Source organism: Evtepia sp., from assembly GCF_056797215.1.
The window spans coordinates 1-48,782 of sequence record NZ_JBQILM010000012.1; the positions used below are offsets into that span (position 1 = coordinate 1).

Genomic DNA, 48,782 nt, shown 5'->3' on the forward strand with positions numbered 1-48,782 from the left:
GCAGCGGAGAAAATGCGGATAAGGAGATAGGCCACGTTGATGAGTTGTATGATGATAGCATAGGACGCGATTTTTTTCAACAAGCGTACATTTTCCTGCTGGAAGGGGGTGGGCCCGATAGAAGCCGGGGCATTGCCTGCGCTGATTTCAAAAATCTTACGAATGTACTGCCATATTTTTGCCGTGAGGACACAGCCAAAGAACATGGAAACATACAGAGCGTAGGTAATCAGGATGGCAACGGGGACAGGCGGGGCAAGCCCTGGCACGAGCACTTGTGTAACTTCAAGGAAAGCGGATGCATCCAACCAGATCGTAGCGGCTGCCAGGACGAAGGCATAGCCAGCACCAAGCCACTGGGTAAGCTCAAACAATGACGAAAATATACGGGCCCAACGGGACATACGTTCAAATCCGAGTTTCATAATGAATCCTCCCTTTTCTCTTTGATGAGGATAGTATAACGCAGGGAGAATCGTATGTCAATAATTTATTATCGAAAAACGATAATAAATTATTGTTTGGCGTAGCAAGAAGAAAAAAGAAAACCTGGCAAGGTGCCGGTAGGCCTCTTGCCAGGTTTTTCAAATAAGCTGTTGTAGGATGTCTCGCAACAGGGGAATATCCTCACTGATGATTTCCCATACAAGCCTTAGATTGACACCGTCGTAATCATGGACAATACGGTTTCGCAGGCCGTACAACTCAGCCCACGGAATTTCAGGATGCGCTTTCGTAAAGTCAGCATCCGCCGTGTGGCACAGTTCACCCATCTGGCTGAGATTAAAGACACAGGCCTCTACCAGCTTGGTATCCGATTGAAAGCTGTTGTAGGTATATCCGTCACAATAGTCTATCAACTTTTGCGTATACCGATGCAGCTTTTGCACCAAGATATTATTTTTCATAAATCGTCACTCCGGTGGAACGAATCTCTTGGTCGATTCGGGACCCTGCCTCAATGTGCTTGATATCAAAGACATCGACTGGCATCCCGGCTGCCTGCCGGACGGCCTCCATAAAGCGAACAAATTGCAGGCCCCGCAGGCTGCTGTCCACCAGCAGGTCCAGGTCACTGTTTTTATCGGAAGTGCCCTTGGCCAGGGAACCAAAGAGAATGGCGCGTGAAATGCCATAGGCGTCAAAGACCGGGGAAAGCGTTGTTCGAACATCAGATAGACTGGAAAGCATGCTCAAATCCCCTCCGTTAAAATCCTCCGCAGTTTGGGCCGGTCCCCTGGGTGGATCTCCCGGATGATCCGGGCGGGCACCCCGGCTACGATGGTGTTGGGGGGCACATCCTTGGTGACCACTGCCCCCGCCCCCACGATGGCCCCGTCCCCGATACACACCCCGGGAACCACGGTGACGCTAGCACCGATCCATACGTTCTTCCCCAGTACAATGGGGGAGGGGTAAGCGGTGGAGCGCTTTTCCGGGTCGAAATCGTGGTTTACTGTGGTGAGGACCACGTTGCTGCCCAGCAGCGCTCCGTCGCCTAAGACGATCCCCCCCTGGTCATGGAAGTGGCAGCCGGTGTTGATGAACACCCGCTTACCCACGGTGATGTGCTTGCCGCAGTTGGTGTAGAAGGGTGGGAAGAGGCGGAAGCTCTTGTCCACCGGCTTGCCGACGATCTGGGAGAAGAGCGCCCGGATTTCCTCTTGGGTGTGGTACTTGCTGTTGAGTTCACAGGTCAAACGCATGGCCTGCTCGTTGAGCTCCCGCATGAACTGATGGAGCTCCCCGCCGCCCTGAATGGGCGTGCCGCTGGACATAAGGCGTAAATACTCCTGTAGATCCATACTAGCCCTCCTTTTTTTCTTAGGCACTGGGAACACAGGAGAGGATCTCACCCCAGAGAGGTTGGGCCGAAGCCCTGGGGGAGAAGCTCCCGGAGACGGTACTTGACAAAGCTGTGATCCTTTTTTGCCACCAGGACCTCTAGCTCCGGGGCGAATTCATAGAGCATCTGCCGGCAGGACCCGCAGGGCCAGCAGTAGTCTGTGCTGTTGCCCACCACCGCCAGGCGGCGGAAGCTTTGGCAACCCTCGCTGACGGCTTTCACCAGCGCTGTGCGCTCAGCACAGATACAGGAGCCGTAGGCGGCGTTTTCCACGTTGCAGCCGGTGTAGACCTTGCCGTCCTCCCCCTCCAAGGCTGCCCCTACGGGGAAGTGGGAATAGGGCACGTAGGCCCGTTCCAGCATGGCAAAGGCCTGCTCTACCAACGCATGGTCGGTCATAGACTGGCACCTCCTTGTTTTGCGTGCTTACTGGATATGGACATGGCTGTTGATGTGGTCGCTGCAATAGCAATAGTAGCCGTTGCAGCGGGAGCAGTAGCGGAACTCCATGCCGGGGTCCGAGGCGTCAGTCTTGCCGCACACGGCGCACTTGTGTAAATACTCCCCCTTGGTCTGGGCGCCCTTGCCGTGGAAATTCACCACCTTGGGGCCGCTGTAGCTGCGGTTGTATTGGTTGCTGTGCCCCGGCCGGGTCTGGGCCCGGTACTGGGCCTGCCGGCGCAGGTTGGAGACGCCATCCACAATGTCGGCGGCGAAGAAGAGCAGGTAGTTCAGCACGGCCACCACCGGGACCAAGGCGTAGAGGGGGTGCCCCGCCAGCATCATCTGAAGAATGGAGATGCCAAAGAACGCCGCGTCAATCCACGCCAGCCACTTGGCCTTGACCGGGATGATGAAGAAGAGCAGGAACTGTAAGTTTGGATACAGGGTGGCAAAGGCGAAGAACATGGACATGTTCACATAGTACATGGACGCCGTACCCAGCAGAAAGCCCAACAGGATGTTCAGCACCACCCCGAAGAGGTAAAAGATGGTGAACTTGTTGGACCCCCACTCCCGTTCCAAGGCGGTGCCGATGAAGTAGTAGAAGTACAGGGTGATGGCGAAGAGGAAGATATTCCGGCTGGAATAGGGCACGAAGATAAACGTAATCAGCCGCCAGACCTGGCCGTGCAGGATGCTGTCCAGGCGGAAGGAGAGCAAGCTAGAGGCAAGCCCCGTTCCTCCCATAGAAAACATGTCCAGCAGGAAAACCACAACACTGCCGATGACGATGTACCGCATCAAGCCGGGGATGCTCAGGCGGGGATGCTTGTGGCAGAACCGATCCAGCCATTGCTGCATAGCGCGCAAAGGGCATGACCTCCTTCGTTGTCAAACGATGATGAAATGGGCACGTGGGCAGGGAATCTATGCCACGTTGCGGGTATTATACCCGTTTTCTGGCGGAAAGTCTAGGGAAAAACTGTGAACAATCGTTGGATGATTGCTGTACCCAGTATTGCGCCCCCTTATATCCTGTACCTCGTTCAGGCGGGACGCCAGGAATGGCGCCAAAACAGTTTCTTCGGCACTTTGCCGGAGCGTTGCGTATTTCTCCCATTATACCCGATCCCGCCGCCCCTGTGCAAGCCCTGGGTTTGCCCGAAAAAAGTGGCGAAAAAAAGCGCTTGCCTTTTTCGGGGGATGGTTGTATAATCTAGCAAGCAGCTGAGGCTGCCTGTAATTGAATACGAGCGCATTTATCAAGAGTGGGTGAGAGAGTTAGCTCCGTGACCCCACACCAACCTGCCCTTGGGCAAGGTGGTTCTGCTAACAGCGATAAGGGAGAGCGCCGCGTCCCGCGAGTGAGGCTTCCTTTGGGTGGCCTCTTTTTTAATGCGTGAAAAATGCAGGCATTTTTCACGGGGATTTCTATAAAAACGAAAGGAGAATATACGTATGAGCATCGTCAAAGACATGTCCTTGGCCGAATCCGGCCGGAGAAAAATCGACTGGGTGCGGGATTTTATGCCGGCCCTGTCCCAGATTGAAGCCCGATTCCAGAAAGAAGAACCCTTCCAGGGGTTGCGGATCGCCGTGTCCGTCCACCTGGAAGCCAAGACCGCCAACCTGGGGTATGTCCTCTCCCAGGGGGGCGCGGAGGTGTACCTCACCGGCTCCAACCCCCTGTCCACCCAGGACGACGTAGCGGCCGGGCTGGCAAGCCTGGGGGTGGAGACCTTTGGCATCTATGGGGCCACCCCAGAGGAGTATGAGGAGCACTTGACCAAAACCCTCTCCTGCCACCCCCACATTGTCATTGACGACGGCGGGGACCTCATCGAACTGCTGGGGGGCAAGTGCAAGGACTATGCCGACTGCCTCCTGGGGGGCTGTGAGGAGACCACCACCGGCATCCTGCGCCTCAAGGCCCGGGAGCGGGAGGGGATTCTCCCCTGCCCCATGATGGCGGTGAACGACGCCAAGGCCAAGCACTATTACGACAACAAGTACGGCACCGGCCAGTCTGTGTGGGATGGCATCATGCACACCACCAACCTGGTGGTGGCCGGCAAGACCGTGGTGGTGGCCGGGTACGGCTGGTGCGGCAAGGGTGTGGCCATGCGGGCCGCGGGCATGGGAGCCAATGTGATCGTCACAGAGATCGACCCCTTCAAGGCCCTGGACGCCACCATGAACGGCTTCCGGGTCATGACCATGGACGAGGCCGCCCCCTTGGGGGACGTATTCGTCACCGTTACCGGCTGCAAGGACGTCATTACCCCCCGGCACTTTGAAAAGATGAAGGACAACGCCCTGCTCTCCAACGCCGGCCACTTCGACTGTGAGGTGGCAGTGGCCGCCCTGCGGGAGATGGCCACCGAGAGCAAGCTGCGCCGGGAGAACATCATGGGCTATACCCTGCCCAATGGCCGCACCCTGAACGTCCTGGCAGAGGGCCGCCTGGTGAACCTGGCCTCCGGCAACGGCCACCCGGCGGAGATCATGGATATGTCCTTTGCCGTCCAGGCCCTGGCGGCGGAGTGGATCAGCAAGCAGACGGGGCTGGAAAAGAAGGTCTACCCCATCCCCGAGAGCATCGATGACCAGATTGGCCGTGCCAAGCTGGCGGCCCAAGGGCTGGCCATCGACACATTGACCCCCGAGCAGGAGAAGTATTTGAATAGCTGGTCAGTGTAAGCAAAGAGCCAAGCCATACATAGCATCAAGTAGGAGGATACCCAATTATGAGCCATAGATTTTTTACCTCGGAGTCCGTGACAGAGGGACATCCCGACAAAATTTGCGACCAGGTCTCTGACGCCATCCTGGACGCCATCCTGGCCCAGGACCCCCTGGGGCGGGTGGCCTGCGAGACCACCGCGTCCACCGGCCTCATCCATATCATGGGGGAGATCAGCACCACTTGCTTTGTGGACTTCTCCAAAGTCGCCCGGGAGACCATCCGGGAAATCGGCTACGACCGGGCCAAGTACGGCTTTGACTGCGACACCTGCGGCATCATCGTCAACATTGATGAGCAGAGCGCGGATATCGCCCTGGGGGTGGACAAATCCCTGGAGGCCAAGGAGGAGGGCGGAGACGGCCTGGACAACGGCGCCGGGGACCAGGGCATGATGTTCGGCTATGCCTGCGACGAGACCCCGGAGCTGATGCCCCTGGCCATCTCCCTGGCCCACAAAATGGCCAAGCGCCTGGCAGAAGTACGCAAGAACGGGGACGCGGCCTACCTGCGCCCCGACGGCAAGACCCAGGTAACTGTGGAGTATGACGAGCACAACCAGCCTGTCCGGGTGGACACTGTGGTCCTCTCCACCCAGCACAGCCCGGAGGTGCAGCTAGATAAGATCCGCCGGGACATGATCGAGCTGGTGATCCGCCCCACCGTCCCCGCCAACCTCATGGATAAGGACACCAAAATTTACGTCAACCCCACCGGCCGCTTCGTCATTGGCGGGCCCCAGGGGGACACCGGCCTCACCGGCCGGAAGATCATTGTGGACACCTACGGCGGCAGCGCTCCCCACGGCGGCGGCGCCTTCTCCGGCAAGGACCCCACCAAGGTGGACCGCTCCGCCGCCTACGCCGCCCGCTGGGTGGCCAAGACCGTGGTGGCTGCTGGCCTGGCCAAGCGCTGCCAGATTCAGCTTGCCTACGCCATCGGCGTGGCCCAGCCGGTGTCCATCCTGGTGGACACCTTCGGCACCGGCACCGTGGCGGACAGCGTCCTGGAAGAGGCCGTGCGCAAGACCTTCGACCTGCGCCCCACCGCCATCATCCGGGACCTGGGGCTGCAAAAGCCCATCTACCACAAGCTGGCCGCATACGGGCACATGGGCCGGGAGGACCTGGGGGTGGCCTGGGAAAAAACCGACCGGGCGGAGCAGTTGAAAGCAGCCTGTAAGTAAAGCAAAGATTAAAGTTTTCGTCCACCTTTTTGAGCCGAAGCGCGGAGCCGTCGCGAACCGGCGCAGCGTGACACCACCAAGGTGGCGGAGTGCAGAGGCAGAGCCTCTGCCGGGTGCGGGCGGAGCCCGCAAAACCCAAGGCTTCGCCTGCCGATGTTCCGCAGGAACGAGGCCCCCATACTAAAAGAGAAAAGGATGTGATGCCGTGGAAATCGTAAAAAACAGCGTCCTATGCACCTGGCTTGCCCCCCTGTGGCTGACCCTGTGCCGGACCTATGACACCAGCTGTGTGGCAAAACTCCTCCGTGGCTTCGCCGCCGCTTGCCGGCGCTGGGGCCAAGGCAGTGCCATGGTGTACTTCCTCAGCCGGGAGGGAAAGCTCTCCCAGGCCTGGGGGGACAGCGGCCTGTGCCGCCTGCTGACGGCCATTGTGAACCTCCCCGTGCGCTTTTTGCAGTTCCTGTACCGCAAGCTGAAGAGCCCCATGGAGGGGAGCTTCTTTGCGGATTTGGGGATTTCCGTGGCGGAGCAGGAGTCCTTCCTGCTGGGCTGGGTGATGCTGGCCATCATGGTCATCCCCTATGAGAAGTGGAGCAACGGCTACAGCTTCGCCATTCTGATGCTGTGTACCTTGCTTCTGTTCTTCACCGGGATGCGCCGCCCTGGCTGGCGCATCGACCTGGCCTCCCTGGGCCCCTGGCTGATGGCGTTCTTCTGCCTGGTCCCAGTGTCCTGGGCCCTGTCCTCTTACCGGGCCCTCTCCACCCGCTTTTTGCTCTACTACATCACCTGCATCCTCTGTGTGGTGATTGTGGTCAGCGTGGTGGAGCGGCGGGAACAGCTGCAACGGCTTATGGGGGCGGCCTCCCTGGCCCTGCTGGTGATGGCCCTGGGGGGCATCGTCCAGCGCATCCAGGGGGTGGAGGTGGACGCCATGATGGTGGACCAGACGGCCAACGCCGGGATGCCCGGCCGGGTCTTTGGCTTTTACGACAACCCCAACGCCTTTGGCTCTGTGCTGCTGCTGCTGATCCCCGTGGCGGTGGGCTATATGCTCTCCTGCCCCGGCTGGCTGGGCCGTTTTCTGGGCTTTTTCAGCGCGGCGGCGGGCTTGATGACCCTGCTGATGACCTATTCCCGGGCCAACTGGGTGGGCCTGCTGGTGGCAGTGTTCCTGTTCCTGCTGCTGTGGAAGCCCAAGCTGGTCCCTGTGGCCCTTGTGGTTGCGGCGGTGGGGGTGTCCTTCCTGCCGGAAACCATCCTCAACCGGGCGCTGTCCATTTTCAACACCTCGGACACCGCCATCAGCAGCCGCTTCCCCGTCTACCAGGCGGCCATTGACTATATCCGTCTCCACCCCATCGTAGGCTGCGGCCTGGGGGTGGAGGCCCTCCGGGAGGCGGTGGCGGATCTGCAGCTCTTCAAGGGCTATGACCGCTTCGTCCACTGCCACAACATCTACCTTCAGGTCTGGTGTGAAATGGGCATTGTGGCCCTCATCGCCTTTGTGGGCGGCATCGTTTGGAGCATCAAAACCGGCATCCGTGCCATGGCCAAGGCCGGCATCCAGTGCCGTATGGCCATCATCGGGGCCAGCGCCGGGGTGCTGGGGGTCATGGTGTCTGGCATGGCGGACTTCCCTTGGAGCTACCCCCGGGTGATGCTGGTGTTCTGGTTCGTCTGCGCCCTGATCCTGGCAGCGGCCCGGCTGGCCCTCCGGGAGCAGGGGGCCCGGGGCGTGGAGGCGAGCCATGAGACTTGATACCCTGTGGAAAGAGGGGGGAGTTACCCTCTCCTTCGAGGTGTTCCCCCCGAAAAAGGACGGGGACTTTGGCTCGGTGGGCAGCGCGGTGGAACAGATCGCCCAGCTGAAGCCCGACTTCATGAGCGTTACCTACGGCGCAGGGGGCGGCACCTCCGACTACACCGCCCAGATTGCGGAGATCGTCCAGCGCCAGGGGGTCCCTGCCCTGGCGCACCTGACCTGCGTGTCCTCCGACCGGGCACGGATTCAACAGGAGCTGGAAAAGCTCCAAAGGGCGGGGATTGAAAATATCCTGGCCCTCCGGGGGGACTACCCAGAGGACTACGACCCCGCCGCCCCCCGGGACTACCGCTACGCCGCCTCCCTGGTGGAGGAAATTCGCGGGTTCGGGGGCTTCACCATCGGCGCGGCCTGCTATCCGGAGGGGCATGTGGAATGCCACAGCCAGGGGGAGGACCTGGTCCACCTGAAGGAAAAGGTGGACCGGGGGGTGGACTTTTTAACCACCCAGATGTTTTTTGACAACAGCGCCCTGTATAGCTTCCTCTACCGGGCCCGGGCCCTGGGGATTACGGTGCCGGTGCTGGCGGGGGTGATGCCCGTCACCAACGCCGCCCAAATCCAGCGCATCCTGCGCCTGTCCGGCACCACCCTGCCCTACCGCTTCCGGATGATCCTGGACAAGTTCCGGGAACGCCCCGACGCCATGAAGCAGGCGGGGGTGGTGTACGCCGCGGAGCAGATTGTGGACCTGGTGGCCAATGGGGTTCAGGGCGTCCACGTGTACGTGATGAATAAGCCCGATGTGGCCAGGGCCCTCAGCGAGAACCTGGCCAAGGTGCTGGGCCGGTGAGCCTTTCCCAGCGGGAGATTGCCCGCTACCTGGGCTATGGCGCCGCCCCCCTCCCGGCGGAGGTGGCGGCGTATGCCCGGCAATGTGAGGCGGAGTTGACGGCGGCAGCCACCCCCCGAAGCCTGGGGCGGCGGCTGTCCCGTTCTCTTTTTGCCGGGCAGAGCCGGGACCTGGACCATCACCTGCGCCACTGCCAGGAGGGCGTCCTCTACGCTGTGACCCTGGGGGCGGAGGCGGACCGCCTCCTGCGCCGCTGGGGAGCCCAGAACATGGCCAAGGCGGCGGTGGGACAGGCGGTGTGCGCCACTTGGCTGGATACGCTGTGTGAGGAGTACTGCGCCGCCCTGCTGCCGGAGCTGGGGCCGGGGGTATATTTGACCGCCCCCTTCAGCCCCGGCTATGGGGACTGGCCCCTGGCAGCCCAGGCCCAGGTGCTTGCCCTCCTGGACGCCCCCCGCCGCCTGGGGCTCACCCTCACCGCCGGGGGGATGCTGGCCCCGGAGAAATCCGTCACCGCCCTGGTGGGGCTCAGTGACCGGCCAGGGGAGCACTGCGGCCAGCGCTGTATGGGCTGCAACAAAACCGACTGCCCCTTCCGGGCGGGATAGATTCCGAGAGAAAGGGGGGCGCTTATGAAGCCCCTGTTAGAAGAACTGAAAACCCGCCGTCTCTACTTCGACGGCGGCATGGGGAGTATGCTCCAAGGGGCAGGGCTGCCAGAGGGCTTGCTGCCGGATGTGTGGAGTGTGGAGAACCCCACGGCGGTGCAGGGGGTCCACCGGGCTTACCTTCAGGCGGGGTGCCGCCTCATCACCACCAACACCTTCGGCGCCACCGCCCCCAAGCTGGCCCCCTACGGCCTCACCCCCGCCCAAGTGGTGACGGCGGCGGTGGAGAATGTCCGGGCCGCTATGGCGGCGGAGGGGGTCAGCGATGGCTATGTCTGCGCCGACATCGGCCCCACCGGGAAGCTGTTGAAGCCCTACGGGGACCTGGATTTTGAGGACGCCGTGGCCCTCTTGGCAGAGCCCATCCGGGCCGCCCAGGGGGCAGGGGCGGACTGCATCCTCATCGAGACCATCAGCGACCTCTACGAGATGAAAGCTGCCGTGGTGGCGGCCAAGGAGAACAGCAGCCTGCCCATTTTTGCCAGCCTGATCTTCGACGGCAGCGGCAAGCTCCTCACCGGGGGTTCCCCCCGGGGGGCGGTGGCCCTGTTGGAGGGCTTGGGGGTGGACGCCATCGGCCTGAACTGCGGCCTGGGGCCCAAAGAGCTCACTGACGTGGCGCAGGCCCTCTGGGCAGACAGCTCCACCCCCCTGTTCTTCCAGCCCAACGCGGGACTGCCCCGGAGCTTGGAGGGCAAGGCGGTGTATGACCTGGCCCCCTCAGACTTTGCGGCCCAGTTGGCGGCCTTGGCCCCCATGGCCACCCTCCTGGGGGGCTGCTGCGGCACCACCCCGGCGCATCTGTCCGCCCTCATCCAGGCCACCCAGGCCATCCCCCTGCCCAAGGTGGAGGAGAAGGACACCCTGTTCATCTCCTCTTACTGCCAGGCGGTGGCCCTGGACGGGAAGGACCCTGTGATCATTGGGGAGCGCATCAACCCCACTGGGAAGAAAAAGCTCCAAGCCGCCCTCCGGGAGGGGGACAGCGGCTATGTCCTCAATGAGGCCTTGAAGCAGGAGGAGGCGGGGGCGCACATCCTGGACGTAAACGTGGGGCTGCCGGGCTTGGACGAACCAGCGGTGCTCACCCAGACCATGGAGGCCATCCAGGCCGTCACCGGCCTGCCCTTGCAGCTGGACAGCTCCGACCCGGTGGCCATGGAACGGGCCCTGCGGCGGTACAACGGAAAGCCCCTTATCAACTCCGTCAACGGCAAGGAGGAGAGTTTGAACGCCATCCTCCCCCTGGTGAAAAAGTACGGCGGGGGCCTGGTGTGCCTGACCCTGGACGATACGGGCATCCCCCCCACGGCGGAGGGGCGGGTGGCCATTGCGGAAAAAATCGTCCAGCGGGCGCAGGCCCTGGGCATCCCCCGGCGGGAGCTGTTGGTGGACGGGCTGACCATGCCCGTCAGTGCCGGGGCGGACAACGCCCAGGTGACCCTGGAAACCCTCCGCCGGGCCAAGACAGCCCTGGGGGTCAAGACGGCCCTGGGGGTGTCCAACGTGTCCTTCGGCCTGCCCCGGCGGGAGCTGCTCAACCAGGCCTTCTTCACCATGGCCTTGGAGCAGGGGTTGGATGGCGCCATCATCAACCCCCTCAGCGAGCCGATGATGGGCGCGTTCCGGGCCTACCGGGCGTTGCAGGGTTTGGACGAGAACTGCCAGGCGTATATGGCCGCCTTCCAAGGGACGGTGGCCCCCACGGCGGCCGCCCCCGCCGCCCCCGCCGCTTCCGCCGCCCCTAGGGAGGAACAGGGCCTCAAGGCATCGGTGTGCAAGGGCCTGCAAGAGCAGGCGGCGGCCCAGGCCAAGGCCCTGGCAGAGAGTGGCCGGGAGATTTTGGACATCATCAACCATGAGCTGGTCCCCGCCTTGGACCAGGTAGGCCAGGGCTTTGAAAAGGGGACGCTGTTCCTGCCCCAGCTGCTCATGAGCGCCGAGGCGGCCAAGGCGGCCTTCCAGCGGTTGAAGGAGTACCTCCCGGCGGGAGAGGGCACCGGGGCCCCCCAGATCCTGCTGGCCACGGTGAAGGGGGATATCCACGACATCGGGAAGAATATCGTCAAGGTGCTCCTGGAGAGCTACCGCTTCCGGGTCCTGGACCTGGGGAAGGACGTGGCCCCGGAGGCCATTGTGGCGGCGGTTCGGGAGCACGGCGTCCCCCTGGTGGGCCTCTCCGCCCTGATGACCACCACCGCGCCTTACATGGCGGAGACCATCCGCCAGCTCCGGGCGGCGGGATTGCCCTGCAAGGTGGTGGTAGGGGGCGCGGTGATCACCGGGGAGTATGCCCAGAGCATCCACGCCGACCGCTACGCCAGGGACGCCATGGAGACGGTACACTATGCCCAGGAAGTCCTGGGGGAGGGGTGAAAAAAGCAAGCCCCCCACGTTTTTTCCCTTGAAGTAGTTGACAGAGAAAATAAATGGTGTTAGTCTCTATAGTTGAAGAAAAGCCCGGTGGCCCGTGGCGTACCCCGCCGGAGGCCGTGGGTCAAAACGGAGGTTTTTCTTCCCGTTAGATTACTAAGAGAGGATCGTGTATCGCAATGAAATCCAACAAAAGCGTTGGGCTGCTCATTATCTTCCTCCTGATCACCGTCGCCTTGTCCATGGGCTTCTTCCCGTCCGTGAACGAGGGCGTGGAGACCGGGATGGCGGGGCTCGTCCCCATGGAGAATTTGGACGGCACCACCCAGACCATTTTTGACGCGGTGAACTACACCAGAAGCATCCACATCCTGGCCATGCTCCTGGTGGGCTTCGGCTTCCTGATGGTGTTCCTCCGGGGCCATGAGTTCTCCTCCCTGACGGCCACCTTCCTGGCGGTGAGCATCGCCATCCCCGTGTACATGGCGGCCAAGAGCTTCCTGCCAGGGGAGTACCAGGTGATGAACATCAGCGGCTTCCTCTTCGCGGAGTTCGCCGCGGCCAGCCTGCTGATCTGCATGGGGGCCGTGCTGGGGCGGCTGAAGATGGACCAGTATTTTATCCTGGCTATCCTGTTCACCGTGGGCTATATCTTCAATGAATGGCTGCTCTTGGAGAGCGGCGTGTTCCGGGGCTTTTTGGACACCGGCGGCTCTGTGGCCATCCATGCCTTTGGCGCTTACTTCGGCCTGGGGGTGGTGGCGACCACGGACCGGAAGTTCAAGAACAAGCCCGCCCCCAAGACCAACAAAGTCAGCAACGAGTTCTGCCTCTTGGGCAGCATGGTGCTGTGGCTGTTCTGGCCCTCCTTCACCAGCTCTGTGGCCTCCCCGGAGCGCACCTACCTGACGGCCCTGAATACCGTCCTGGCCCTGTGCGGCTCCACCCTGGCCACCTACATCTTCACCAAGCTCATCCGTGGGAAGATTGAGGTGGAGGACATTGCCAACGCGGCCCTGGCCGGCGGCGTGTGCATCGGCTCCGTGTGCTCCACCGCCAGCCCCGGGTTTGCCATGTTCATTGGCATCTGTGCCGGTACCCTGAGCACCCTGGGCTTCTCCCTCATCGCCCCCCGGATCAGCAAGCTCATCCGGGGCACGGACACCTGCGGTGTGCATAACCTCCACGGGATGCCCGGCCTGCTGGGCGGCCTGTTCGCCATCGGCATCAACCACAACGTAGGTGCCCAGGTGGGCGCGGTGGTGACCACCGTGGTGGTGGGCCTGATCCTAGGCCGCATCACCGGGGGTATCCTGGGTTTCTTTGGCACCAAGGAGGACACCTACAACGACGAGAGCGACTTCTTCGTGGAAGAGGAAGTGGAGGAAGTCGTGGAGCTGTAAGGCTTCTGGGAACGATAACAGAAACGCCGCCGGGGTTCCGGCGGCGTTTGCTCGTTTGTGCATGAAACAAAATAGGAGGGTTCGTCTGTGAAAGAAGAGTGTTTGATCTGCAAGGCCCCGCTGGAATATCTGGAAATAGACGTCCCCCTGTGGTTTGCCGCTACGCTGCACAGAACAATCAATGTATAGGGAAACGCTGCCCCTTCTTCCCGGCAAAACAGTCGTCGATTTCCCCGTTGCAAAACCGCCACTAAATTGGTATAATAAACTGTAAAACACTAATTTGGGAGAGGAGGAGGGCCGTGCGCCTCAAGACGCTGGAATTGCAGGGATTCAAATCATTCCCGGATAAAACGGTCCTCTCCTTCGACCATCCCCTCACCGCCGTGGTGGGCCCCAACGGCAGCGGCAAGTCCAATATCTCCGATGCCATCCGCTGGGTGCTGGGGGAACAATCGGTGAAGCAGCTCCGAGGCGGGCGCATGGAGGACGTCATTTTTGGCGGCACCCGGCTGCGCAAGCGCCAGGGCTTTGCCCAGGTGTCCCTGACCCTGGACCACTGCAGCGGGATGCTCCCCGATGGCGGCGACGAGGTCACCGTCACCCGGCGGTACTACCGCTCCGGGGAGAGCGAATACGCCCTCAACGGTCAGCAGGTGCGCCTGCGGGATGTCAACACCCTGTTCATGGACACCGGCCTGGGTCAGGAGGGCTACGCCCTCATCGGCCAGGGGAAGATCGACGAAATCCTCTCCGCCAAGAGCACCCAGCGCCGGGAAATCTTCGAGGAGGCCGCGGGCATCTCCCGCTGCCGCCACCAGAAGGAGGAGACAGAACGCAAGCTGGAACGCACCCAGGAAAACCTGCTGCGCATTGGCGACAAGCTAGAGGAGTTGGAACTCCAACGGGCCCCGCTAAAGGAGCAGGCGGAAAAGGCCACCAAATACCTGGCCCTCCAAGAGGAGTTGAAGGTGTTGGAAGTCTCCCTGTGGATGGACAAGCTGGACGGCCACCGCGCCGCCGCCGCCAAGGCCCGGGCCGATTTTGAGGCCGTCCGCCACCAGGCCCAGGAGAGCGCCGGGGCCACCGACCAGCTCTACGCCAAGGCCGAGGCCCTCTCCGCCCAACTGGCGGAGGTGGAGGCCAAGGGGGAGCAGCTCCGGGGCAGCTTGGCCCAGCGGGAGGAGGCCTTGCGGGCTGCCCGCCAGCGCAGCGTGCTGTTGGAGGAGCGCATCCGCCAGAACAAGCAATCTGCCGCCCGGCTCCAAGGGAGCTTGGAAGAGCAGCGCAGCGCCCTGGCGCAGCTAGATGCCCAACTGGAACAGCGCCGGGACCAGGCCCAAGGCCTGGAACAGCGGGAGCAGGCAGGGCGGGATGCCTTAGGCCAAGCCCAGGAGGCCATGCGCCGGGCCCAGCACAGCCGGGCCCAGCGCAACCAAGAGCGGCAGCAGGCCCTGGGCCGCCAAAAGGAACGCCTGGACCAGTGCCGCCGCCTGGAAAAGCAGGCCCAGGAGGCCTGGCTCTCCCGGCGCATGGAGGCCCAGGCGCTGGACGACCGCTTGTCCATGCTCTCAGAGCTGTCCCGGGTCTATGAGGGCTACACCAAGGGGGTCAAAACTGCCATGTCCCAGGCCCGGCGGGGTGGGCTCCATGGGGTCCTGGGCCCGGTGGGGGAGCTGTTCCACACCGATGCCCGCTACACCGTGGCCCTGGAGACCGCCTTGGGTGGGGCGTTGCAAAACCTGCTGGTGGAGCACGAGGAGGCCGGTAAGGCTGTTTTACAGTATTTGAAGAGACGAGACGGCGGACGGGTCACCTGTCTGCCCTTGACCGCCCTGCGCCCCGCAATTTTGCGGGAGGAGGGCATAGAGAGAGAACCGGGCTACCTGGCCATTGCCGCTGATTTGGTGGACTGCCCGGAAGCCTGTAGAAAAGCCGCCCAGTCCTTATTGGGCAGGACGGTGGTGGTGGAGGCCTTGGAGGACGGGGTGCGCCTGGCCAAGAAGCGGGGCTACCGCTTCCCGGTGGTCACCCTGGACGGGGAAATCCTCCGCCCCGGGGGCTCCATGACCGGCGGTTCCGTGAACCGGCGGGGGGGCGTCCTGTCCCGCAGTGCCCAGGAGGAGAGCCTCCGCCAGGAGCTGGCCCAGGCCCAGGGGGCCTTGCGCCAGAGCGAAGCCGCCTTAGCGGATGCCCGTACCGCCACCCAGGCGGCAGCGGCAGAGCTGGAAGCGTTGGAACAGGCCCCGGAGGCCCCAGAGCTTCAGGAGGGGGCGGAGGACAACGAGCGGTTCAGCGCCCTCCGGGCGGAGCTGGCCAGTGTCCAGGCAGAGCGGCGCAGCTTTGCCCTGCTGCTGGAACAGCTCAGCGCCCAGCGTTCCGCCGCCGCCAGCGCCCTGCACCGAGATGAGGGGGCCTTGGCAGTCTACGGCCAGGAGAACCAAGGGCACCAGGAGGAATTGGCCCAGCTGGAAGCCCAGGCAGAGGCCTTGGAGGCGGAACGGCAGGGGGTGGCCCAGGCCCTGGGCCGCCACGCCGCCGGGAAGCTGGAACTGGAACGCAGCCGCAGCCAGACGGAGCGGGAAGCCCGGGAGGCCAACGAGGCCCAACTGCGCCTCCAACGGGAGGCCGCGGCCCTGGAACAGAAAAAGCTACAGGCGGAGATGGAGGAAAAGCGCCTTCTGGACCGCCTGTGGGACGGCTACGGCCTCAGCCACCAGGCCGCCCAGGCCATCCGCGTCCCCCTGGAAGGGCGGGACGCCAACGCCCAGGTGGGCCGCCTAAAGGAGGCCATCCGGGCCCTGGGGCGGGTGAACCTGGGGGCGGTGGAGGAGTTCCAGCGGGTGGAGGAGCGCTATACCTACCTCTTTGGGCAAAAGACCGACGTGGAGACCGCCCGTCAGGAGCTGGAAGGGATCATCGCCGGGATCACCCAGGAGATGGAGGATATCTTCCGCCAGGAATTTGCAAAAATCCAGACGGCCTTTTCCGCCAGTTTTGTCCGCCTCTTTGGCGGCGGCCAGGGGAGCTTGGCGTTGGAGGACCCGGAGGATGTACTCAACTGCGGCATTGACATCCAGGTCCAGCCCCCGGGGAAGAGCCTGCGGACCATTAGCCTGCTCTCCGGCGGGGAACGGGCCCTGGTGGCCATCGCCTTGTATTTTGCCATTTTGGAGGTCCACCCCACCCCCTTCTGCGTGGTGGACGAGGTGGAAGCCGCCCTGGACGAGGCCAACGGCCAGCGCTTCATCCACTGCCTGCGCTCCATGGCCGGGGCGACCCAGTTCATCCTGATCACCCACCGCCGCTCCACCATGGAGGGGGCGGATGTGCTCTACGGGGTGACCATGGAGCACCAGGGGGTGAGCCAGGTGCTGATGCTGGACCTGGCCCAGGCGGAAGCCCTGCTGGGGAAGAAGCAAGACTAGAAGGGAGACCCTATATGGGATTTTTCGATAAGATCAAGAAGCTGAACGTATTTTCTGCCTTTTCCGCCATCGACGAGGACTTCTATGAGGAGTTGGAGGAGGGCTTGATCCTCTCCGACATGGGCATGGACGCCGCCTTGGAGGCGGTGGAACAGCTTCGCAAGCGGGTGAAGGAGGAGAAGCTCCGAGAGCCCGAGGCGGTGAAAGACTGCCTCCGGGGCCTGCTGGCGGAGATGCTCAACGTGGGGGAGACGGAGCTAGACCTCTCCGGGACCCCGGCGGTGGTGCTGATGATCGGCGTCAACGGCGCGGGGAAAACCACCACCATTGGCAAGCTGTCCCAGCGGTTGAAAGGGGAGGGCAAGCGGGTCCTCCTGGCCGCGGCGGATACCTTCCGGGCCGCCGCCGCCGACCAGCTGTCCGTCTGGGCCGACCGGGTCCAGGTGGATGTGATCCGCCATGAGCAGGGCTCTGACCCCGCCGCGGTGGTCTTTGACGCCATGAACGCCGCCCGGGCGAGACGGGCGGACGTGGTGCTGGTGGACACCGCCGGACGGCTCCACAACAAGCAGAACCTGATGAACGAGCTGAACAAAATCCGCCGGGTGGTGGACCGGGAGTGCCCGGAGGGGAGCTGTGAAGTCCTGCTGGTGCTGGACGCCACCACCGGGCAAAACGGCCTCATCCAGGCCAAGCAGTTTGGGGAGAGCGCCGGGATCACCGGCATCGTCCTCACCAAGCTGGACGGCACCGCCAAGGGAGGCATCGTCCTGGCCATTGCCCGGGAGCTGGGCCTGCCGGTGAAGTTCGTAGGCCTGGGGGAGGGCGTGGAGGACTTGCAGCCCTTCGACGCCCAGGAATTTGTCCAGGCATTGATTTGACCAAATGAGAACGAGAAGGAGGCGACAGCCATGCGCGCTGTGCTCGCCAGCCAGAACAAGAAAAAAATCGCGGAGCTCCAAGCCATCTTAGGGGAGCTGGGGGTGGAAGTCCTCTCCCAGCAGGAGGCGGGGGTGGACCTGGAGGTGGAGGAGACCGGTACCACCTTTGAGGAGAACGCCCGCCTCAAGGCCCGGGCTGTGATGGAGGCCACCGGCCTGCCCGCCATTGCCGACGACTCCGGCCTGATGGTGGACGCCCTGGACGGCGCCCCCGGCGTGTACTCCGCCCGCTACGGGGGGCCAGGGCTGGACGACAGCGGCCGCTGGCAGCTCCTGCTGAACAATATGGAGGGGCAGACAGACCGGGCCTGCCGCTTTGTCTGCGTCATCTGCTGCGCCTTCCCCGACGGGGGGGAGCTGATGGCCCGGGGGGAGTGCCCCGGCGTGGTGGCCCAGGAGGCCCAAGGGGCCGGGGGCTTCGGCTATGACCCGGTATTCTACCTGCCCCAGCTGGGCAAGACCATGGCGCAGCTCTCCCCTGAGGAGAAGAACGGCCTCTCCCACCGGGGACAGGCCCTGCGCAAGTTTCAGAAAGAATGGGAGAACGCACCCTATGGAATTGACAAGTAAACAGCGGGCCCAGCTCAGGGCGCTGGCCAACGGCCTGGACACCATTGTCCACATCGGCAAGGACGGCCTGGGGGATAACCTGGTCAAGCAGGCCAACGAGGCCTTGGAGGCCCGGGAGCTCATCAAGTGCCGGGTGTTGGAAAACGCCATGCTCACCCCCAAGGAGGCCTGCCAGGAGCTGGCCCGCCGCACCCGCAGCGAGCCGGTGCAGGTGATCGGCACGAAATTTGTCCTCTACCGCCACAGCCACCGCAAGGACCGCAAGGACCCCATCGTCCTGGTGAAGGCGGCGAGAAAGCCATAAAGAGACAAGACACACAACTATCACAGAAACAAAGCAGGTGAGACGGAACGTGAAAATTGGAATCTATGGCGGGACCTTCGACCCGCCCCACCTGGCCCACATGGCGGCAGCCCGTGCGGCGATGGACCAGCTAGAACTGGACCGCTTGTTGATCATCCCCGACCAGGAGCCCCCCCACAAGGGCTTGCCCGCCGACGCCGCCAGCCCCCAGCAGCGCTTGGAGATGGCCGACCTCATGGCCGACGGCCTGGGGCCCAAGGCGGAGGCATCAGACCTGGAACTGAACCGGGAGGGCAAGAGCTACACCGCCGACACCTTGGAGCAGCTCCACCAGAGCTTCCCCGGGGACGAGCTGTGGCTGCTCATGGGCACGGATATGTTCTTGACCATTGAGAACTGGTACCAGCCCGAGCGGATTTTCCAGTATGCCGGGGTGGCCGCCTTTTCCCGGAACCACGAGGACACCGGGGAGATGTTCCAGGAGCAGAGCGAAAACTTGGAGCGGCGCTTCCACGCCCGCACCACCATCATCGACCTGCCCCAGGTGATGGAGCTGTCCTCCCGGGACCTGCGGCGGATGCTGGCGGCGGAGTGGAACGGGGGCAATGTGGACCCCGGCCAATTCCTCTGGACCCCGGTGTATGGCTACATCCTGCGCCAAGGGCTCTTTGGCACCCAGGCGGACATGAAGCAGCTGAGCGACAAGCACCTCCGGGCGGTGTCCTACTCCATGGTGAAGGCCAAGCGCCTGCCCCACATCAAGGGCACCGAGGAGACCGCCGTGGCCCTGGCGAAGTTCTGGGGCGAGGACCCAGACCAGGCACGCCGGGCGGCCATCCTCCACGACTGCACCAAGTATTGGACCCTGGAAGAGCAGCTGGCGGCCTGTGAGAAATACAACGTGTACTTAGACCCCATGGAGCGGGAGGGGGTCAAATTCCTCCACTCCAAGACCGGGGCCGCCCTGGCCCGGCATGTGTTCGGGGAACCGGAGAAGGTATGTGACGCCATCGACTGCCACACCACCGGGAAGCCGGGGATGAGCACCTTTGACAAAATCCTCTACCTGGCGGACTACATGGAGCCCTCCCGGGACTTTGAGGGGGTGGAGGAGCTGCGCCGGCTGGTGTGGACCGACCTGGACCGGGCCATGGTCCTGGGCCTGGAAATGACCATGGAGGAGCTCAAGGAGAAGGGCGCCATTGTCCACCCCAATACCCTGAGCACCCGGGATGAACTGAGGGGGCGGCTGTCATGAAGCGTTTTTCCGAAGAGGAATCCCGGCAGCGGGAACGGGAGGAACGCTCCCGCCAGCGCATCCAGCGCCAAGGCTACCGGGAGGCCCAGCACGGCCAGCGGGACGAGGGGAGATACCGGGGGAGCCGGGAGGCACCCCGGCAGCGCCGCCGTTCCGGGGATAATTATGATATGTATGGCTACTACGCCGACTATGCTGACCGGAAAGAAAAACGGGGCAAAAAGCGCAAGGTCTGGCTGATTGTCCTGCTGGTGCTGGCGGTGATCGTAGCCGGGGCCCTGGTGGCCCACAAGGTCCTGGTCCGGCCCCCGGAGGTGCCCGGCACCACCCAGGCCAACAGCGAGGGCATCCACCCCGGCTTGCTGGGGGCGGGACGCAAGGAAGGGGTGTACACCTTCCTCCTGGTAGGCCGGGACGACGGCGGCGGGGGGAACACCGACACCATCATGGTGGGCTGTTTCGACACCCAGCAGGGCACCCTGGATGTGCTGAGCATCTTCCGGGACACCCTGGTGGACGTGCCGTGGGAGATCAAAAAAATCAACTCCGTGTATAACCGCAACGGCATTGAAGGCCTTCTGGACGAGGTGAAAGACCTCATCGGCTACAAGCCCGACTATTACTTCGTGGTAGAGCTGGACGCCGTGGAGGAGCTGGTGGATGCCATTGGCGGGGTGGACTACGACGTGCCCTACAACATGGACTATGAGGACTTTACCCAGGACCTATATATCCACTTCCAGAAGGGGCAGCAGCACCTGGATGGAGAGGACGCGGTGCGCCTGCTGCGCTGGCGCAAGAACAACATGGGCGAGTCCCTCTCCGTGGGGGATATCGGCCGGGTGGAAGTCCAGCAGAGCTTTTTGAAGGCCGTAGCCAGCCAGATGGTGCGCCTGGGGAACCTGCCCAAGCTGCGGCAGATTGCCAGCATCGTGGACAAGAACCTCACCAGCAACCTGAACTATGGCGAGATGATCTGGTTCGGGGAAAAGGCCCTGGGGATGGCCACAGACGGCATCCGCTTCCACAGCCTGCCAGGGGATTACACCGGCAGCGTTTGGAGCAACACCTATAAGAATTACCAGTCCTATGTGTTCGCTGACGCCGTGGGCCTGTTGGAGCTGGTGAACCAGTTTATGAACCCCTACCTGACCCAGATCACCACAGAAATGCAGCACGTGATCACCGGTTCCGACGTGGGCCGCACCGGAGGCAACGCAGCGTCCAGCGGCGGCAGCCACGATGAGTCCAATGTGGGGACCTCCGACGTGGTGGGCACCGGGGACGCGGCGGGGAACAATACCTCCAATTCCACCAAGCCCAGCCCGAAGCCCCCGGAAAATGAACCGGGCAGCAGCGGCAGCCAGGGCAGCGGCAACGAGGGGAACAACGGCAACAACAATGGCAGTGGAAACAACAATGGCGGCGGGGACAACAACGGCAGCGGCAACGAAGGCAACGGCGGCAGCGGCATTGAGAGCCCAGACCCGCCAGAGCCCCCCACCCCGCCGGACCCGCCCTCTGAGCCGTCCCCGGACCCCGCCCCCCAGCCCCCGACGGGGCCCTCCGGCGGCGGCGGAACAGAGGGTGGCAGTGAGACATGAGAAGGACCGCCACCATCGCAGACACCGCGATGAGAAAGGAAGGATAGCTATGACACCGAAAGAGATGGCACTGCTGCTGGTCCGGGCCCTGGACAGCAAGAAGGGCCAGGACATCCTCCTGTTGGAGACCGATGGCCTGACCACCCTGAGCGACTACTTCGTCCTGTGCACCGGCACCTCCGCCCCCCAGTTGAAAGCCCTGGCAGACGCGGCGGAGCGGAGCATGAAGGAGAACGACATCCTCCCCCACCATGTGGAGGGGCACCGGGGCGGCACCTGGATTCTACAGGACTATGGGGACGTGGTGCTCCACCTTTTCTCCCCAGAAGCCCGGGAGTTTTATGACCTGGACCGCCTGTGGCAGGACGCCAAGAAGGTGGATATCAGCGATGTGCTTACCGGGGGTAAGCAGTGGATACCACAACAATAACGATTGAGGAAGCGTGATTGGATTGAAATACGAGTTTAACCGCATTGAGCGCAAATGGCAGCAGCGCTGGGACCAGGAGAACTGCTACCACGCCGAGACCGGCGGGGACAAGCCCAAATATTACGCCCTGGTGGAGTTCCCCTACCCCTCCGGCCAGGGCCTCCACGTGGGCCACGCCCGGCCTTACACCGCCATGGACGTGGTGGCCCGGAAGCGGCGCATGGACGGCTATAATGTCCTCTTCCCCATGGGCTATGACGCCTTTGGCCTGCCCACAGAGAACTACGCCATCAAAAACCACATCCACCCCGCCCAGGTGACCAAGGACAACATTGCCAACTTCACCGCACAGCTGAAGCTGCTGGGCTACTCCTTCGACTGGGACCGGGTGGTGGACACCACCGACCCCCAATACTACCACTGGACCCAATGGATTTTCCTAAAACTCTTCCAGAAGGGCCTGGCCTATAAGGCCACCATGCCTGTGAACTGGTGTACCTCCTGCAAGTGTGTCCTGGCCAACGAGGAGGTGGTGGAGGGGGTCTGCGAGCGCTGCGGCTCCGCCGTCATCCGCAAGGAGAAGAGCCAGTGGATGCTGAAGATCACCGAGTATGCCCAGCGGCTGATTGACGACCTGGACGGCCTGGACTTCATTGAGCGGGTGAAGATCCAGCAGCGCAACTGGATCGGCCGTTCCACCGGCGCGGAGGTCACCTTCAGGGCCACCACCGGGGACGACATCGTGGTCTTCACCACCCGCCCCGATACCCTCTTCGGCGCCACTTATATGGTCCTCTCCCCGGAGCATGCCTATCTGCGCAAGTGGATGGATGCGGGCCTGTTGAAGAATGCCCAGGAGGTCACGGACTATCAAAAGGCCGCCGCCTCCAAATCTGACTTGGAGCGCACAGAGCTGAACAAGGAGAAGAGCGGCGTGTGCCTGGACGGCGTGAAGGGCATCAACCCCGTCAATGGCAAGGAGATTCCCATCTTCATCTCCGACTACGTCCTGGCCACCTACGGCACCGGGGCCATCATGGCCGTGCCTGCCCACGACGACCGGGACTGGGAGTTCGCCAAAAAATTCGGCTGCGAGATCATCGAGGTGGTCTCCGGGGGGGAGGACGTGCAGAAAGCCGCCTTCACCGCCAAGGACGAAACCGGGATTCTGGTCAACTCCGACTTCATCAACGGCCTCACCGTGAAGGACGCCATCCCCGCCATCACCAAGTGGTTGGAGGAAAAGGGCATCGGCGTGGCCAAGGTGAACTATAAGCTCCGGGACTGGGTGTTCTCCCGCCAGCGCTATTGGGGAGAACCCATCCCCCTGGTCCACTGTGAGAAGTGCGGCTGGGTGCCCCTGCCTGAGGACCAGCTCCCCCTGCTCCTGCCGGAGGTGGAGAGCTATGAGCCCACAGACACCGGGGAATCCCCCCTGGCCCCCATGACGGAGTGGGTGAACACCACCTGCCCCTGCTGCGGCGGCCCTGCCCAGCGGGAGACGGACACCATGCCCCAGTGGGCAGGCTCCTCCTGGTACTTCCTGCGCTATATGGACCCCCACAACCAGAAGGCCCTGGCCTCCAAGGAGGCCCTGGACTATTGGGGCCAAGTGGACTGGTACAACGGCGGCATGGAGCACACCACCCTGCACCTGCTCTACTCCCGCTTCTGGCATAAGTTCCTCTATGATATCGGTGTGGTGCCCTTCGCGGAGCCCTACCGCAAGCGCACCAGCCACGGTATGATCCTGGGCGAGGGCGGGGAGAAGATGTCCAAGTCCCGGGGCAATGTGGTCAACCCCAACGACGTGGTGGCCCAGTACGGCGCGGATACCATGCGCATGTATATCATGTTCATCGGGGACTTTGAAAAAGCCGCTGCCTGGTCCGACAACGCCGTGAAGGGCTGCAAGCGCTTCCTGGACCGCATTTGGAACCTGGTGCCCCAGGTGAAGCCCGGGGAGGCTTACAGCGCCGAGAACGAGGCCCTCCTCCACAAGACCATCAAGAAGGTGGGGGACGACATTGAGAACATGAAGTTCAACACCGCCATCGCCGCCCTCATGAGCCTGACCAACCAGTTCTATGACAAGGGCGTCAACCAAGGGGAGTTCCACACCATGCTCCAACTCCTCTCCCCCTTCGCCCCCCACCTGGCGGACGAGCTGTGGGAGCAGCAGGGCTTTGACGGCTTCGCCAGCACCTCCCCTTGGCCCAAATACGACCTGAGCAAGACCGTCTCCGCGGAGGTCACCATTGCGGTGCAGGTGGGCGGCAAGCTCAAGACCACCGTCACCGTGCCCGCCGGCAGCGACCAGGACGCGGTCCTGGACGTGGTGAAGGCGGACAGCAAAATCGCCAAGCTCATGGAGGGGAAGGCCCTGGTGAAGTGCATCCACGTGCCGGATAAGCTGGTGAATTTGATCCTGAAATAAGGGGACGAGAAGTTTCCTGGCCGAATGTCGATTTTTTCCCTTGACAAGGCCGCCAAAATTGCATATAATACCACTGTTAAAGCCATATATAACGATGGCCCTTTTGGTGCGTGGGATGACCCACCACTTCGGAGGGAGGGAAAAGGAAATGTCTGAAATCCATGTGCGGGAGAATGAATCTCTTGAGAGCGCTCTGAAACGGTTCAAGCGTAGCTGTGCCAAGTCCGGCGTTCTGGCGGAAGTGCGCAAAAGAGAGCACTACGAGAGCCCCAGCGTGAAGCGCCGCAAAAAGTCCGAGGCAGCGCGGAAGAACCGTAAAAAGTATTATTGATACCAAAAAGACCTGCCAGTGTTTCCTGGCAGGTCTTTTTTCCTCAGGCCCCCAGGGCCCCTTGGAGCTCCGGCAAGAACTCCGCCACGGCGGGATAGAGCAAAAAGCAGCGGGGGATGCCCGCCGCCTGGGCAAGCTCCAGCTTCTTGCCAAAGCTCACCGCGTCGTCGAAGAGCACGAAGTGTGCGCCGGTCTCCCGGCTCATGTAGGTAAAATAGTGGGCGCACAGGTCTTGGGAGAAAAAGACCCTGGGCTCCAACTGGGCCATGCGCTGGCGCAGCTCCTGCTGACTGAGAGGATGGCCCACCCCCTGCGGGGAGGGGAGGTAGAAATCCTCGCAGGAGCGGTGGAGGGAGAGTACCACACGGTCCTTGCCGTATTTCCCCACCACCTCCGCCAGCCGCCTTTGGAGGGACCCGCCGGAAAGGGCGGAGGAAAAGTAGAGGAAGGCCCGGTTGGAGAAGCCTGCATAGGCCTCCGGCAGGAAAAGCCCCCGCTTCTGCCCCTCCAAGGCCTGGTCCAGGGTGGAGATAAGCTTACACAGGTATGGGGTGGGCGGGCCTTCCAGGTCCAGCACCACCCCCCGGAAGTCCCGCTGGACGCACAGGCGGAGGATCTGCTGAAGCACCGGCTGGGGGCTCCCCGTCTCCGGTGCTGTGCCGCCCCCCACCAGCATCAGGCCCCCCCGGCACCCCGGCGGTAAGGAAGCGGCGGCGTGGAGCTGGCCGTCGGCCCCCAGCTGAAAGGCCATGTGGGCCAGAGGCAGGCCGCTGGCCTGGGCCTGGGTGAGCTGCTGGGGCGGTGTGAGTAGATAGGATATCATAGGTTGCAAACCCCCTTGTCCATGGTTCCTATGGGCTACTGTATGCGCAGGGCAGGGGAGATAGAAGGAGAGACTATGAATTTGACCCCAGACTTTTTGTTTGAGAGCATTTACGCCATCGACCCCACCCGCCTCCGGGCCAGGGGGGTCACCCTGTTGTTGGCAGACCTGGACAACACCTTGGCCCCCTATGGGGTCCAGACCCCGTCAGAGGAGGTGCGGGCCTGGAAGGAGCAGATGGAGGCGGCGGGGGTCACCCTGTTCATCCTCTCCAACAGCCGCAAGCCCGGCCGGGCAGCCCGCTTCGCCCAGGACCTGGGGGTGCCCTACGAGGGCCACGCGGGAAAGCCCAAGGGGGGCGGCTTCCGCCGGGCCATGGCGCGCTGCGCCGCACAACCTGCCCAGACGGCTATCGTGGGGGACCAGATTTTCACGGACATCTGGGGCGGCAACCGGGCTGGGGTGCTGACCTTGCTGGTGAAGCCCATCGAGTTCGGCACGGTGTTCCGGGCGCTGCGGTATGGCATCGAGACCCCCTTTCGCTGCCAGGGGGCGGATGGGGGAGCGCTGTAGAAAGGGTAAGCAGAATGATCAGGTATTCAAAACAAGCGAAAAAGTTTTTGGCGAAGCAGGAGAGCACTGTCCGCCGGCGGATTGAGACAGCAATCCAAGCACTTCCCGTTGGAGATGTGAAAAAGATGAAAGGACAGCCCTATTTCCGTCTGAGGGTAGGGGATTTCCGCATATTATTTGACCGGGATGGGGCGGTCATTCTGGTTGTGAAAATTGATAACCGAGGCCAAGTTTACAAATAAGGAGGACGCTATGAGCAACGTCAAAGAGCGCCTGCTAGGCGCTATCACCGTAATGAATGAAGAAGAGGCGATGCGTCTCTGGGAATTTGTGCTGGAGCTATCTGGGAACGGATGGGATGCTATTGAGGAAGTGGAGCCCGATGAGATTGATCTTCAACTGATTCGGGAGGCGCAGAGTGACCCGGATTGCCAGGTGTTTGACTGAGGAAAGCCCAGGAATTATATTTTCCATCTTGCATATCCTATCAAAGCTGTGCTATAATGGTTACAGCCTAGGAAATTGATTAGAACTATCATGCTCACGCAAAAAAAGGGATCCCGGAGAGTGGCAGCTCTCCGGGATCCCACTTTGTGCTTATCTGCCCTTGCGGCGCCGACCAAGCCACTTGTCCACGTAGTTGACCACCACGCTCGCTGCGATCGACACGAGGAAATTGATTAGAATCTCCATCACACTCACCTCCTCCCTGTTGCCAGTTTAGAGAAGGGCAGCACCGATATTATACCTGTTTTCGACAAAACCAGCAAGGGGAAGGCGGCAAAAAAGCCCGGCGGGAGGTTTTCCCCGCGCATTTGCAGAAAACCGTTGCAAAAGCCGGAAAGGTATTGTACAATAAAAGTGCAAACAAACCAATGTTATTTGGAGGATGAATACTATGATTTCTGCCGGCGAATTCCGCAATGGCGTCACCTTTGAGATGGACGGCCAGGTTATGCAGGTGGTGGAGTTCCAGCACGTCAAGCCCGGCAAGGGCGCTGCATTCGTGCGCACCAAGATGAAAAACGTCATCACCGGTGCCGTGACCGAGACCTCGTTCAACCCCACTGCCAAGTTTGAAAACGCGTATGTGGAAAAGAAGGACATGCAGTACAGCTACAACGATGGCGACCTGTACTACTTCATGGACCAGGAGACCTTCGACATGGTGCCCATCGCCACCGAGCTTTTGGGGGACAACTTCCGCTTCGTGAAGGAAGAGATGATGTGCAAGGTCAACAGCTACAAGGGCAAGATCTTTGCCATCGAGCCCCCCACCTTCGTGGAGCTGGAAATCACCGAGACCGACCCCGGTTTCAAGGGCGACACCGCCACCAACGTCACCAAGCCCGCTACCCTGGAAACAGGCGCGGAGATCAAGGTACCCCTGTTCATCAACCCCGGCGACAAGATCAAGATCGACACCCGCACCGGCGAATATCTTGAGCGCGCCAAGGGTTAATGGAAACACCCAAACGCAGAGAAGCGCAACCCACCGGTAAGAAAGGAGTCTATGATGACCATCTCTGAAAAAGTCGCATACCTGAAGGGCCTGGCAGACGGGCTGGACCTGGACCTGGAGAACTCCAAAGAGGGGAAGCTCCTGGTGAAGATCATTGATATCCTGGAGGATCTGGGCCTGGCCGTGGAGGACCTGGAAGTGGAGGTCCAAGCTGCCGGCGACGAGCTGGAAGCCCTGGCAGAGGACGTGGCCGACGTGGAGACGATGCTTTTCGATGAGCTGGACGAGGACGACGAGGATTTGTTTGACCTGGACGATTTCTTTGAAATCGAGTGTCCCAGCTGCGGGGAGGATATCATCATTGACGAGAGCGTCCTGGACGTGGGTGAAGTGGTCTGCCCCAACTGCGGCGACAGCTTTTCCCTGGATCTGGTGGTCGAGGACGAGGAGAAGGACGGGGACGAGGACTGACCCTTTTCCCTCCCGCGCAAATACGAACCATAGCCAGGCGGCGTCGAGGCAGAGTGCTCGGCGCCGCCGTTTTTTTGACACAATATAAACAGCGAACAGGAAGGGAAGGATAACCTATGGCATTGCAACTGGTAAAAGGCGACATCACGAAGCTAGAGGTGGACGCCATCGTCAACGCCGCCAACAGCTCCCTGCTGGGGGGCGGCGGGGTGGATGGCTGCATCCACCGGGCTGCGGGCCCGGCGCTGTTGGAGGAGTGCAGGACCCTGGGGGGCTGCGACACCGGCAGCGCCAAACTCACCGGGGCGGGGAAGCTGCCCTGTAAATACGTGATCCACGCGGTAGGCCCCCGGTGGAAGGACGGCAGCCATGGGGAGCGGGAAAAGCTGGCCTCCTGCTACCGGACTGCCCTGGAACTGGCCAAGGGGAAAAACTGTAAGAGCATTGCATTCCCCCTGATTTCCGCCGGGATTTATGGCTACCCCAAGGAGGAGGCCTTGGAGGTGGCCATGGAGACAATCCAGCAGTATTTGGGGGATATGGCAGCATATCTTGTTATCTTCGACCGGGATACGGAGAACATATGCCGGGGGATGGGGTTGGCGTTGCAGGAGATGTGAGGGTCAGAGCCCATGAAAAGAGGGGCCGTCTGGAATGGAGACGGCCCCTCTTTTTTTGTTTCTGATAGAAATTGCCCTGCCTGTAGTGCCTGAATTTCCTGAGCAGTACATAGGTACGCTCACCGCCGCTTCCGCAGCAGCAGGGTGACAAAGAACCACAGGGCCAGCAGCAGGGTGATGGAGGCCCCTGTGGATGCCCCTACGTAATAGGATAGCATCAACCCCGCCACCCCGCACACCAGTCCCCCCGCGACAGAGAGCAGGTGGTACTGGGGCAGGTTCCGGGCCACGTTCCGGGCTGCCGCTGCCGGGAGCACCAATAGGGCGTTGATGACCAACAGCCCCACCCAGCTCATGGAGATGGTGACCACCACGGCAATGGCCCCGGTGAAGAGGAAATTCCGCCACACCACCCGGATACCCCGGCTGTCCGCCAGGGCTTGGTGGACGGAGGAGAGCATCATTTGGTTGTAGGACCCCAGCCACAGCAGCACCAACAACAGCAGCAGCAGGGCTAGGATGCCAATCTCCTCCACCTGGACACTTAAAATGTCCCCGATGAGCAGGGTGTTGAACTTGGTAAAGCTCTGGCTGCCCAGGGTGCTGATGAAGATGCCCAGGGCCACAGCGGCGGAGGAAAAGACGCTGATGGCGGTGTCGCTGGCCATGCTGGTGTGCTGGCGCACCAGGGTGAACAGCAGGGCGATCACCAGGGAGAACACCACCGCCGCTCCCACCGGCTGGGTGAAGCCGCACAGGGCCCCAATGGCCATGCCGGTAAAGGCGGAGTGCCCCAGGGCGTCGGAGAAGAAGGCCATGCGGCTTTCCACCACCATGGTGGAGAGCAGGCCGAAGAGGGGCGTCACCACCAGGACGGCCAACAGGGCGTGCTTCATGAAAAACATGCTGTCCGGGGCCGCCCACTCAAAGGGCAGGAAGGACACCAGCCAGTACCAAACGCTCACAGGCCGTCGCCTCCTTCCTCCTCCAAATCCAGGTGGAACACCGCCTGGAACTCCGGGGAGCGGAGGACTTGGCTGGGGGTGCCCGTGGTGAGGATTTCCTGTTGAAGCAGGATCACCTTGTCGGCGTACAGCCGCAGGGTGGAAAAATCGTGGGTGGAGAAGAGGATGGAGAGGTCGTACTTCTGGCGGATCTCGTCCAGCATCTCCATGAGCAGGTGCTCCCCGCCCCGGTCCACCCCGGAGAGGGGTTCGTCCAGGATGAGGATGTGGGGGATGGGCTCTAGGGCCAAGGCCAGAAGCACCCGCTGCAACTCCCCCCCGGACAGGGCCCCGATGCGCTTGTGGAGCAGGGCTTCGGCGTGAACCCGGGTGAGGCAGTCTGTGACCTTTTCCCGCAGGGAGGCGGGGACCGGCAGGAACACCGGCCACCGGCTGATGGCGGCGGCGAAGAAGTCCAGCACACTCACGGGACAGCTGCGCTCAAAGCTGGGGCTCTGGGGCACGTAGCCGATTTTGGGACGGCTGGGGTAGCCTCCCGCCAGCTCAAAGCGGATGGAACCGCTGTAGGGGATCTGCCCCAAAATACTCCGGAACAGGGAGGACTTCCCCGCGCCGTTGGGGCCGATGAGGGCGGTGATCTCCCGGCAGTTGAGCTGGAAGCTCACATCCCGGAGGATGGGGGCCCCCTCCAAGGTGATCTCAAGGTTTTGCACCCGCAGCCGGCAGGTCCCTGGCCGGCCAGGGAGGGGAATGCGGCTGTGGGGTTGTTTGGCTATGCGCATGGATAGGCCTCCTGAATGGTGCTGACGTTGGCGGCGAGGACGGAGAGGTAGAGGTCCGTACCCGCTAGAGGGCTCTCCCGGCTGCTCATGAGTAGGTCCAGGGGGGCCACGGTTACCCCGGCCTCCCGCCCGATGAGCTGGGCGGTGGCGGTGGCCCCGTTGACCTCGGTGAAGATGGCGGGGAGGCGATGTGCCTCCAACAGGGCCAAAATCTCCTTCACCTCCAAGGCGGAGGCCTCGCTGCCGGCTTCCTCCTCGATGGCTTCCAGGATGTCCAGGTCAAAGGCCTCGGCAAAGTAGGCAAAGCCATCGTGGAAGGTGATGAGGGACCGGGGGGAGAGGGCGGCAAGCTGTGTCTTCAACTGCTCATAGCTCTCCATGATTTCCTCCTGGGCGGCCTGGGCGTTGGCGCTGAACTGCTTGGCGTGGACCGGGTCCAGCTCCCCCAGGGCCTGAGCCAGATTGTCCAGCATTTGGCAGGCCCGCCGGGGGTCCAGCCAGATGTGGGGGTCCGTTTCCTCCCCTTCTTCCTCCGCATGGCCGTGGTCGTGGTCGTGGTCATGGTCATGGGCGGAGCAGAGGAGGCGGATGCCTGCCGAGCAGTCGATTAGGGGCCGTCCGGCGGCTTCCAGGGCAGGGGCCATGGCGTCCTCTAGCCCCGCGCCGCTGAGCAGGATGGCATCCGCCCCCTCCAACACCTTCATGTCGGTGATGGAGAGGCTGTAGTCGTGCATGCAGCTGAGCTGCTGGTTCACCACCAGGGTGATGCGCAGGTCGGGGACATCCCCGGCTACCTGGCAGGCGAAGAGGTACACCGGGTAGGTGGTGGCCGCCAGGGTCAGTTCAGGGTCCTGGGTTCCCTGGGCGGGGGTGGCCGGGGCACAGGCGCTGAGCAGCAGGGCCAGGAGCAGGGGCAGGAGGCGTTTAGCGACCATAGGCCCGGTAGAGGAAGGTGACAATCTCCCCGCGGGTGCAGACCTTGTCAGGGGAGAAGGTGGTGGTGGAGGTGCCTGTGGCGATGCCATGGGCCGCTGCCCAGGCCACGGCCTGACCCAATTCAGAGGACGCGGCCACGTCGGCAAAGACAGAGCCAGAGGCGGCGGGGCTGCCTGCCAGCTTCCAGAGATAGGTCACCACGTTGGCACGGGTGCAGCCCGTGTCCCCACGGAAGGCGCTGCCCTCCACCAGGCCCTGCTGCGCCGCCCAGCGGGCGGGGTTGTAGAAATAATCCTGGGTGGTAACGTCAGAGAAGGGGTTCCCCCCAGTGGGCGCCGGGGAGCCCTGGGCCCGGTGGAGGAAGGTGATGATGTGGGCCATGGTGCAGGGGGTGGCGGGGCTGAAGGTCAGGTTGCCGGTGCCGTTGGTGACCCCCTTGGTGACGGCCCACTGCACCGGCTGGGCGAAGTAATCGCTGTCGGCCACGTCGGTGAAGCCGGCGGAGCCCATGTTGGGCCCCATCACCACATAGTATGCTTCGTTGTTATGATAGAAGACGACCAGGTTGTTGCGCTGGAAGGAGTCCTCGGCCTTGCCCTGGAAGAGGTAGGGCATGACAGCACCCATGTAGTAAGTGATGTAATGCCCATCGCCTACCATGCGTCCGGGCCCGCCGGGGACGCCGATACGGCCATCCTCCTGGATGCCCTTGGGGACGGTCACCCGGCTGCCGGGGCGCAGCTGCACCAGATTCACGGTGACGCTTTCGTAGGGCTCCAGAATGTCATCCGCGCCCAAGAAAGCGGACTGTACTGTTTTCCGCTCCACATGGGCCGCCTCAAAGGAGACGGCGTAGCGGTCCAGGACGGGGAGGGAAAGGCTTTGATAATACCCGGCGGCCAGGGCCGGGGTGGCCAGACCCAGGCTCAGGGTCAGGACCAAGAGGAGAGAGAGACAAAGCTTTTTCATAAAATAGGTATCCTTTCTATTTTTTCTTAGTCTAGCAGACTTCTCCTGGGATTGCAAGACAGCCAGCGGGCGAGGTTTCAGCTTCGGGCCCTGGTCTGGAGCTGGACCGCGAAAATATTCTGGGTGATTTTCTCCTGGTCCTCCTCGGTCAGCTCTAGGAACTGGCAGCCATAGTCAAAGCTGGTGCCGTCCTTTTCGATAATGCGCACCACCTGGCTGAATATGGCGGAGATGGGCCGGTCCTCCAGCAGCTTGACCTTTAAGAGGAACTTATCCCCCATGTGGTATTTGCATTCGGAACGGATGCTGGCCCCGCCTACGCTGATGTTCAGCAGCTTGCAGGGCTTTTCCCCTGCCTCCAAGCCGCTGAACATGGTGGCGGTGGCGTCGAGATTGGTGCTCAGGCGGAAGAAGGCCCGGTCGTTCCCGACCCTGCAAAGCACCAGCTCCTCCACCGCCCAAACATTGTGGGGCAGGGGGGAGATGGTGCCCTCCATATAGACGGCTTTGCGTTCATGGTCACTGTATCCCCGAATCCGCACCCGCAGGGGCTCGCTGTCCTGGGGGAGGATGGTCTCGGAATATAGGTGCAGCTGGGCCTTGTCCTCGTGGAGGCCCAACAATTTTGCCACAAATAGGAGCTGCCCCTCAAAGGTGGTGACCTCCACCCGCATACCGGAATAGGCTTCCAGTTCCTCCCCAGCGCTGGCGCTCTCCTGGGGCTGGGGCTCCTTTGCCTTTTTGCCAAATAAATTGAAGAATCCCATGGTATCCCTCCTGTTTCAAAGACTGCTCCCCGCAATCAAAGGGAGGCGCCTTTCTCCCACAACTGCTTCATGCGCTCGTCTGCCCAGACCACCTGGTTCCGGCCGTGCTTTTTTGCGTCATAGAGCATGGTGTCCGCCACCTTCAAATAAAAATCATAGTCGCTGCCCACCTGGGGGATGACGGTGACCCCGCCGACGCTGATGGTGACCCACTGGGACACGGAGGGGTCGTGGGGGATGTGGAGGTCCTCCACTGCCTGGCGGATTGTTTTCATGTGCTGGAATATCTTTTCCGAGGGGGCGCCCATGATGAGGCCCACGAATTCCTCCCCGCCATAACGGGCCAGGAAATCAGTGCTGCGCTGCAACTGGGCGGCCGCGGTTTTGGCCACGGCGGCGATGACCTTGTCCCCGGCTGGGTGGCCGAAGGTGTCATTGTATACCTTGAAGCGGTCGATATCGAACATGCAGATGGAAAAGGGGACTTGCAGCCGGACGGCATCCTGCCACTTTGCCACGCAGTATTGCTCATACTTGCGCCGGTTGGCGATGCCGGTCAACTGGTCGGTCATGGACTGCGCTTCTACCTGCCTGCGGTAGTTGTACAGCTTGATGTGTGTGTTGACCCTGGCCTTGACAATCAGGGCGTGGAAGGGCTTGGTGATATAGTCCACAGCGCCCAGAACCAGCCCCCGCTGCTCGTTTTCCACATCGGCGAGGCTGGTGATCAAGATGACCGGGACGTTTTGGGTGATGATTTCCTCCTGTAGTTTTTTCAGCAGGGTAAAGCCATCCATCTCTGGCATCACCACATCCAGCAGGATCAGGGAATAGGCTTCACTGCTGGCCCGGTGCAGGCCCTCTCCCGCTGTTTGCGCGATGGTCACATCATACTCATCGTCCAAAATGTTTTTCAGTTGGGTTGCCTGGACGACACTGTCGTCCACGATCAGTATTTTTTCCATGAAGACATGCTCCTTCTCAAAGTGTGCGAAAATGTTTGATGATAGGGCTTGGAGAAAAGAATGGGCCCTAAAAATAAATGTTTATTTACTGGATGGTATACCACATACCACCTTATAGCAGAGCGTTTCCCCCTTTGGATTTCTTGGGCCGCTTTGGCTTCAGGTAGCCGTTGAGCCCGGTGAGCAGCAATTGGAAAATGGCATCCTCTGTCTCCTGGTCGTTGGGGAGGACGCCCTCCACCACGTATTTGGCATACATCACCGTGGAGGTGAGGACATGGAGCCACAGCAGGTCCTGGTTGATCTGGTTTAGCTTGGGGAACACCTTCTTGAACATATGGACCATGCCGATGAAGGTGTCAAAATAGGCCACGTCCCGGCCCTTGTCGTATTTTGGGAAAAAGCTGCTGTCCCGGAAGCGGTGGTAGAAAACGGTCTCATCTGGATGGGAGGTCCAAAAGCGGAAATAGGGCAGCCAAAGGCTCTTAATGGCCCCCAGGGGGTCGGTGAGCATGGTCAGGGGGTTGAAGCGTAACTGTTCAAAGATGGCTGCCGCCTGCTTGTCCACATAGGTGAAGCATTCCACGATCAGCTGGTCCTTGCCCTCGAAGTAGCGGTACAGCGCCCCAGGGGAGATGCCCGCCAGGTCACTGACGTGCTGGACCCGCATGCCTTCCAGGCCATACTGCCGCACGGCTTTCATCGTGGCGGAAATGATCCGGGTCTTGGTGTCATCCACGTAGCGATCCCTTCTTTCCAAGTGGAAGTTCTGCCACCTCGCGGCAGAGTAAGATTATACACGAATCTATTCTCCTTGACAAGACCTTTGGGGAGTAAAAATGGGCAAAAGAGGAACCAGCGCTTTGTCTGACCACATTGGTTGCTTTCTCGTTCTTATTTATGGTATACTATGAATATCACCAAGGAGGGAGATAGCTCCTATGCGTGTATCTGTCACTGATCTGCGGAGCATCTGCAAACGTGGCGCCATTCGTTGGACGGCACACGTATTGAAACGGCTCATGCTTCGCAACATAACACAGGATGAAGTGCTCTAGGCCATAGGGACAGGAGAGATCATCGAACAGTATCCAGAGGATTACCCCTTTCCAAGTTGTCTGCTGCTGGGGATGACCATTGCGGGAAGGTATCTTCATGTGGTTTGCGGACGGGGAGAACAGGAACTATGGATGATAACGGCCTATGCGCCTGATCCCGATGAATGGGAAAGCGATTGGAAAACAAGAAAGAAGGGAACGCCATGAAATGTTTCTTTTGCAAAGGGCAGACCAAGGAAGAGAGGACCAAGTTTATTGTTGACCTGGGCACCTGTGTGGTGATCGTGAAAAATGTACCTGCTCTGGTGTGCCAACAATGTGGGGAGGCGTCCTTCAGTGACGAGGTGGCCAAGCAGCTAGAGCGGATTGTCCACGCTGTGCGCAACAGTATTATAACAGAGGTTGCAATCGTAGAATACGCGCAGGGTGCTGCATGATAGAGGGGCACTGTTCCGGTGAACTGGGGCAGTGCCCCTTGTTTTTCCCCCAAAGGCCGGGAAAAGCGGGGGGTTCCGGCGGTTTTTTCCCAAAATCTTTTCAGAAACCCCTATGCAAACGGCACAATTTATATTAAAATAAAGGGAACCATCTCCGCACGGTGCCCAGTAGGCACTGGGTCCGGCGGTAGAGAGAAACGGGAACTGCGCCTTGGGCGCAGGGAGGTATGGTCATGGAACAAGCAAAGTATCAGCGTGTTCTGCTGAAAATCAGCGGCGAAGCCTTGGCAGGCCAAGCCGGGCGGGGCCTGGATTTCGACTTTATCCGCCAAGTGTGCCAGGCGATCCGCTCCTGTGTGGAGCTGGGGGTCCAGCTGGGCTTGGTGGTCGGCGGCGGCAACATCTGGCGGGGCGTGAAGGACGGCGGCGGGAAAATGGAACGCAGCCGCGCCGACCAGATGGGGATGCTGGCTACCGTCCTCAACAGCCTGGCCGTCCAGGAGGTGCTGGAACAGCAGGGCCAGGGGGCCCAGGTGCTCACCTCCTTCCCCATGGGCCCGGTGGCCCAGCCCTACTCCTACGCCACAGCGGACCGCTACTTAAAGGAGGGGCAGGTGGTGATCTTCGCCGGCGGCACCGGCAACCCCTACTTCTCCACCGACACCGCCGCTGTGCTCCGGGCCGCGGAGATCCATGCGGATATGATCCTGCTGGCCAAGAACATCGACGGGGTCTACAGCGCTGACCCCAAGAAGGACCCCGCGGCGGTGAAATACGACCGCATCAGCTATGACCAGGTGCTGGCGGGGCATTTGCAGGTGATGGACCTGCCTGCCACGTCCCTGGCTTTGGAAAACCACATCCCAGTTATGATCTTTGCCCTGGCCGACCCGGAGAACATCCGCCGGGTGGTGCTGGGGGAACAGATCGGAACCATTGTTGAGGAGGAACCATCATGAATGAGATCTATCAGGAATACGACGCAAAGATGCAAAAGACCATCGACTCCGTGAAAAGCGATTTCGCCAGTGTCCGGGCCGGCCGCGCCAACGCCGGTGTCCTGGACAAAATCACCGTGGAGTATTACGGCACCGCCACCCCCTTGCAGCAGGTGGCCTCCATCTCCACCCCGGACCCCCGTACCCTGGTGATCCAGCCCTGGGACGCCACCCTGCTCAAGGCCATCGAAAAGGCCCTGCTGATTTCAGAACTGGGCATCAACCCCCAGAACGACGGCAAGGTGATCCGCCTGGCCTTTCCCCAGCTCACCGAGGAGCGCCGGAAAGAGCTCACCAAGCAGGTGAAGAAGTACGGCGAGACCGGCAAGGTGGCCGTGCGCAACATCCGCCGGGACGCCATGGAAAAGCTCAAGAAGATGAAGAAGGATTCCGAGATCACCGAGGACGACCAGGAAGAGCTGGAAGACGACATCCAAAAGCTCACCGACAAGCGCATCAAGGAACTGGATGAGCTCACAGCCCAGAAAGAGGCTGAGCTGATGGCCGTCTGAGCTCCCGATGGCACTCTTTCATAAAAAGAAAGCGGCCCCGGCGCCTGCGGCGGAAACAGCCCTGGACCTGGACCGTCTGCCCCGGCACATCGGCATCATCATGGACGGCAACGGCCGCTGGGCCCAACAGCGTGGCCTGCCCCGGACTGCCGGCCATGCCGCCGGGGCGGAGACCTTCCGCACCATCGCCTACCGCTGCCGGGACCTGGGCATCCCCTACCTGACGGTGTATGCCTTCTCCACGGAGAACTGGAAACGCCCCATGGAGGAGGTCTCCGCCATTATGGGCCTTTTGCGGAAATATTTGTTGGAGGCCCTGGAAAAAATGGAACGGGACGGGTTCCGCATCCATTTCTTCGGGGACCTGACCCCGCTGCCCCCGGAGCTGCGGACCCTGTGTTTGGAGACCCAAGCCGCCGGACAGGCGGTGGCAGGGGCCAAATACCAGATCAACGTCTGCCTCAACTACGGCGGGCGGGATGAAATCCTCCGGGCCATCCGGGCCTGGGGGCAGGACTGCCAGGCAGGCCGCCAGGACCCGGAGGGGCTCAGCGAAGAGCTCTTCTCCCGCTACCTGGATTCCCGGGGCCTGCCGGACCCGGACCTGGTCATCCGCCCCAGCGGGGAGCTGCGGCTGTCCAACTTCCTGCCCTGGCAGTCGGCATACGCCGAACTTTACTTCACCGACGTCCTCTGGCCGGACTTCACCCCTGAAGTCCTGGACCAGGCCCTGCTGGCCTACCAAGGCCGCAAACGCCGGTTCGGGGGGATCTGAGCCAACGCCTGCCGTTGCATAGGCCCCTGCCCCCATGAGCTGGACCGATCCGCTTCCTTTTGGTCCTGCTCCATTTGGGTGTGTTTGCCCCTTCTTTGGGCAACAAATGCGCCCTGGACACGTGAAAGGAGCGGATAACAAATGAGAAATCGGATCATCGTGGCCTGTGCCGGGGTGCCGGCCATCCTCCTGGTGCTCTACCTGCTGCCGGAACCCTTTACACCGGCCATGATCGCGGTCCTCTCCGCCATCGGCACCTATGAGGCCATGGGGGCTATGGGGATGAACCACCCCCGCTTGGCCCTGTACACTGCCGCCTTGGCCATGGCCATCCCCTTTTGGGTTTACTTTGGCGAGAAGCGGATTCTTGGGCTGCTGGTGCTCTTGGCCTACCTGGTGCTCATCTTCCTAGAGGCCTTTGCCAGCAGCTTCCGGGTGAAAGTGGAAAAGGTGGGGGCGGCGTTCTTCTTCGCCCTGTTCATCGCCTATTGCCTGTCCTCTGTGGTGCGGGTGGGGAACCTGTACCTGCGGGACTACTATATCGCCCTGCCCATCTTCCTGCCCTTCATCGTGGACGCTGCGGCCATGATTACCGGGATGCACTTGGGGCGGCGCAGCATCACCCCCAACCTCTCCCCCCACAAGACCTTAGAGGGCTGCATTGGCGGTCTGGTGTTCGGCATCGCCGCCTGCCTGCTCTATGGCCTGGGGGTCCACCTGGTGACGGGGGCCACGGCCAACTATTATTTCCTCGCCGTGTACGGCCTGCTGGGGGGCATCATGACCCAGATCGGGGACCTGGCGTTCTCCTATATCAAGCGCACCCGGAAGATCAAGGACTTCAGCGGCCTGCTCCCCGGCCACGGTGGCGTGTTGGACCGCTTTGACAGCGTAATCTTCTGCGCACCCCTGGTGGAGCTGCTGATCCACTATTTCCCGGCCTTCCGGCTGGGTTAAAGGAGGGCTGGACATGCACAGTATTTCCATCCTGGGGTCCACCGGCTCCATCGGGACGCAGACCTTGGAGGTGGCGGCAGCCTGCGGTATCCCCGTAGCGGCCCTCACCGCCCGGAGCAACGTGGACCTGTTGGAAGCCCAGGCCCGGCAATTTCATCCCAAGCTGGTAGCGGCGGCGGACTTCACCGCCGCCGCCTCTTTGGCGCAACGCCTCTCGGACACGGACATCCAGGTCCTGGCCGGGGAGGCGGGGCTCTTGGCGGCGGCGGCCCTGCCCCAGGCGGACACGGTAGTGGCGGCCCTGGTGGGCATCGCCGGGTTGGACCCCACCCTGGCGGCCATCGACGCCGGGAAGCGCATTGCCCTGGCCAACAAGGAGACCCTGGTGTGCGCCGGGCCCCTGGTGATGGCCCGGGCCAAGGAGAAGGGGGCGGAGATCCTGCCGGTGGACTCGGAGCACTCCGCCATTTTCCAATGCCTGCAAGGCAGCCTGCGGGGAGAGCTGCAACGCATCCTCCTCACTGCCTCCGGGGGCCCCTTCTTCGGCTGGACCCGGGAGCAGCTGCGGGAAGTCACCCCGGCACACGCCCTCAAACATCCCAACTGGTCCATGGGGGCGAAAGTGACCATCGACTCCGCCACCCTGATGAACAAGGGCTTGGAGCTGCTGGAGGCCATGTCCCTGTTCCAGGTCCCGGCAGAAAAAATCAAGATTTTGGTCCACCGGGAGAGCATAGTTCACTCCGCGGTGGAATACTGTGATGGAAGCGTCCTGGCCCAGATGGGGGAGGCGGATATGCGCCTGCCCATCCAATACGCCCTGACCTACCCCAACCGGGTCCCCGGCCCCGCCCGGCGGCTGGACCTGCTGGGCTGCGGCCCCCTGCACTTTGCCCCGCCGGACTTGGAGACCTTCCGCTGCCTGGCCCTGGCCATCGCCGCTGCCAAGGAGGGGGGCACCGCCCCCGCCATCCTCAACGGGGCCAACGAGGTGGCCGTGGCAGGCTTTTTGGAGGGGAAGCTGGGCTTTTTGGACATCCCCCGGGTGGTGGAGGCGGCCCTGGACCAGGTGGCGCGGGAACCGCTGTCCTTGGAGGCTGTCCACCGGGCGGACCACCTGGCGCGGGAGGCCGCCCAGGCAGCGCTGGACGTGTAAAAGCGCAACATGCAAAGGGGTGAAGGATTTGTTGTATATTATTGTGGGGATCCTCCTGTTTGGCGTGCTGGTGGCAGTCCATGAGGGGGGCCACTTCCTCTCCGCCAAGCTCCTGGGGGTGCGGGTGAACGAGTTTGCCATCGGCATGGGCCCCCTGCTGTTTTCCCGGAAGTGGGGGGAGACCCAATACTCTCTGCGCCTGCTGCCCATCGGCGGCTTCTGCGCCATGGAGGGGGAGGACGAGGGCAGCGACGACCCCGCCGCATTTTCCAACAAGGCCCCCTGGCGTAAGCTCATCATCCTGGCGGCGGGGTCTTTGGCCAACCTGCTGGCGGGTTTTCTCATTGTGGCCCTGATGTTTGCCCACGTGGGGAGCTTTGTGGTGCCGGTGGTGCGGGATTTCGCGGAAGGCTTCCCCTGCGCCGGGGCGTCGGGCCTGCTGCCGGGGGACCGGATTCTGTCCATCAACGGCCAAAAGGTCTGGGTCTATGCCGACGTGAACGCCTATCTGGCAGCGGCCAAGGACAAGGAGACCATGGACCTGGTGGTGGAGCGCGACGGGGAGCGGTTGGAGCGGAAGGGCCTGCCCATTACCCTGCGGGACTACCAGGTGGACGGCAAGACCGTCCAGCGCTACGGCATCAACTTCACCGTCCAGGAGGCCAGCTTCCCTGCTGTGATGAAGCAGAGCTTCGACACCTGCTGTTATTTTGCCAAGGCCGTGTGGTCGGGGCTGGGCATGCTGGTCAGCGGAAAGGTGGGCTTGCAGGATATGTCCGGCCCTGTGGGTATCGTCAGCTACCTGGGGGAGGCGGGGAGCCAGGGGGGCAGTGTGTCCGCCGGGCTCCAAAACGTGTTCTATATCATCGCCCTCATCGCGGTGAACCTGGCCATCATGAACATGCTGCCCATCCCGGCCCTGGACGGGGGACGGATTTTCCTGCTGCTGGTGAGCGAGGCGGTGTTCCTCATCACCCGGCGGCGGCTGGACGGGAAGTACGAGGCCTATCTCCACGGCCTGGGCTTTGCTCTGCTGATGATTTTCATGCTGGCGGTGACCTTCAGCGATGTGTTTAAGCTGTTCCAATGAGCTGCGGGCAGCACAAATAAAGCGTTCGTCCACCTTTTTCAAAAGGTGGCAGGGAGTCCAGGAGGGCTGGCCCCCCTGGGCAGGTTTGGGCGGCAGCCCAAGCAAATTGTTGTCCAACCACAAGGAGCACAACCATGACAAAACAAATCCACGTAGGCGGCCTCCCCATTGGTGGGGGGGCCCCCGTTTCCATTCAATCCATGACCAACACCCCCACCGCCGATGTGGAGGCCACCGTGGCCCAAATCCGCCGCTTGGCCGCCGCCGGCTGTGAGATCGTCCGGGTGGCCGTGCCGGACCAGGCCACCGCCCGGGCCATTGCAGAGATCAAGGCCCAGATCGGCCTGCCCCTGGTGGCGGATATCCACTTTGACTACCGCTTGGCCCTCACCTGCATCGACGCCGGGGTGGACAAGGTGCGCATCAACCCCGGCAACATCGGGGGGGAGGAGAACGTCCGGGCGGTGGCCCAGGCGGCGGCCCGGAAGGGCATCCCCATCCGCATTGGGGTCAACGGCGGCTCTTTGGAAAAGCCCCTTTTGGCCAAGCACGGCGGCGTTACCCCGGAAGCCCTGGTGGAATCCGCCTTCGGCCACATCGCCCTGTTGGAGCGCTGGGATTTCCACGACATCTGCGTGTCCCTGAAATCCTCCTCCGTCCCTGTGACCATGGCCGCCTACCGGCTGATGCATGAGCGCTCGGACTACCCCCTCCACCTGGGGGTCACTGAGGGAGGCACCGTGCGTATGGGCACCATCAAGGCCGCCGCCCTGGCGGGGCTGCTGCCCCAGGGGGTGGGGGACACCATCCGGGTGAGCCTCACCGCCGACCCAGTGGAGGAGGTCTATGTGGCCCGGGATATCTTGAAAGCCCTGGGGGTGCGCCAGGACGGGCCAGAGCTGATTGCCTGCCCCACCTGCGGCCGGACGAAAATCGACCTGATCCCCTTAGCCCAAGCAGTGGAGGCACGGCTAAAGGACGTGAAGAAGAACCTTACCGTGGCGGTGATGGGCTGCCCGGTAAATGGCCCCGGAGAGGCCGCCGCCGCCGATGTGGGCATTGCCGGGGGCAACGGCTTCGGCCTGCTGTTCCGCCAGGGGGAAGTGGTGAAGAAAGTCCCCCAGGAGGCTTTGGTGGAGGAGCTGATGGCCATGATCGAGGCCCTTTGACGCTACATATTGATTGTGATTTCACCCTGGAAAGGAACCGAGACTATGCCAGAGAAAGAATTGCCGTTTCTGACTGTGTTTGCCCGCTACCGCCCCGCCCCGGAGCTTTTGCCCGCTCTGGAAGGGTGGCTTGTGGCCTCGGCGGTGGTGGAGAGCAGCACCCGCGTCATGGACGCGAAGCTGCGCTGCCCGGAGCCTCCGCCGGAGTCCCTGCTTCAGGCGGTGGGGGAGGCGGTGCGGGCGGCCTATGGCCTGAACGGGTTGCGGCTCACCCCCCTGTTCCCCGGCCCGGTGGAAGAAGCGCCCCCCATTGAGGAGACCGCCCCGCCGCCGGAACAGGAAGCGCTGCCCCCGGTGGAAGAAGTTCCCGTCCAGGAGGAAGTGCCCCAGGAGACAGAGGAAGAACGCCTGTTCCGCCAGACCAGGGAGATGCGCCAAAAGGCCATGAAGCAGGCCTTGGAGCACCATGAGAAGGAGGCGGGCTTCCGGGTCAAGCGCATCTATGGTCCCCGGCAGATCAAAAAAGCCCCCATCCCCATGAACACCCTAGAGCTGAACATGGGCACCGTCACCGTGGAGGGGGACGTATTCGCTGTGGAGCACAAGGAGCTCAGCAAGCGCAACGCCTGGGTCATCAGCTTTGATATCACCGACTACACCAGCTCCATCCGGGTGAACAAGTTCATGCCTGGGGACGAGGGCGCCCCCATCGTCCAGGGGGTGAAGAAGGGGATGCGCCTGCGGATTGCCGGCCGTCTGAATCTGAACCGCTTCGACAATGACATGGTCCTGGAACCCCTGATTATCGAGACGGCGGAGAAGCCGGTGAAAACCGACGACGCTCCGGAGAAGCGGGTGGAGCTCCACCTCCACACCCGCATGTCCCTGATGGATGCCCTGACAGACACCGCTGACGTGGTGAAACGGGCCATCGCCTGGGGCCATCCGGCCATTGCCATCACCGACCACGGGGTGGCCCAGTCCTTCCCCGACGCCTGGAACGCCGCCAAGGGGAAAACCAAGGTGCTCTTGGGCACCGAGGCCTATTACATCAACGACGTGGACGAGCGCCTTACCATCCGGGGGAGCCAGGAGCAGGACTTGGACGCCCCCATCGTCTGCTTTGACTTGGAAACCACCGGCCTTTCCCGCCAGGAGGACCGGATCACCGAGATCGGCGCGGCGGTGTGGGAGAAGGGGGAGATCACCGAGCGCTTCCAGACCTTCGTGGACCCCCAGCGCCCCCTGCCCCCCAACATCGTCCAGCTCACAGGGATCACCGAGGATATGTTGATAGGGGCCCCCAGCCAGGAGGAGGCCATCCGGGCCTTTTTGGACTTCGTAGGGGACCGGCCCCTGGCTGCCCACAATGCAGAGTTTGACATCGGCTTTATCCGGGAGGGCTGCCAGCGCTACGGCATCCCCTTTGAACCCACCTATTTGGACACCCTCCCCCTGGCCCAGAACCTGTTGCCAGAGCTGGGGAAATATAAATTGGATATCATCTCCCGGCACCTGAACCTGCCGGACTTCAACCACCACCGGGCCAGCGACGACGCGGCCATGGTGGGCTATATGCTCACCCCCTTCTTCCAAATGCTCCGGGACCGGGGGGTGCGCAGCCTCCAACAGATCAACGAGGACTTGTCCCGGACTGCCACCATAGGCAAGGCCAAGCGGATGCCCCGGCACTTGATTGTCCTGGCCAAGAACCAGACGGGATTGCGCAACCTCTATAAGCTCATCTCCCTGGCCCATTTGGATTATTTCAAGCGCTTCCCCATCATGCCCAAGCGGGAGATCAACGCCAACCGGGAGGGCCTCATTCTGGGCTCCGCCTGCGAGGCGGGGGAGCTGTACCAGGCCATCATCCGGGGGAAGGATTGGCAGGAGCTGTGCCGCATCGCCTCCTGGTATGACTTCTTGGAGATACAGCCCTTGAGCAACAACGGCTTTATGCTCCGCCCGGACAAGAACGGCAAGACCATCGCCCGGGACAGGAACCAGCTCAAGGATTGGAACCGCACCGTGGTCCGCCTGGGGGAGGCCTTGGGGAAGCCCGTGTGCGCCACCGGGGATGTCCACTTCCTGGACCCAGAGGACGAAATCTACCGCCACGTGCTCCTGGACACCAAGGGCTTCGACGATGCCGACTCCCCCAACCCCCTGTACTTCCGCACCACCCAGGAGATGTTGGACGAATTCGCCTACCTGGGGAAGGAAAAGGCCTATGAGGTGGTGGTCACCAACACCAATTTGGTGGCCTCCTGGTGCGACGAGGTGAAACCCCTCCCCGACGGCCTCTTTGCCCCCAAGCTGAAGGACTCTGACAAGGAGCTCTACAACCTGGTGTGGGACAAGGCCCACGAGCTCTACGGGGAGGACCCGCCCCAGATCGTCAAGGACCGCATCCAGCTAGAGCTGCCGGGCATCATTGAGCGGAAATACGACGTGATCTATATGTCCGCCCAGAAGCTGGTGCAAAACTCCTTGGAGCATGGCTACCTGGTGGGCTCCCGGGGCTCTGTGGGCTCCTCCATCGTGGCTTTCCTCTCGGGCATCACCGAGGTGAACTCCCTGCCCCCCCACTACCGCTGCCCCAAGTGCAAGCACTCCGACTTTGCCGCCGGGGAGGGCCACGGCTGCGGGGCGGACATGCCCGACGGGGTCTGCCCCGTATGCGGTACGCCCTACGTGAAGGACGGCTTCAACATCCCCTTCGAGACCTTTTTGGGCTACGGCGGCAAGAAGGTCCCGGACATCGACCTGAACTTTTCTGGGGAGTACCAGGCCAACGCCCACCGCTACACCTTTGAGCTCTTTGGGGAGAGCCACGTGTTCCGGGCGGGGACCATCGGCACCGTGGCGGAAAAGACCGCCTACGGCTATGTGAAAAAATACCTGGACGCCCGGGGCCTCCAGGTGACCAAGGCGGAGGAGACACGCCTGGCCTTGGGCTGCACCGGCGTGCGCCGCACCACTGGCCAGCACCCCGGGGGCATGGTGGTCATCCCCCAAGACCGGGAGATTTATGATTTCTGCCCCGTCCAGCATCCCGCCGACGACACCGGCACGGACATCATCACCACCCACTTCGACTACCATAAGATGGAGGACAATCTCCTGAAGCTGGACATGCTGGGGCACGACGACCCCACCATGATCCGGATGATGGAGGACCTCACCCAGGTCAATGCCCAGGAGATCCCCTTGGACGACCCGGAGACCATGCAGATTTTCACCGACTCCACCCCCCTGGGCTACCAGAACGACCCGGTGCTGGGCCCCACTGGGGCGGTGGCGGTGCCGGAGTTCAACACCCGCTTCACCCGGCAAATGCTCATGGACACACAGCCCACCAAGTTCAACACCCTGGTGCGGCTGTCGGGCTTCTCCCACGGCACCGACGTGTGGTTGGGCAATGCCCGGGACCTGATCCTCTCCCAGACTGCCACGGTAGACTCCACCGTGGGCTGCCGGGATGACATCATGCTCTACCTCATGGAGATGGGGGTGGAGCCCAAACTTGCCTTTGACATCATGGAGGCAGTGCGGAAGGGGAAGGTGAAGAAGGGGGGCTTCCAGCCTGGCTGGGAGGAGGCTATGCGGGAGAACAACGTCCCTGACTGGTACATTGGCTCCCTGGCCAAGATCGGCTACCTCTTCCCCAAGGCCCACGCGGTGGCCTACGTGATGATGGCCTTCCGCATCGCCTGGTTTAAGGTTCACCGGCCCCTGGCCTTCTACGCCGCCTATTTCTCCATCCGGGCCAAGGCCCTGGACGCCACCTGCATGTGCATGGGCATGGAGGTCTGCCAGCAGAAGATGAAGCAGATCGCCGCCAAGGAGAAGGAGGCCGCCGCCGTGGAAGAGGATATGATGGTCACCTTGGAGGTGTGCTATGAGTTCTACCTCCGGGGCTTTACCTTTGAGCACATCGACCTCTACCGCTCCCACGCCACCAAGTTCCTGCTGGACGAGGAAAAGCAGAGCCTCCTGCCCCCCTTCACCGCCATCCCGGGCTTAGGGGAGTCGGCGGCCCTGTCCATCGTGGAGAACCGGGAGGGGCGGCAGTTCATCTCCCAGGAGGAGCTGCTCTCCGCCTGCCCCAAGGTCTCCAAGGCCCACGTGGACCAGCTCCGGGCGGCGGGGGCCCTGGGCTCTATGCCGGAGACCAGCCAGATATCCCTTTTCTAAAACGCAACAATAAAAGCGTCCGGCGGGCCGAATGTTTTCGACCCGCCGGGCGCTTTTTATGAGAGGATTAGAGTGTAAGCAAACTCATGCCTTGCCAGTGGTTTGCCGGCTCACGTCCTCGAACTCCGCCACGATTTCCGAAGCAGGGGGCGGGGTGAGGAGGGAGACCACCAGGATTACCAGGCAGCTCACCAGGAAGGCGGGGAGCAGCTCGTAAATGGCCCACACACCGCCCATGGGGGCGATGGCGAACTTCCAGAGAAAGACCATCACGCCACCGGCCAGGACACCGGCAATGGCCCCCTGCTTGGTGGTGCGCTTCCAGAACAGGGAGAAGAGCATCAAGGGCCCGAAGGAGGCGCCAAAGCCTGCCCAGGCAAAGGAGACGATGCGGAACACCGAGCTGTCTGGATTCCAGGCCAGGAAGATGCCCACAATGGCGATGCCAATGACCGTCCCCCGGGCCGCCAGCATAGAGGACTTGGGGCTGAGCTTGATGCCAAAGAAGTCCTGCAACAGGTCCTGGGACACGCCGGAGGCGGCGGTAAGGAGCTGGGAGTCGGCAGTGGACATGGTGGAGGCCAGGATGCCCGCCAGGGCCACACCGGCGATGATGGCCAGGAAGGGCCCGTACTGGCTCAGCAGGTTGGACAGCTGGATGACGATGGTCTCCGACTCGGCGCTGGAACCCAGCATGGGGACCTTTCCGGCCATGGAGACGCTATAGCCGATGATGCCAATGAGGATGGCGATGAACATGGAGATGACCACCCACACTGTGGCGATGCGCCGGGAGATTTTCAGCTTGTCCCCATCCTCAATGGCCATGAAGCGCAGGAGGATGTGGGGCATCCCGAAATAGCCCAGGCCCCAGGCCAGGGTGGAGACGATGGACAGGGCCCCGTAGCTCCCGGCTTGCCCTGTGGCGGCGTCGTAGCCCTGGGTGAGGTTCAGGTAGCCGGGGAGCTCGCTGGCGTTGGCGGCTACGATGTCCCAGCCCCCGGCCTGGTCGATGCCGAAGAACACAATGAACACCAGGGCGAAGGTCATGACGATGCTCTGGATCAGGTCCGTGGTGGACACTGCCAAGAAGCCACCCAGAACGGTGTAGGCAATGACGATGGCGGCCCCCACGATCATGGCCACGTGGTAGTCCACGCCGAAGAGGCTGTTGAAGAGGGTACCGATGGCCTTGAAGCCCGACGCGGTGTAGGGCACGAAGAAGATCAGGATGATGGCGGCGGCGATGCAGGAGAGGACGTGCCGCTGGTCCCGGTAGCGCCGGGAGAAGAAGTCGGGGATGGTAATGGCCCCCATGTGGGCGGAGTAGTTGCGCAGGCGCTTGGCCACGATGAGCCAGTTGAGATAAGTGCCCACGGCCAGGCCAATCACGGTCCAGCCAACCTCTGCCACACCGGCGATATAGGCCAGGCCCGGCAGGCCCATGAGCAGATAGCTGCTCATATCCGAGGCCTCCGCGCTCATGGCGGTGACGACAGGGCCCAGCTTCCGGCCCCCTAAGTAAAATTCGTGGGAGGACGAGCTGCCGCCCTTGCGGCTGAAATACACGCCCACCAGGACCATTGCCACCAGATAGATCAGGATGGTGGCAATGATACAGATCTGTGCTGTGGTCATTGGGGTTCCTCCTATGGATCGAATCAAAAGATGTCGATATCATACCATGAATGGGAATAGAACGCAACACAGAACGCGGTACAGACCATAGTCTATACCGCGTTTCCTAAACTGTAGATGAACCTCTTGTATCTCAAGCGTTTCCCTCTGTACGCAGACTAGACGGAAACGCGGGGGAAAAATCGCAGAGGAACACGGGCATCACCTGTACGGCGTAGTCGCGCAGGGAGTATTCCCCAGAGCACAGGCACCAGTCATACAGCAGCGCCCGTTCACAGAGGGTGTAGCGCTTCACCAGGTCGCTGACGCTGCGGTGCTTGGCAATCTCCCCCCGCTCCTGGCCCTGGGCGATGATCCGCCGGAGCAGACGGTAATAGGTACGCTTGTGGTTGAGCAGGTGCTTTTCCCCAGAGGTCACCAGTTGGGTGGAGAGGAGACGGGCCAGCAGGTCCAGGGAGACGCTGTTCTCAATGAGGCGGAAGAGCTCGCTGTTGAGGAAGAGGAGCTGTTCCAGGGCGGGCATGTTGGGGTCCATAGTCTCTTGGAGGGACTCATATTTTTCGTCAAAGAGATCACTGAGGGTGCCCAGGAGGGCGTCCTTGCCGCCGAAGTAGTGGTAGAAGGAGCCCTTGGAGGTCTCGGAGCTCTCCACAATCTCGTCTACGGTGGTGTTCTCATAGCCCTGCTCGTAAAAGAGCTGCCAGGCGGCGGCCACGATGCGGCCCCGGGTGTTGCGGGAGGACTTCTTCGCCATGGGGGGCCTCCTTTCAGGCAAAATAGGCTTCGATCTCCGCCCGGCTGGCGGTGACGCTGCCCTGGATCATACCCGGCTGTCCGCCCCCCTTGCCCCCCAGGGCCTGGTGGATGGCCTTGGCCTG

Annotated in this window: 46 protein-coding genes, 2 pseudogenes and 1 riboswitch; of the genes and pseudogenes, 32 read left to right on the forward strand and 16 right to left on the reverse strand. The window is 62.1% G+C overall.

What is annotated here, in order from left to right:
• The 6 genes from ACTOZL_RS04040 to ACTOZL_RS04065 all read right to left on the reverse strand — a co-directional run.
• The coding region (locus ACTOZL_RS04040) for a hypothetical protein (protein ID WP_482476804.1) at window positions 1-425 on the reverse strand (425 nt) is incomplete at its 3' end.
• A gap of 159 nt (window positions 426-584) precedes the next feature.
• Window positions 585-908 carry a HepT-like ribonuclease domain-containing protein gene (locus ACTOZL_RS04045; protein ID WP_482476805.1) on the reverse strand — a complete coding sequence of 108 codons (324 nt, stop codon included), beginning with the start codon at window positions 906-908 and terminating at the stop codon, window positions 585-587.
• Window positions 898-1,191: a nucleotidyltransferase family protein gene (locus ACTOZL_RS04050; protein ID WP_482476806.1), complete on the reverse strand. Its 294-nt coding sequence runs from the start codon at window positions 1,189-1,191 to the stop codon at window positions 898-900. Before ACTOZL_RS04050 ends, ACTOZL_RS04045 begins: the two co-directional genes overlap by 11 nt.
• 2 nt (window positions 1,192-1,193) lie before the next feature.
• Entirely contained in the window at window positions 1,194-1,805 is a 612-nt protein-coding gene (locus ACTOZL_RS04055) for a DapH/DapD/GlmU-related protein (RefSeq protein WP_482476807.1), read from the reverse strand.
• 47 nt (window positions 1,806-1,852) lie between these two features.
• Window positions 1,853-2,245, reverse strand: coding sequence for a cytidine deaminase (locus tag ACTOZL_RS04060; RefSeq protein WP_482476808.1), 393 nt, complete (start codon window positions 2,243-2,245; stop codon window positions 1,853-1,855).
• Between the two features lie 27 nt (window positions 2,246-2,272).
• A complete protein-coding gene (locus ACTOZL_RS04065; protein WP_482476846.1) occupies window positions 2,273-3,151 on the reverse strand; it encodes a rhomboid family intramembrane serine protease in 879 nt (292 codons plus the stop codon).
• A 395-nt stretch (window positions 3,152-3,546) separates the two neighbouring features.
• A riboswitch (SAM riboswitch) is annotated at window positions 3,547-3,635 on the forward strand.
• A 113-nt stretch (window positions 3,636-3,748) separates the two neighbouring features.
• On the opposite strand from ACTOZL_RS04065, the gene ACTOZL_RS04070 reads away from it, so the two are divergent.
• The 16 genes from ACTOZL_RS04070 to rpsU all read left to right on the forward strand — a co-directional run bounded on the left by ACTOZL_RS04070 (window position 3,749) and on the right by rpsU (window position 24,584).
• The gene (locus ACTOZL_RS04070; RefSeq protein WP_482476809.1) at window positions 3,749-4,990 is read left to right on the forward strand and encodes an adenosylhomocysteinase; all 1,242 of its coding nucleotides are present in this window, start codon (window positions 3,749-3,751) and stop codon (window positions 4,988-4,990) included.
• Window positions 4,991-5,037: 47 nt separating this feature from the next.
• Complete coding sequence (metK, locus tag ACTOZL_RS04075; protein WP_482476810.1) at window positions 5,038-6,219, forward strand: methionine adenosyltransferase; 1,182 nt, start codon at window positions 5,038-5,040, stop codon at window positions 6,217-6,219.
• A 205-nt stretch (window positions 6,220-6,424) separates the two neighbouring features.
• On the forward strand, window positions 6,425-7,981 hold the full coding sequence (locus tag ACTOZL_RS04080; RefSeq protein WP_482476811.1) for an O-antigen ligase family protein: 1,557 nt from the start codon (window positions 6,425-6,427) through the stop codon (window positions 7,979-7,981).
• Complete coding sequence (locus tag ACTOZL_RS04085) at window positions 7,971-8,837, forward strand: methylenetetrahydrofolate reductase (protein WP_482476812.1); 867 nt, start codon at window positions 7,971-7,973, stop codon at window positions 8,835-8,837. Before ACTOZL_RS04080 ends, ACTOZL_RS04085 begins: the two co-directional genes overlap by 11 nt.
• Complete coding sequence (locus tag ACTOZL_RS04090; protein ID WP_482476813.1) at window positions 8,834-9,445, forward strand: hypothetical protein; 612 nt, start codon at window positions 8,834-8,836, stop codon at window positions 9,443-9,445. Before ACTOZL_RS04085 ends, ACTOZL_RS04090 begins: the two co-directional genes overlap by 4 nt.
• A gap of 24 nt (window positions 9,446-9,469) precedes the next feature.
• Window positions 9,470-11,881 carry a homocysteine S-methyltransferase family protein gene (locus ACTOZL_RS04095; RefSeq protein ID WP_482476814.1) on the forward strand — a complete coding sequence of 804 codons (2,412 nt, stop codon included), beginning with the start codon at window positions 9,470-9,472 and terminating at the stop codon, window positions 11,879-11,881.
• A 176-nt stretch (window positions 11,882-12,057) separates the two neighbouring features.
• Window positions 12,058-13,281 (forward strand): ammonium transporter family protein, encoded by a 1,224-nt coding sequence (locus ACTOZL_RS04100; RefSeq protein WP_482476815.1) that lies wholly within the window; start codon window positions 12,058-12,060, stop codon window positions 13,279-13,281.
• A 302-nt stretch (window positions 13,282-13,583) separates the two neighbouring features.
• A complete protein-coding gene (locus tag ACTOZL_RS04105) occupies window positions 13,584-16,709 on the forward strand; it encodes an AAA family ATPase (protein ID WP_482476816.1) in 3,126 nt (1,041 codons plus the stop codon).
• Between the two features lie 14 nt (window positions 16,710-16,723).
• A complete protein-coding gene (gene ftsY / locus ACTOZL_RS04110; RefSeq protein WP_482476817.1) occupies window positions 16,724-17,590 on the forward strand; it encodes a signal recognition particle-docking protein FtsY in 867 nt (288 codons plus the stop codon).
• Window positions 17,591-17,620: 30 nt separating this feature from the next.
• Complete coding sequence (locus ACTOZL_RS04115) at window positions 17,621-18,220, forward strand: XTP/dITP diphosphatase (RefSeq protein WP_482476818.1); 600 nt, start codon at window positions 17,621-17,623, stop codon at window positions 18,218-18,220.
• The gene (locus ACTOZL_RS04120) at window positions 18,204-18,524 is read left to right on the forward strand and encodes a YhbY family RNA-binding protein (RefSeq protein ID WP_482476819.1); all 321 of its coding nucleotides are present in this window, start codon (window positions 18,204-18,206) and stop codon (window positions 18,522-18,524) included. Before ACTOZL_RS04115 ends, ACTOZL_RS04120 begins: the two co-directional genes overlap by 17 nt.
• A 49-nt stretch (window positions 18,525-18,573) precedes the next feature.
• Window positions 18,574-19,782: a bis(5'-nucleosyl)-tetraphosphatase (symmetrical) YqeK gene (gene yqeK / locus ACTOZL_RS04125; RefSeq protein ID WP_482476820.1), complete on the forward strand. Its 1,209-nt coding sequence runs from the start codon at window positions 18,574-18,576 to the stop codon at window positions 19,780-19,782.
• Window positions 19,779-21,386, forward strand: a complete 1,608-nt coding sequence (locus tag ACTOZL_RS04130) for an LCP family protein (RefSeq protein ID WP_482476821.1) — start codon at window positions 19,779-19,781, stop codon at window positions 21,384-21,386. Before yqeK ends, ACTOZL_RS04130 begins: the two co-directional genes overlap by 4 nt.
• A 49-nt stretch (window positions 21,387-21,435) precedes the next feature.
• Window positions 21,436-21,816 carry a ribosome silencing factor gene (rsfS, locus tag ACTOZL_RS04135; RefSeq protein WP_482476822.1) on the forward strand — a complete coding sequence of 127 codons (381 nt, stop codon included), beginning with the start codon at window positions 21,436-21,438 and terminating at the stop codon, window positions 21,814-21,816.
• 22 nt (window positions 21,817-21,838) lie between these two features.
• A complete protein-coding gene (gene leuS / locus ACTOZL_RS04140) occupies window positions 21,839-24,253 on the forward strand; it encodes a leucine--tRNA ligase (RefSeq protein ID WP_482476847.1) in 2,415 nt (804 codons plus the stop codon).
• A 148-nt stretch (window positions 24,254-24,401) separates the two neighbouring features.
• Window positions 24,402-24,584, forward strand: coding sequence for a 30S ribosomal protein S21 (rpsU, locus tag ACTOZL_RS04145; RefSeq protein WP_330002852.1), 183 nt, complete (start codon window positions 24,402-24,404; stop codon window positions 24,582-24,584).
• Between the two features lie 43 nt (window positions 24,585-24,627).
• Here rpsU and ACTOZL_RS04150 read toward each other — a convergent pair whose 3' ends face one another.
• Window positions 24,628-25,407: a hypothetical protein gene (locus ACTOZL_RS04150; protein WP_482476823.1), complete on the reverse strand. Its 780-nt coding sequence runs from the start codon at window positions 25,405-25,407 to the stop codon at window positions 24,628-24,630.
• Between the two features lie 75 nt (window positions 25,408-25,482).
• Between ACTOZL_RS04150 and ACTOZL_RS04155 the strand changes: the two genes are divergently transcribed.
• The 6 genes and pseudogenes from ACTOZL_RS04155 to ACTOZL_RS04180 all read left to right on the forward strand — a co-directional run.
• The gene (locus ACTOZL_RS04155) at window positions 25,483-25,980 is read left to right on the forward strand and encodes a YqeG family HAD IIIA-type phosphatase (RefSeq protein WP_482476824.1); all 498 of its coding nucleotides are present in this window, start codon (window positions 25,483-25,485) and stop codon (window positions 25,978-25,980) included.
• A 14-nt stretch (window positions 25,981-25,994) separates the two neighbouring features.
• Window positions 25,995-26,222 carry a type II toxin-antitoxin system RelE family toxin gene (locus tag ACTOZL_RS04160; protein WP_482476825.1) on the forward strand — a complete coding sequence of 76 codons (228 nt, stop codon included), beginning with the start codon at window positions 25,995-25,997 and terminating at the stop codon, window positions 26,220-26,222.
• Between the two features lie 10 nt (window positions 26,223-26,232).
• Window positions 26,233-26,427, forward strand: a complete 195-nt coding sequence (locus ACTOZL_RS04165; protein ID WP_482476826.1) for a hypothetical protein — start codon at window positions 26,233-26,235, stop codon at window positions 26,425-26,427.
• Window positions 26,428-26,878: 451 nt separating this feature from the next.
• On the forward strand, window positions 26,879-27,442 hold the full coding sequence (gene efp / locus ACTOZL_RS04170; RefSeq protein WP_482476827.1) for an elongation factor P: 564 nt from the start codon (window positions 26,879-26,881) through the stop codon (window positions 27,440-27,442).
• A gap of 51 nt (window positions 27,443-27,493) precedes the next feature.
• Complete coding sequence (locus ACTOZL_RS04175) at window positions 27,494-27,913, forward strand: CD1247 N-terminal domain-containing protein (RefSeq protein WP_482476828.1); 420 nt, start codon at window positions 27,494-27,496, stop codon at window positions 27,911-27,913.
• Between the two features lie 116 nt (window positions 27,914-28,029).
• Window positions 28,030-28,497, forward strand: a pseudogene (locus tag ACTOZL_RS04180) (O-acetyl-ADP-ribose deacetylase); the annotation flags it as partial.
• Between the two features lie 155 nt (window positions 28,498-28,652).
• Here ACTOZL_RS04180 and ACTOZL_RS04185 read toward each other — a convergent pair.
• From ACTOZL_RS04185 to ACTOZL_RS04215, 7 genes are all read right to left on the reverse strand, one after another.
• Window positions 28,653-29,498, reverse strand: coding sequence for a metal ABC transporter permease (locus ACTOZL_RS04185; RefSeq protein WP_482476829.1), 846 nt, complete (start codon window positions 29,496-29,498; stop codon window positions 28,653-28,655).
• Complete coding sequence (locus tag ACTOZL_RS04190; RefSeq protein ID WP_482476830.1) at window positions 29,495-30,280, reverse strand: metal ABC transporter ATP-binding protein; 786 nt, start codon at window positions 30,278-30,280, stop codon at window positions 29,495-29,497. Before ACTOZL_RS04190 ends, ACTOZL_RS04185 begins: the two co-directional genes overlap by 4 nt.
• Window positions 30,271-31,215 (reverse strand): metal ABC transporter substrate-binding protein, encoded by a 945-nt coding sequence (locus ACTOZL_RS04195; RefSeq protein ID WP_482476831.1) that lies wholly within the window; start codon window positions 31,213-31,215, stop codon window positions 30,271-30,273. Before ACTOZL_RS04195 ends, ACTOZL_RS04190 begins: the two co-directional genes overlap by 10 nt.
• Window positions 31,205-32,185: an S-layer homology domain-containing protein gene (locus tag ACTOZL_RS04200; RefSeq protein ID WP_482476832.1), complete on the reverse strand. Its 981-nt coding sequence runs from the start codon at window positions 32,183-32,185 to the stop codon at window positions 31,205-31,207. The genes ACTOZL_RS04195 and ACTOZL_RS04200 overlap by 11 nt, the downstream gene beginning before the upstream one ends.
• 77 nt (window positions 32,186-32,262) lie before the next feature.
• The gene (locus ACTOZL_RS04205) at window positions 32,263-32,952 is read right to left on the reverse strand and encodes a PilZ domain-containing protein (RefSeq protein WP_482476833.1); all 690 of its coding nucleotides are present in this window, start codon (window positions 32,950-32,952) and stop codon (window positions 32,263-32,265) included.
• A gap of 35 nt (window positions 32,953-32,987) precedes the next feature.
• Window positions 32,988-33,917 (reverse strand): diguanylate cyclase, encoded by a 930-nt coding sequence (locus ACTOZL_RS04210; RefSeq protein ID WP_482476834.1) that lies wholly within the window; start codon window positions 33,915-33,917, stop codon window positions 32,988-32,990.
• 112 nt (window positions 33,918-34,029) lie between these two features.
• Window positions 34,030-34,656, reverse strand: a complete 627-nt coding sequence (locus ACTOZL_RS04215; RefSeq protein WP_482476835.1) for a TetR/AcrR family transcriptional regulator — start codon at window positions 34,654-34,656, stop codon at window positions 34,030-34,032.
• A gap of 322 nt (window positions 34,657-34,978) precedes the next feature.
• Here ACTOZL_RS04215 and ACTOZL_RS04220 point away from each other — a divergent pair, with 322 nt between their 5' ends.
• The 10 genes and pseudogenes from ACTOZL_RS04220 to ACTOZL_RS04265 all read left to right on the forward strand — a co-directional run bounded on the left by ACTOZL_RS04220 (window position 34,979) and on the right by ACTOZL_RS04265 (window position 46,266).
• Window positions 34,979-35,182, forward strand: a complete 204-nt coding sequence (locus tag ACTOZL_RS04220) for a DUF4258 domain-containing protein (RefSeq protein ID WP_482476848.1) — start codon at window positions 34,979-34,981, stop codon at window positions 35,180-35,182.
• Window positions 35,179-35,412, forward strand: coding sequence for a type II toxin-antitoxin system MqsA family antitoxin (locus ACTOZL_RS04225; RefSeq protein ID WP_482476836.1), 234 nt, complete (start codon window positions 35,179-35,181; stop codon window positions 35,410-35,412). Before ACTOZL_RS04220 ends, ACTOZL_RS04225 begins: the two co-directional genes overlap by 4 nt.
• A gap of 233 nt (window positions 35,413-35,645) precedes the next feature.
• On the forward strand, window positions 35,646-36,371 hold the full coding sequence (gene pyrH, locus ACTOZL_RS04230; RefSeq protein ID WP_482476837.1) for a UMP kinase: 726 nt from the start codon (window positions 35,646-35,648) through the stop codon (window positions 36,369-36,371).
• The gene (frr, locus tag ACTOZL_RS04235) at window positions 36,368-36,922 is read left to right on the forward strand and encodes a ribosome recycling factor (protein WP_482476838.1); all 555 of its coding nucleotides are present in this window, start codon (window positions 36,368-36,370) and stop codon (window positions 36,920-36,922) included. The genes pyrH and frr overlap by 4 nt, the downstream gene beginning before the upstream one ends.
• 7 nt (window positions 36,923-36,929) lie before the next feature.
• Window positions 36,930-37,697: a polyprenyl diphosphate synthase gene (gene uppS, locus ACTOZL_RS04240; RefSeq protein WP_482476839.1), complete on the forward strand. Its 768-nt coding sequence runs from the start codon at window positions 36,930-36,932 to the stop codon at window positions 37,695-37,697.
• A gap of 141 nt (window positions 37,698-37,838) precedes the next feature.
• On the forward strand, window positions 37,839-38,654 hold the full coding sequence (locus ACTOZL_RS04245; RefSeq protein ID WP_482476840.1) for a phosphatidate cytidylyltransferase: 816 nt from the start codon (window positions 37,839-37,841) through the stop codon (window positions 38,652-38,654).
• Window positions 38,655-38,667: 13 nt separating this feature from the next.
• A complete protein-coding gene (locus ACTOZL_RS04250) occupies window positions 38,668-39,810 on the forward strand; it encodes a 1-deoxy-D-xylulose-5-phosphate reductoisomerase (protein WP_482476841.1) in 1,143 nt (380 codons plus the stop codon).
• Window positions 39,811-39,829: 19 nt separating this feature from the next.
• Window positions 39,830-40,900: a M50 family metallopeptidase gene (locus ACTOZL_RS04255; RefSeq protein WP_482476842.1), complete on the forward strand. Its 1,071-nt coding sequence runs from the start codon at window positions 39,830-39,832 to the stop codon at window positions 40,898-40,900.
• A gap of 131 nt (window positions 40,901-41,031) precedes the next feature.
• Window positions 41,032-42,069, forward strand: a pseudogene (gene ispG / locus ACTOZL_RS04260) (flavodoxin-dependent (E)-4-hydroxy-3-methylbut-2-enyl-diphosphate synthase); the annotation flags it as partial.
• Window positions 42,070-42,114: 45 nt separating this feature from the next.
• Window positions 42,115-46,266, forward strand: a complete 4,152-nt coding sequence (locus ACTOZL_RS04265) for a PolC-type DNA polymerase III (protein ID WP_482476843.1) — start codon at window positions 42,115-42,117, stop codon at window positions 46,264-46,266.
• Between the two features lie 84 nt (window positions 46,267-46,350).
• On the opposite strand, the gene ACTOZL_RS04270 is transcribed toward ACTOZL_RS04265, so the two are convergent.
• Together ACTOZL_RS04270 and ACTOZL_RS04275 are read right to left on the reverse strand one after the other, a co-directional pair.
• A complete protein-coding gene (locus ACTOZL_RS04270) occupies window positions 46,351-47,904 on the reverse strand; it encodes a sodium/proline symporter (RefSeq protein WP_482476844.1) in 1,554 nt (517 codons plus the stop codon).
• 133 nt (window positions 47,905-48,037) lie between these two features.
• Entirely contained in the window at window positions 48,038-48,658 is a 621-nt protein-coding gene (locus ACTOZL_RS04275) for a TetR/AcrR family transcriptional regulator (RefSeq protein WP_482476845.1), read from the reverse strand.
• Window positions 48,659-48,782 lie beyond the last annotated feature (124 nt).

Bases quoted from the DNA above. Each gene is read 5' to 3' on its own strand.
- ACTOZL_RS04045 (WP_482476805.1), bottom strand. From the start codon at position 908: ATGAAAAATAATATCTTGGTGCAAAAGCTGCATCGGTATACGCAAAAG.
- ACTOZL_RS04050 (WP_482476806.1), bottom strand. From the start codon at position 1,191: ATGCTTTCCAGTCTATCTGATGTTCGAACAACGCTTTCCCCGGTCTTT.
- ACTOZL_RS04055 (WP_482476807.1), bottom strand. From the start codon at position 1,805: ATGGATCTACAGGAGTATTTACGCCTTATGTCCAGCGGCACGCCCATT.
- ACTOZL_RS04060 (WP_482476808.1), bottom strand. From the start codon at position 2,245: ATGACCGACCATGCGTTGGTAGAGCAGGCCTTTGCCATGCTGGAACGG.
- ACTOZL_RS04065 (WP_482476846.1), bottom strand. From the start codon at position 3,151: ATGCAGCAATGGCTGGATCGGTTCTGCCACAAGCATCCCCGCCTGAGC.
- ACTOZL_RS04070 (WP_482476809.1), top strand. From the start codon at position 3,749: ATGAGCATCGTCAAAGACATGTCCTTGGCCGAATCCGGCCGGAGAAAA.
- metK (WP_482476810.1), top strand. From the start codon at position 5,038: ATGAGCCATAGATTTTTTACCTCGGAGTCCGTGACAGAGGGACATCCC.
- ACTOZL_RS04085 (WP_482476812.1), top strand. From the start codon at position 7,971: ATGAGACTTGATACCCTGTGGAAAGAGGGGGGAGTTACCCTCTCCTTC.
- ACTOZL_RS04095 (WP_482476814.1), top strand. From the start codon at position 9,470: ATGAAGCCCCTGTTAGAAGAACTGAAAACCCGCCGTCTCTACTTCGAC.
- ACTOZL_RS04100 (WP_482476815.1), top strand. From the start codon at position 12,058: ATGAAATCCAACAAAAGCGTTGGGCTGCTCATTATCTTCCTCCTGATC.
- ftsY (WP_482476817.1), top strand. From the start codon at position 16,724: ATGGGATTTTTCGATAAGATCAAGAAGCTGAACGTATTTTCTGCCTTT.
- ACTOZL_RS04115 (WP_482476818.1), top strand. From the start codon at position 17,621: ATGCGCGCTGTGCTCGCCAGCCAGAACAAGAAAAAAATCGCGGAGCTC.
- ACTOZL_RS04120 (WP_482476819.1), top strand. From the start codon at position 18,204: ATGGAATTGACAAGTAAACAGCGGGCCCAGCTCAGGGCGCTGGCCAAC.
- ACTOZL_RS04130 (WP_482476821.1), top strand. From the start codon at position 19,779: ATGAAGCGTTTTTCCGAAGAGGAATCCCGGCAGCGGGAACGGGAGGAA.
- rsfS (WP_482476822.1), top strand. From the start codon at position 21,436: ATGACACCGAAAGAGATGGCACTGCTGCTGGTCCGGGCCCTGGACAGC.
- rpsU (WP_330002852.1), top strand. From the start codon at position 24,402: ATGTCTGAAATCCATGTGCGGGAGAATGAATCTCTTGAGAGCGCTCTG.
- ACTOZL_RS04150 (WP_482476823.1), bottom strand. From the start codon at position 25,407: ATGATATCCTATCTACTCACACCGCCCCAGCAGCTCACCCAGGCCCAG.
- ACTOZL_RS04155 (WP_482476824.1), top strand. From the start codon at position 25,483: ATGAATTTGACCCCAGACTTTTTGTTTGAGAGCATTTACGCCATCGAC.
- ACTOZL_RS04160 (WP_482476825.1), top strand. From the start codon at position 25,995: ATGATCAGGTATTCAAAACAAGCGAAAAAGTTTTTGGCGAAGCAGGAG.
- ACTOZL_RS04165 (WP_482476826.1), top strand. From the start codon at position 26,233: ATGAGCAACGTCAAAGAGCGCCTGCTAGGCGCTATCACCGTAATGAAT.
- efp (WP_482476827.1), top strand. From the start codon at position 26,879: ATGATTTCTGCCGGCGAATTCCGCAATGGCGTCACCTTTGAGATGGAC.
- ACTOZL_RS04175 (WP_482476828.1), top strand. From the start codon at position 27,494: ATGATGACCATCTCTGAAAAAGTCGCATACCTGAAGGGCCTGGCAGAC.
- ACTOZL_RS04190 (WP_482476830.1), bottom strand. From the start codon at position 30,280: ATGCGCATAGCCAAACAACCCCACAGCCGCATTCCCCTCCCTGGCCGG.
- ACTOZL_RS04195 (WP_482476831.1), bottom strand. From the start codon at position 31,215: ATGGTCGCTAAACGCCTCCTGCCCCTGCTCCTGGCCCTGCTGCTCAGC.
- ACTOZL_RS04200 (WP_482476832.1), bottom strand. From the start codon at position 32,185: ATGAAAAAGCTTTGTCTCTCTCTCCTCTTGGTCCTGACCCTGAGCCTG.
- ACTOZL_RS04205 (WP_482476833.1), bottom strand. From the start codon at position 32,952: ATGGGATTCTTCAATTTATTTGGCAAAAAGGCAAAGGAGCCCCAGCCC.
- ACTOZL_RS04210 (WP_482476834.1), bottom strand. From the start codon at position 33,917: ATGGAAAAAATACTGATCGTGGACGACAGTGTCGTCCAGGCAACCCAA.
- ACTOZL_RS04225 (WP_482476836.1), top strand. From the start codon at position 35,179: ATGAAATGTTTCTTTTGCAAAGGGCAGACCAAGGAAGAGAGGACCAAG.
- pyrH (WP_482476837.1), top strand. From the start codon at position 35,646: ATGGAACAAGCAAAGTATCAGCGTGTTCTGCTGAAAATCAGCGGCGAA.
- frr (WP_482476838.1), top strand. From the start codon at position 36,368: ATGAATGAGATCTATCAGGAATACGACGCAAAGATGCAAAAGACCATC.
- uppS (WP_482476839.1), top strand. From the start codon at position 36,930: ATGGCACTCTTTCATAAAAAGAAAGCGGCCCCGGCGCCTGCGGCGGAA.
- ACTOZL_RS04245 (WP_482476840.1), top strand. From the start codon at position 37,839: ATGAGAAATCGGATCATCGTGGCCTGTGCCGGGGTGCCGGCCATCCTC.
- ACTOZL_RS04250 (WP_482476841.1), top strand. From the start codon at position 38,668: ATGCACAGTATTTCCATCCTGGGGTCCACCGGCTCCATCGGGACGCAG.
- ACTOZL_RS04265 (WP_482476843.1), top strand. From the start codon at position 42,115: ATGCCAGAGAAAGAATTGCCGTTTCTGACTGTGTTTGCCCGCTACCGC.
- ACTOZL_RS04270 (WP_482476844.1), bottom strand. From the start codon at position 47,904: ATGACCACAGCACAGATCTGTATCATTGCCACCATCCTGATCTATCTG.
- ACTOZL_RS04275 (WP_482476845.1), bottom strand. From the start codon at position 48,658: ATGGCGAAGAAGTCCTCCCGCAACACCCGGGGCCGCATCGTGGCCGCC.